The following is a 46,404-nucleotide window of genomic DNA, read 5'->3' as shown; positions in this document are numbered from 1 at the left end:
ACCACCTTTCACTATTTTATCTTAACTTTGTGTCTACTTTATCATACCATGCCCATTCGTTGCGTCATTAAATATGTCTAACTTTTTGGGGGCAGTTCAATTAGGGGGCTATCTCTTATTTTTTTATTCAAATAATGATTTTGATAAGAAAATATGATAATATTTGGAATAGATATTTTATGAGTTGATAAATTTGAATTTGACGGAAGGAATATAAGTATGATCAAGTATAGAATTTTAAAAATACAGGAACAACCAGAATTGAGGGAGCGTGTAGCTAATTGGTTTCATAAGAGATGGAATATTCCACTTGAAGCATATCTTGAAAGTATTGATGAGTGCCTAAAAAATGAAAATGATATTCCACAATGGTATGTAGCAATGTTGGAAGATGAAATCGTAGGTGGACTTGGCGTAATAGAAAATGATTTTCATGATAGAAAAGATTTAGCGCCTAATGTCTGTGCTCTTTATGTAGAAGAAGAATATAGAAATCAAGGTATTGCAGGTAAAATGCTAGATTATACCTGTAATGATATGAAAGAAAAAAATATTAATACACTTTACCTTATTACAGATCATACTTCTTTTTATGAGCGTTATGGATGGGAGTTTTTATGTATGGTTCAAGGTGATGGGGAGAAAGAACTGACTAGAATGTATATTCATAGAGCAATATAAATTTGAATTTAAAGGAGTTAAAATATGAAAAATCATAATACATCTATATTACAAACAGAAAGATTGATATTAAGAAAATTCACTGAAAATGACATAGAAGCCCTATTCCATATCTACAAAGATGAAGAAGTTAATACCTATCTACCATGGTTTCCTCTTAAATCACTAGGAGAAGCTGAAATGTTCTACAAACATAAATATGAAAAAGCATATCAACTGGATAATGGATATAGATATGCTATCTGTTTAAAAACAGACAATGTACCTATTGGTTATGTTAATGTAAGTATTGATGATAACCATGATTTAGGCTATGGATTACGCAAAGAATTTTGGCACAGAGGAATTGTAACAGAAGCAAGCAAGACAGTTATAGAACAGGTAAAAAAAGACGGACTTTTGTATGTTACAGCTACACACGATATTAAAAACCCTCGTAGTGGTAGAGTTATGAAACAATTAGGAATGAGTTATAAGTATTCCTATGAAGAACAGTGGCAACCGAAAGACATATTGGTTACATTTAGAATGTATCAATTAAATTTTGATGGGCTGAATGAACGAGTTTATAAGAAATACTGGGATACTTATCCGGTGCATTTTATTGAAAAAGATGTGTAAATTCCAGCTTGTCGGAATAATGAGCTGGTATAAAATTGTAATTTTAGGTAGGAGTTACAACTGATTATCGGAAAATATAAGTAATCGGATTGTACACCTCTATTAGGATTATTTCTTGTAAAATCATAGTATCTATCAGATCCTATTAAGGAACACACTAGTACTTCTTCAATTTTTAAGATAAATGTTACATGTAGTTTAGCTTTATTTTTTCTAGCATATAAAGTATGTTCTTATTGATTCCAATCTTAATGGAAAGCTCAGCTTGAGTTAAGTTATTTTTTAATCTATTAAATCTAATACAATCACCTAGTGTTTTAATCGCCTCTAATTCATACCATGAATTTGATAGAGCATACAGCTATAAACCAGTATTCATATCATGGTTGCATTTGCTGCAAGGACGACAGGTGTATCTACAATAGCATGAGAAATTTTAGAAAGTGAGTTTCCTGTGCAGGGTGCAATAAGCAGTGCATCTATCATATTTTTAGGACCTAATGGTTCAGCATCATGAATGGTATGAATAATAGGTTTTCCAGTGATTGTTTCAATTTCGTCAATAAAGTCTTCGGCTCTGCCAAAGCGTGTAGAGATAGTATAAGCATTAAAGGACATAATAGGGTAGACATCAATACCTAAGTCTACAAGATTTCTAAGCATAACAATGGCTTTTTTAAAAGTACAGAAAGACCCGCAGAATGCAACGCCTAATTTTAAGTTTTTTAATTCAGTCATAATTTTTCCCCCTGTTTGAGCATAATAAGAGTTAGGCCTTGGTAGAGGATCGAAGCAGCCGTCATAGGAGCAACTTTTCCGGGAAGACTAGGGGCCGGAACATAGTGAATTCCTAAAGCCTGGCTATAAGATTTATCAATACCAGATACAGATGCTAATTCAATATAAACAACATTTTTTGGAAAGAGATCGATATATTCAGCAGTTAAAATAGGAACAGGAATAGTGTTAAAGATAAAATCAAATTTCCAAAGATGTTTTTTCAGGTCATAAAGTGGAATAGGTATATAGTCATAAGTAGAAATATAGGCAAGGTCTCGTGTTGAGCGTGCTTCTACATAGACTCTAGCCCCAATACCTTTTAGTTTATGGGCAAGAATTTTTCCACATCTACCAAAGCCAAGGATAAGGCATTTACTATCATTAAGTGTAATTTCACTATTTTGCATGGCATATTGGATGGCGCCTTCTGCAGTTGGTATAGCATTTGCTATCCTTGCACAAAGGCGTAGGGGATACAACCTCTGAACGGATTAGCTTACGCTGTTTTTTTTAGTATATCTTGCCCAAATAGATTAATTTGAAGGCTTTCACCATCCCAAGTAATATAATCTACTATAGAACGGATAATAGAGCGTTGCATATGAATATCTGTACTATCTTTTAAATCCTTAAGATGGGTGAACGCTTTTCGAAGGGAATCCAAATTAAGATTAATAACTTGTTGTTGCTCTCCATTTTCATGAAGCTGCTGAATTTGAGATTTTAACGCTTTAGTAGAGGTATCAAGTTCACTAAGTTGTTTCATATATAGGTCAACAAGGGGATGCTCAGCGGGTAATTTAGCAAGTTGACTCATGAGATTTTTCATAGATAAGTCATTATCTTCTATCTGTGCTGTCAAGTCTTGAACTTTATGATTGATTTCTTCTATGGATTGTGTGACAAAAGCCTTGTTAGATTTAAAGATAGAGGACATGAATTCATTATTTTCGGCTAGGTCTACTAGATAATTAAAAACATCTGCATCTACTTCTTGGCCAATTACATTTTTGACATTGCACTTTGTACGTCTCGACATTTCTTTAGTTGTACAAACGTAAGAGTAGGCAAGCTCGCCTTTAGCATTTATCTTCCCTTTTTTTATTTTCATATTCGCTCCACAATGAGCGCATTTAATCATATTGGTGAGAAGTCCGTATTGCATCGTTTCTTTCGTGTAGAAGCTATTTTGGGTATTAGAGTTTAATATACTTTGAATAGATACCCAATCCGTACCTTCAACTATAGGTGTATGTTTACCTATACTGATAATCCATTCAGAATAATCTTTAGTAGAAATGGATTTACCCACTTGATCTGTTTTGTTGTAGGACATAATACCATATGTCCCATCAAAATCTTTTTCTTCATTACAAATTTGACATCCAAGAGAAGAGAGGTAATCATACATATTGGAATCAGCAGCAGCATAGACAGGATTCGTTAAGATATCTTTAATAGTAGCTGCTGTATACTTACAATTGTTTTTACTATAGATATCATGGATAAGTAGATAAGATTCTGTTGAACGTAAACTTTTAAGTTCCATGAACTTGGTAAAGATGAGTTTAACTTTTTCAATTTCATTTTCATCTATACTTAGTTTATACATTTTCTTAGTATTCATATTATGGTCTAGGTACTCGATAGGTTCAGAATTAAAACCAGTAGGTGTAGTGCCACCTAACCATCTACCAGTACGGGCTAGTCCAAGCATATTATCCTTAATACGCTCAGCAATGGTTTCACGTTCTAGCTGAGCAAAGACCATGGCAATATTAAGCATGGCACGGCCAATAGGCGTAGAAGTATCGAATTGTTCTTTCACAGATACGAATTCAATACCATGTTCTTGCAATAGCTCATAGGTATTGGAGAAGTCTGCAATATTTCTACTGACACGATCTAAGCGGTAGCAGATAAGCATGTTAAATTTATCTTTCTTAGCATCATTTAAGAGTTTTTGGAACTGTGGCCTTTCTGTATTACTCCCAGTGAAACCTTCATCTTGGTAGATGATAAATTGTACATCAGAAGTATTAAGGTTGGACCATTTTAATATGTAGTCTTTACAAGCATTAATTTGATTTTCTATAGATTCACCTTTGTCGGTGGCTTTTGATTTACGAGAATATACGGCTATTTTCATAATGCCCTCCTAATAAATAACAAAGAGCTCGTATTGTTTATACGAGCCCTCTTAAATTATAGACTATATTGATTACTTTATTGCTAAACCAAGGGCTTAAGGTAAATAAAGTAATAATACTTATTATAATAATTATTACCCATAGGATAATGTAGAATACACATGTAGTGGTAATACTTTTAATATCTTCATCAATAATAGATTTATTAAATATTTCATTCAAATCAGATGGAGATATAACTTTAGAATAAGATTTTTTTATTCTATCAAATAGGCTTCTATGCTGTTTAATTTCATGGTGACATATTAAACTTGAAAAGATTAGGTATAAGAATGAAAATGCATTAATAGATAAGTAAATAATACTAAAGTCTTTAGTAATTAACATTGGTGTCGTACTACTACTAATTACATTACTTATTAAAATAGTAAATATAAAAGATAAATTTGCCATTAATGCAGTTTTTAAATTAGAACTAATCTTATTGGATATTTCTTTACTTTTAAAAAATAAATCTAAGAAAATATCATTGATTTTATTCTTAGTGTCTAGATATTTATCTATATTCTCCTTTAGATACATACTATAGTTAGAATGGATGGATGCTAGTGTAGTATTATTTATATCATTTAGAGAATCTATATAATCTAAGGATAAGATATTTCTAGCTAATTCTAGCCTATCCGTAGTACAACCCTCTTCATAAACCCATTTGAAAATCTCAAATATAGTAGACCTAGGGATAATACCATTTGTATCAATGGTGAGTTCAATAGTTTTATATCCTGTAATACTGAAGTTTATACAAGTAGAGTCTAGAATTTCTGATTTATTAGAGATATAAATGAGTGATAGAATACTTCGCATTTTATCAAAAAAGTTATATAAGACATTATTTTTAGGTGCAAATAATAAATCAAAAGTATCGGGGCTTAATAAATTACTTATATGCATAAGATGACAAGAGTTACTAATTTCATATTTTTTTATATGGGCTCGTGGATCTAATGGGTACTCACGTGTTATAAAAAAGATATAATTTGTATAACAGATATCTTTATAGTCATCTATATAAAAAATAATATGTCCATTTTGATTCTTTTGCTTACTAAGTAAGCTAATAACCTTATTAAGTGTTTGTGATTCTAAGTATTCAATAAATTTATCTATAAAATAGATATGTTTTTGATTTTTAGATGGTTTATCAATAATAACTTTTAATGAAGAGCATAACGAAGCATCTAATCCTTCAGCTATAGTAGCATAGTAAGCATCTAATTCATCATCAGCAGTAGTTTCATCTAAGATCATATCTACAATGGTCTTATTATATTGAAGAATATGTAGAGAAATAACATCTGTACCTAATTGATTTATTAGCTCTTTACAATTAGTGATAAATGTGTGGTCATTATTTAAATTAAAAGAAGAGAGCTCCATAGTTATCTCAGCGCGCTCAATATTCTCTTTGTGTGAAATAACTTTATAGTCAATTGTAGCAGTACTAAATAATTTAAAGCACATCTGAACTATTTTCATAGATCCCCCCCTTTTTTTTTATTAATTTATACTTATATACTCTTTTATATCATACACTTTTTAATGTTTCAATGTTTAAGACATTTTTAGATTTCAAAATCATTATAAGCATCGAGTACAGCTGTATCTTCAGTTCGAATCATCAAATAATTACCTTCTGGAGAACGAAATGATTTTATATCAGATGGAAGGATTTTCCCTAATACGGAAACAGTAATTTTACTACCAATAGGATATATTTTTTTTGTCATATACTTATCTTTAATAGCATCTTTCATAATGTGGAATTTATAATCAAAGCCACCCCGCGTTTTTTTGCGAGAAGTATTAATTTTATTCAATGCTTCTGTTTTTTGATTATCAGATAGATTAAATGTTGTGACTATCTGGTCCATATATTCATCTAAATCAAATTCATCATGTGTAAAGAAATAACCGATAGAGGTATTTCTTATTTCATTAGCTGTGTAGGTATCAATATTTACAGAATCCCACATGTTAATAAGAAAGTTTGCGCAGTTCCCGGTGTTAATAGAATCATTAGTACATTTTTTTAATTCTAGGAAGCTTTCATACCAAGTAGGACTATGGTCACTTTTGATTCCATCATCAATACATGTCTCACCTAATATCAACTCATTTGAGTCTGTTAAATCAAACCTAAAAATAGCTATTTTTAGGGGCAGTTTTTTCTTAGTAGTATCATATAGAAAAGCCTGAATTTCTTCTAATGAGTTTCTACTAATTCCCCTAAAAAATTCATTTTTTAACAGAATATAATAGTATCCATGGCGAGTAATAACTATAGATTGTATTAAAGCACCTTGTTTAATTTGAACAGCACCATGATTTACTCGTAATTCCTCTGATAATAGTTTATTAGCAATATGACTACTATATGTTAAGAAAGAAGATGATAATTCAGGTGAAATATTTTCATCCAGAGCAACAGCAACTTCCTGGGAATTATCTTGTAATAAGGTATCAAGATTTTTATGGAGATTAGGTGGAATGATGGACTCTATTGTTTGTAGAATCTCTGAAATTTTTTCATATACATAGCCTTGGTTAGGTATAAGTGGTTCATATAACTGGCATTTGTCATATTTACTTATTACACAATCTAAAGTAGCTAATATATATTTATTTAAGACATCTACCCCTGTTTGATGTATTATGCATTGTTTGTCTAAGTCAATATCATAATAGGATGAGAAAATAATTTGTTGTTCTATCATATATACCTCCTGATGTTATATATTGAAAATTCTTTCAATAAGATAGTAGGAAATTAATTCATAATAAAAGGCATGACAAAAAAACTTATAGTTTTATGTCATGCCTTGAATGTCGTTTAGTATATTTTAGTTTGTTTAATGCGTAGTAGCATTTCATATGTAGTTTTATCTATTGTTTCCCCTATAAACTCTAAATCTGAGTGGAGCAGAGCATGTCCTAGCTCATGCGCAAGAACGATAGTTTGAGTTACTTCATCCAGGTTGGAATTGATGATAATAAATTTATTGCCCTTTATCTTGATAAAATAACCTTTAGTTGTTTCATAGGGAAGGTATCTTACATGGATATTTAAGTCTTTTGCAATTCTCTTCGGATCACGTGTCTCATGTCTATTTATTAAATTCTTTACACGCAAACTAATGTTTATCATTGGTCACTCTCCAGTCAAAAAAAGTTATAGATTTGCTAAAACTGCATAACTATTTTTTTGTATTACGTGGAGCATATTTATTTTTATTAATCTGTTTACTTTCCCAATAAAGGTTGGATATATCTCTAGTGATTGCCTCACGATCTTCTTCAGAAGCATCCATAAAGAAGGCTTTTGCAGTCTCCATAAATTGATCATAGGATATACGCTCTTTTTTCTTCTCTATAGCTTTAGGTATGGGCATAGATACTATATCTTGTGAACCATCTAATAGCACAGAAGTATCTACATTAAGAGATTTAGCTAGAGCCTTAAGCGTATCAATACTAGGATTATAACGATTACCCTCTAAATCTCCTAGATATGAACGAGATATATTAGAGAGTTCAGCTAATTTTGCTTGTGTAAGCCCTTTTGCTTTTCTTTGCAGTTTAATATTTTCACCAATAGACAATTTGCACACTCCTTTCTGAAATGTCGGTATTTCCTGCTTTTAAAGATATTATATCAAAAAGTCGGTATGACAAGTAAAAAAACTGTTGACATTTTGACGGAGATACAATACAATTTGGGATATAAAGGAGGTGTATATCCGACGTGATTAATACAATAGGTCAACTTGTACGAGAACATAGAATAAAATGCAATAAAACACAAATAGAAATTGCTAAAGAAATTGGTATTTCTAGAAATTATTTATCAGACATTGAAAATGATAGGTATATGCCGAGCGTTCCAGTAATGGTTGCGTTGAGCAAAAGGCTTGGGGTAGACCTTAATTTATTAACCGAAATGACGGAAATACAAGTAAAAAGGAAATAGGTAGTAGAATAGGACAATTTCTGACATTCATATGTATATATAGGAGGTGATTAGTCATGGGGAGATATGCAGATAAGATTACAGTAAGTTACTCAACTGATCCTAGCAGGCCTACTGTTCTACAAACTTTTGAACAAGCTAAACGTATTTATCTTAATTCAATCATGGAAAAACTGACTCCCCAGCAACAACAAGAACTTATACGTTGGGGTAAGGAAGAAAATCTTTTTTACATAGAATAGTGTAGCTCATAGGAAGTTACAAAGGAATAGTGTTATAGACCAATTTTCAATGGAAAAGTTGGTCCAATAAAACAAGAAAAGAGGAATAGAAATGCACGTAAGAGAATTTTCAATGTTACTTGTTAAAGCACGTAAAGAACGTAGACTGACACAAGAACAGGCATGTTTATTAATTGGTATAGCCGATACATCCACATTAAGCAAGTGGGAGACTGGCAAGGATATTCCATCTGAAAAGATGGCTTCTAAAATTGTACAAGCTTATGATGAGCCATTATTAGGTTATGTTTATTTGCATGAATGCACAGAGTTAGGCAGATTAGTTTTACCACCTATTGTACATACAGATTTAGATAATTTAACGCTGAGATTTCAAAAGGAGTATGACGATATTAAACGGATTCAAATGGACATGATCTCTATAGCATGTGATGGAACTGTAGAAGAGCATGAGCAGGAACGATGGCGTATAGTTCAGAAGGAAGTTGCAGATCTAGCAGGGGTAAGCTTGCCACTGATTATTAGAAGTTTTATGCAAAGTAAAAAGCCCTCACAAGATGGCAGTCTTGTAAGAGCTTACATTTAAAAAATACATGTGTGACTTAAGTATAGCATGGTTTGTAACTTAAGTCAAAGGGAGCGTTGACAAATGAATAGTAAAAAGAGTGCAATTGTTAATTTTATTGCTGAGGAATTCAGCAGCTTTATATACATTCTAAGTGTTGTAATGGGAGCGTTATTAGGAGGCGTATTGGTAGCAAGTATACCATTGTGTGCTCTTCTAGTAGGCTTTTACAACTTATAGATAAAAGGGGGATACATATGTCAAAGATGAAAAATTTATTGCTTGCGAATGTATCTAGAGCAATTCCATATTATCCGGAATTAAATAGTATAACTGGCTCTGTTACAGCAAGCCTATTAATGGTCCAACTAGAATATTGGTTTTCAAAGACAAGTGGTAAAGCTTTTTATAAGTTTTTAGAGTCCTGTGAACATGAAAGCTATACATTAGGTGATAGTTGGGTTGAGGAAATTGGATTTAGTAAGAAAGAGTTTAAAAATGCTTTCTCTAAGATTGGTATTACTTATGAAAGTAAAAAGGCTTATGTAGCAGCAGAAGATAAGTTTGAGGGAATGTATTACTTATCTTACCGAGATCGTGTTAAAGGCTTAACTTTCTATATGAGAAATAATGAATTGATAGATGCAAAATTAATGGAATGGAGTATAAAAAGTGATTCTACGGAAATGACCAAAGGTGCTTTAGGTAAGTTACTAAAGGGCGTTTACGTAAATGACCAAAGGGCATCTACAGAGAATACCAAAGGGAACTTAGGTACAGAACCAAAAGGTATTTACGTAAGTGACCAAAGGGCATTTCCATTATCAGTAGATTACACAGTAGATTACCAGAAGACTACACAAGAGATTACACAGGAGAGTACGCACAATAGTGGCTCTGACGAGCAAGCACACAAGCAACGTACACAAGTGCCTTATGAAGACATTATTTTTGAGTACAACAAGATATGTACATCTTTACCACAGGTACAACAAATTAGTGATAAGCGTAAAAAGGCAATGCGTACTATGTGGAAGTATGCAAATAGAGATATGGATATATTGAGAACCTTGTTTTATAAAACAGAGTCCAGTGACTTCTTAGCAGGTCGTAAGAAAGAGTGGAAGGCAAACTTTGATTGGATCATGCGAGAGAACCAAGCAATTGCTATTTTGGAAGGGCAGTATGATAACAATCTTAAGACTACACTTGGGAGTGTAACAAGTCAGTTGCAGTCACAAGGCATTCAAGATTTCATTAACGGGGGCGGTGAGTAATCTATGTATGAAAACAACATAGACCTAGAAAAAAAATTGAGAACTGAGTTCGCAACACTTATGGCAGGTTTGAAGAGCAATTATCCAAATTGGCAATTTGATTTACAAGACAAGAACATGATGCTGTTTTGGTATGAAAGCTTGATGGACATCCCTATGCAGGTATTAACAGCAGCAGTACACAAATTGATTTCTCAAGAAGAGTTTTACCCTAATATAGCAAAGATTAGAAAAGCTGCTAGTGAAATTATTAATGGAGCACCTGTTGATGAGACAGAGGCTTGGGGGCTGGTTAAGAAAGCTATCAGAAGTTTTGGATATGCAAGAGCAGAGGAAGCTTATGCATCATTGCCAGTAGAAGTTGTACAAGCTATTCAGGCGATGGGGGGATGGCTTGAGATTTGCTCGAGTGAGAATGATGAAGCAGATAGAGCTCATTTTTATAAGACCATGAAAAGCATCAACAAGCGTCAAGAACTAGATAACGTTGTGAGCATAGGGCTTAAAAATCAAATAAGCCTATTACAGAAACCAAGAGAATCAATCGCTTATATCCCTGATGAAACGAGATATGAAAGAGCAAGTGATGAATCTATTAATAGAGGGTTAGAAAAGGTAAAAAGTATTCTTGCTAGTTTGGGAACAGGAGCTTAGAGATGACAACTAAACAGATTAATCATATGGCAGCATGGGCAAGTGAAGTAGCTGATGCTCATAACAAATCGATTACATATGTTCTCATGAAGCTACATGAAGCTATGACTCAATATAGAGATATTGAGCATATCAAATCTTATGTGCTGAAAGAACTAAATGAGGTGTAGCAATGAATTTAACTATAGGGTGCAAGATAGAACAGCAGTATTACCTAATGAATGGTGAACCTATTGATAAGCAAGAATGGACAAGCTTAGTCAGGGAACATATTAAGCAAAATGACAATGAACAAACCTTTGAGAAAATCAAGGGGACAGTCAAGTTATGGAATAAACATGACACCATTGAGGAAGTGGCAATGCAGGTCTATGCCTCTAAGTATTGCACTAATTTACAACTAGATAAAAGGCGCAAGGAACAGGTGCCAGTCAAAGTTATAAGGGATGAACTTGGTTACCAACAGCTAGCGTTCTGCTAGAAGCAAATAATCTATTGATGGAGGTGACATATGAATGCATTAGATAAGGACTTGATAGGAGTGTATTTAGATTCAATTGAGGGCGTACTTAATGGAATGCAATTATTTGCAGAGCGTGGGTACGAGGATTTAATTGAAGCAAGGGCAGATAAAGTCAAGCAATGCATAGAAGAAATTAAAGGCATTCTTGATAAGACAAATTAACTTTTGGAGGAATAGCGATGTTAGTAGATCAAAGACTAAGCCAAGTTAAAGAAATAAAAGAAACTGATAATTGGGAAGAGGTAAATGCATTAGTAAAAACAGGATGGATTTTAATATGCATTTACCCAACTTATCAAAATATGATGTATTCCTTAGGTAGAATACAGAGTTAAGAATTTACAAAGTCAGAGGTAGCTTGATCATACATATCACGTAGTCTGTCAAAACCGTTCGCTTGTTTAGGATATTTAATAGAGCCATTTGATTTATTCCAACCAAGAATATAACAAGGACCATTTATAGATGATTGTGGAGAAGATATGACGTTAACACTAAGTAAAGACCAACCAAGTTCAAGATAGGCATTAGCTTCTTTGTGATAAGTTGATTCAACTACCTCGATGATATCAGTAAGATGTTCTATGATAATCACCAACTTTCTTTTATATTTCAGCTTGGTGGAGCTGATAAATAAATTATATAGGGCATAAGAAAAAATTCAAATAAATAAAATCAATTTTTGATGGAGTGAGATGATGGAAAATTACAATAGATACACAGTGTATATGGATGATTGTGCAGCAATCGTAATCGAAATAGACAGAGGGTGTGATAGACCTAACAATATGTCAGATGATGAAATTATAGATGCTTATATGGAGAACAACTATGGTGGACGTAATTATGAAGTAGAAGAAGGAGATCCTGATACAGTGTTCCTAGATGAAGAAGATATATGGGGACTAGTTGAGGACTGATGAAATAAAAGTGAATTTTTGTGAGATGGAGGGGAAAGGATGGAGCTAGTAGAAGTCTTATCAGATGAAGAGCTAAAAGTAATTCAAAGAAGTGATGATAAAGAAGTGGTTGGAGAAATCATAGGATTTAAAGATTTTACAGCGATAGGAGATACAGCAGTTAGAATCCATAATCCTATTTTAAATGGGTTATATAGAACGGAATTTGGAGGATGTTATGTACATTATGTAGTAGTTAGCATTATGGATGTAGTCGGAGGAAAGTTAGCATTTTGTTATTCAATGTATTAATTAATAAAAGTAACTTTTGTAAAAAATAAAGGGTTCACTAAGTGAATCAATCTCAGTGAACCCAACAAGTATATAAACAAAACTCTATTTGATAAAAATTATACTTTAGTATAAAAATATGTCAATGCGCTATGAAAAAGTAAAAATTTAAAATAAATAAAAATAATTTTTGTTAACTTAAAATTATGTAACAGATGATAATTAAGCATCCAATTAATCCTAAAGTAGATATCCAAGCAAATTTTTCGTAATTTTTGGTGTCATCTTTTATAACGTATTTAATTGCAGTGATAAGACCAAAGACAAAACATGATGCAGGTATCAAAAAGATTGCAATCATTATAATAAGCCAAGTTATGTTCATAAATTTACCCCCTTTTTTACATATAATTAAAACATAACTACAGAAGAAAATGAAGAATTTTCATGACAAAATCTAGGTTTTATTGATTCAATTAATAAATATCAAAACCGACATAGAATAATTTTAAAGTAGTAGCATTCTCTATATAAAACTGCTACTACTTTAAAACAATTTATTGTGACACAAGATTAGAAACAATATTTAGAATATTATTAGCTTCTACATGAAATGCACAATAGGTTTGTAAGATGGTCATTTTTTCAATATTAGAATTAGAGTTATTTAATTCATTCAATTTGATTAAAGAACAATGAATTAGGTTAGTAGAATTAAAAAGAACTAGTACATTGAGTTTTTCAGCACATAGATCAGGAAGAGACTCATAGTAGCTAAGCATTGATTGTGTAACATTATCTAACTGGTTATTTATAAATTTTAATTCTGTGATATAAATTTCATCAGATGGAGTAGTTAGAAAAGCAATTTTTTGTGTCAATGTAAAGATTTGTTTTTGTATTTGATTAATCTCTTCTATATAGTTAGTAACAGTTTGCTTATGTGCGTTAGAGTCAATAGTTGCTGCAGACAAAGAAGATGTAAATACAAAAAGTGATGTAATAAACATAAAAACATATGATTTAGATTTCATATTTTGGCCTCCAATTTTTATAAGTAGTATATGTAAATAAAAGAAAAATACACACGACTAAGAAATGAGGAATTTTAAGATTAAAAAATTAAATCAAACAAATAATTCTTTGAGGAGGGAATATGGAAGAATTACAGTTAAAACAAGTCAATGATACACGCTGGATAGGGATTTTCAAAGAAAAAAGATTTGAAATGACAGTTGAAAATTATGGGTGTGATTTTACATTAGAGGACGGAGAACTTACAGATCTTGAGTGGGAAGACGTATGTCTACGGTTTTACCATGATGACTATGAGTATGTAGAATCAATAAAATAGTTCTTTGGGAAGGTGAAAACATGAAAGTTATTGATATAGCAAAATTTAATAGAGCGTCAATGGCAACTCAATATACGTTACTAAAGTGGTGGCAACCAAAAATGATGGATTTATACGTTCCGTTAGACGGAGATCCTACTTTGATTTATAGAAGTAGTCAACTTGACGCAGTTAGAGAACTAAAAGGCGATGCAAATACACCATTACTAACAGAAGGACAGTTGATAGAGTTTATACGAGAGTTTGCACAAATGAATATCTATACAGTAGATGAAAGATGGTGTATTCAGTTACTAAATTTAGAAGATGCAGCAAATGACATAGATGTATCGCCTATATGGGAAAATCATTCAAATACATTGATAGATGTATTGTTTATGGCAGTAGAATACATTTGTGATTATAGAATACCAGAATTAAATGATATGCAATAAAATAGTTTTTTGTTAAAGGAAGAGTGAGATTATGGAGAAAATTGATAACCCACAAGAAATATACTTTTCAAAAATGGGTATGGATACAGTTCTTGTAATTTTAAATGATGAAGTGGTAAATCCAAAATGGAATAGAGAGCCACATGATGTTGGAGTAGATGAAACAATAACATTAGAGGATATACAGAAGCAGTTCCCATACCCAGGACTTTTAGTCATAGCTGAATCACCATTAAGTGGTGCAATTTACAGATGGGGTAATTATTCAGATATGGCATGGTGGCAAGTAGGAACGATGGCAGGATATGCTTAATCAATAAAATTAGTTTTTGAGTAAAAAAATAAGCACTATATGGCGATAGTGCTTACTAATTTTGAGGAAAGGAGTTGTTAAAATATTATAATGTATAAATTGATATTACCATAAAAGAAAATGAAAATCAATATCAAATTTAAGTTAATAAAAAATATTTTTGGAGATATAATATGAAAAAAGAAGCTGAGATAAAAATGGCATGTTATGCACTAATAAACACAGATGAAGATATAAAGGACATTTTAGATATAGATGAATTTGAAGTTGAATATGAAATTAACTAGTAAAATAATTCATTAAGAAAGGGGATGAAACTGGATAGTAAATAAAATACATAAAGCCACCACGAGGGAAGCTTTATGTTGTTCTGACATTTACTATAGGAGTATTGTTTGCACGAACTTTAGTGGCGATTTTATAACAAATTGTACAAATAATATCTTTTGATTCTTGATAATTTAATATGTGGACATTAGTATCAATTTCTAAATCTGTACCACAGTGCTGACACGCACAATATATCATAGAAATCCCCCATCTAATATATAAAATTAATATATCTTAGTGATATAAAAAAATAAGCAAATAAAATAGTTTTTGATAAAAAATCCCCTTGAAGAAGAGCGTATAAGTGATAATTATGATGCGAATAAATATCTTAGAATGTGCTTCAAAGGGATTAGATAGGGTGTTACTGGGGAGAAACTGCCCTAGCTGATATTTATTATACATCGAATATTGTTAACAAACAATAAATTAATAATAAATAATTAATTAATAAACGAAATAATTATACAATAAATGAAATAAGTAGTTAACAATTAGCTGATTATTGGAATAGGTAAAATTGGTTTTTGAATAAAAAAATAAGCACTATTTTTAATAGTGCTTATGAATGTGGGGAGTGTTTAAATTAAAAATATATATGTATAGTGTAAAATAATAATAACACAAAAAATAATGAAAATCAATATCAATTACTAAAAGGTTATATTGATTTTAAGAAAACTATGTAAGAAAAATTGATTTTTAGAAGGTTGAGCATGGAGGAAGTAGTACAAACTGTAGGAATTTTAGTGTATGGATGGATAATAGTAAAATTAATTAAATGTTTCTTTGAATTGTTTAGTTAAATAAAATTTGCTTTTGGGATATGTATAGAATAGCCCAAGAGGAAGACAACTTGAAGCTATTCTAGATAAATAAATCACGAGGGGTGTAGAGCAAAGTATGTCTATTAAATCCAATAATAGTATAAGTAGAAATTAGGAAATTATTCACGAAATAAAATTGACTTTTGGAGGTTTCCAAGAGGGATTCAACAAATCCCCCTTGGAGAAACTAGAGAAAATTTTTTATTAGCCAAAGAATCCATGCTAACATAATTATCACCTTCTTTAATTATATTATATGATATATTCTGAAGATTAAAATAAAATAAAATTATTTTTGGGAGGAGGACGTAAAGTGAGTATGCAACAAGTTATAGAAGCTCAAATTGCAGAGAACGAAGCACGAAAGAGCAAGCTGTTTAATGAAGCGTTTGTTAGATATATGCGTAGAAAGAGATTAAAAGAATACAGTGAATTAATGGAGGCACAAGATGAACAAAGTGATTTTGATGGGGCGTTTGACGCGTGATCCTGAAGTAAGATACTCTCAATCAGCTAATCCAGTGGCAGTAGCAAGGTATGGATTAGCGGTCAGAAAGCAGTATGTAAAACAAGGAGAGGTAGAAGCAGACTTCTTCAATATTGTTGCCTTTGGCAAGGTGGGAGAGTTTGCAGAAAAGTTCTTTAGAACAGGCCAAATGGTTACAGTTGTAGGTAGGCTTCAAACGAATAGTTGGGAAGCCCAACAAAAAGTTAAGCATACGTCAATTGATATTGTTGTAGAAGAACAGCATTTTGCAGAAGGCAAGAAGAGTACTTCTGAAAATACTTCATCATCAAGTGAGGGTTCAAGTTGGACACCTACACCAACTATAGAAGAAGATGATGATTTGCCATTCTAGAAAGGAAAAGTGAAAAGTTGTATTACATTGTATTACAAAACGTGCTTGTATTACATTGTAATACAGAAAAATAAGAAAATGTATTACATTGTAATACAAAATATATAAAGTGGAGGAATTAGGATGAAAATTATAGCAGTAGATGCTGGTAAACATGCAACAAAGGCAGTAGCAGCAAGTGGAGAAAAGACTTTATTTAGGACTAAAAGCACGCACCTTACTACAAGCTTAGATATTGAAGCGGCAGGCAATAGCCATAAAGTAATTTATGAAGAGGATACTTTTATTATTGGAGATCAAGGTGAGTATGTAGATTACAGTTTAGAGAAAAATACTTTATTACATAAGATGGCCATTTATACAGCGGCTTATAGACTGGGCTGTAAAGGTGATATAGCAGCAGTTATAGGATGCCCGACAAATATTTATCTTAGTAAAGATAATCGTAAGGAGTTTCAAGATAATATCAAGCAGACACCCAAAAAGTTTGTAGTAGATGGGAAATTACAGAATATCAAATTTTCAAGGGTACTTATCATGCCTGAATCAAGTGGAGTAGTTTACACCAACAAAGAACTTTTCATAGGTAAACGTGTAGGCGTTATAGATCTTGGAGGTAGGAACATGAATTTTGGTATCTATGACAACTTAATGCCACAGCCAAGCTCTATGATGACAACCAATCAAGGTTCTATGCATATAGAGGCTATGGTTAAACGAAAATTTGAAGCTATGTACAAAAGAGGTCTGTCACCTAGAGATATAGAGGACATTATTGAAAATGGTGGCATGAAGTATCAGGGTAAAGTTGCACCTGAAAGTCAAAAAGCTTTAAGTGAAATCTATATGTCGTATGCAGATGAAGTAGTATCAAATCTTAAGAAAGAGTTCCCAATAGATTTAATGGATATTGTAGTAACAGGGGGGACAAGCTTACTCGTTGAGAATGCTATTAAACAGATTATGCCACATGCTCAGATGGTAAATGATACGCAGTGGACTAATGTGAAAGGCTTTCTTGAAATAGGGAAGGTGAAGTTTAAGTGAGTAAAACAAGGCCTATAGTGCCAGTTAACTTTGATAATGATGGAGAATTATTAGAGTATATAAATGGAAAAGGGAACAGGGCAGAGTTTATACGCTACTGTATCCGAAAAGAAATGATGGAAGAAAGAAAAAATATAGCAAATGAAAAAGACCTGGACATTAGAATTGAGAAGATATTAAGAAGATGCCTTGCAGACTATCAGTCAGTTAGAGTTGAAGTCAAACATGAAGCGATTAAAGAGGATAATGATTTACTTGAGGCAGCAAGCTTCTTTGATGAAGATTAATTGAATAAAGACCTAAGCACTTATGTCATTTTGGCATGAGTGTTTTGGTGCTTATTCAAGCAAATGAAAGTTTGATATTTAGGAGGGATTAGGATGAAAGATTATTTACAAGAGACAAAGAAATGTTTAGAGGAATACAAGGCAAATAAGGATATGCTAGAGGCTAATATAAAATTATTAAAGAAATTAAAAGAAAATCGTAAAAACAGGGTTGAGGGAGAAACAGGTGTAACCGGTATTAGATATGATGTGGTTCCAGCAAAAAATAATAAGGTAACTTCAAAAGTAGAGGAAATAGCCATTAAAAATGCTCAGCTTGAATTAGATCTTGAGGAAAAGATAGAAGCATTGAGTTATTATGTGAATCGTATTGATATGGGATTAGAAGAAATTAAGCCAGTATGGAAAGAAGTATTGGTTTTAAAGTTTATAGAAGGATATACTTGGGAGTATACAGAAAGAAAAGTCGGACTGAGTGAATCAACATGCAAAAGATATGCAAAGGATGGAATTAAAGCGTTAGCAGATAAGCTAGCAGGTCAAAAGAGTTATATAGACTTACCTTTATTTAGAGATATTTATCTTGGCCAAGTAGTAGGAGAATAGGTTGTTAAGAGCTAGGACATAGGTTCTAGCTTTTTTTAGTGAAATGGTGATTTCAATAAAATAATATGATAATATATAAAAAATAGATAATTTATGAGTCGAATCATTTAATATATGACATGCTGTTGTCATATTCAGTATGTTATTATGTAGAAAATGAAAGGGTAAAAAATTTATGGGGGCATAATATGCAAGGATATGAGACTAAGGATGAACTTATTAAACAAATAGTAAAGATGGCAAAGCTTTTTATTGACGAGTTTGATACAGTGAGTGAAGCTGATAAAAATAGGCTTATTGAAGGCGTTGACCGCACACCATTTCAAATGTTAGCCTATCAGCTAGGATGGATGAATCTAGTTATGAACTGGGATAAAAATGAATTAGAAGGTTATGAAGTACTTACTCCTGCACCTGAGTACAAATGGAACAAGTTAGGTGATTTGTATGAGAACTTTTATGAGGAGTATAAAGAGTATTCTTTAGATGAATTAAAAGGACTATTCAATAATTGCGTTGAACGGATTATAATTTGGATTAGTAGCTTTTCTGATGAGGAGTTATTTTCACAAGGTGTTAGAAAATGGGCGTCTTCTACACCATCAAAATGGCCTATTTGGAAGTGGGTACATATTAATACAGTTGCTCCTTTTAAAACATTCCGCACAAAAATTAGAAAATGGAAAAAGCTTAATAATCAATAAAATAGTTATTTATATCTTTTAGGGGGAGACCAATGAATAAAAGGATCTATGGAATTATTATTGCATTAATTATGATACTAGGTATTTCAACATATTTGATAAGTGCCATGCATAGAGATGTATCAGTGCTATCGCCACAAGCTTCGGAGCAAATTTATCTATATGGAGAATCTCATGGTGTAAAAAAGATTTTAGAGAAAGAACTTGAGCTATGGAGTGAATATTATCATGATCAAGATATGAGGCATTTATTCATTGAAATGCCATATTATACTGCAGAGTTTTTAAACTTATGGATGCAATCAGACAATGATGATATATTGGATAGCATCTATAATGCTTGGGTTGGAACTGCTAGCTATAACCCTGATGTTAAAGCATTTTACAAAGAAATAAAAGCCAAATGTCCTGAAACTATTTTTCATGGCACAGATATAGGGCATCAATGGGCTACTATAGGAATGAGATATTTAGAATATCTTGAAAGTAATAATCTAGAAGATTCGGAGCAGTATTTGTTAGCACAGGAGAGCATAGAACAAGGTAGATACTATTATGGTGGTTTAGATGATGTATATCGTGAGAATAAGATGGTTGAAAATTTTATCCGTGAATTTGACCAACTAAGTGGAGAAAGTATTATGGGAATTTATGGTGCGACACACACTGGGTTAAAGGCGATGGATTTTACAAACTCTGCTCCATGCATGGCAAATCAACTTACAAAGAGTTATGGTAATAGCATCTACACTGAAGATTTAGCTAGTTGGGCAAAGGACATTGAGCCGTATAGAGTAGATACCATCAATGTTAATGGAAAAGATTATAAGGCGCTGTATTTTGGAGAACAAGACTTAACGGGATCTAAAGACTATGCATATAGAGAATTTTGGCGTTTAGAAAATGCATATAACGATTTTAAGGATAACCCCAAACAGTATGTACTACCTTATAGTGAGTATCCAATGTTGATAGAAACAGGACAAGTTTTTGTAATAGATTTGACAAAAACAGATGGTTCTGTTATAAGACAATACTACCTTTCTGATGGATACATATGGGAGAACATGCCTTCAACACAGGGGTTTATAGTAGAGTGAGTAAGAACCAAATAGTTATTTAACAAGCAAATAAAAATATCTTTTGAGGATAGGTCCTAATGGGCTTATCCTTTATTTTTTCACTAAAAATACTGACTTACTTATAAAAATATGATAAATTTAGAGTAAGAAAAAATAGATAATTTATTTAGCGAACAAAAAGTGAGGGGATAGTAATGCTAACAAATGATTTGATAACTGAACGATTGATTCTTAAGAGTACAAAGGAGGAGCATGCTCCATTATGTCTTGATATGTGGCTAGACGATGAAATAGGAAAATATTTAGGAGATCCACCGAGAGATAAGGCAGATGAAAAGTATATGAATTTTGCTAAAGGGATTGAGGAAGATGAAACATGGTATCCTTTTGTAGCATTTTTAAAGGATACCAATGAGTTTGTAGGAACAGGTAGTATTGTACCTATGGAAGATAAGATGCATTGGGACTTGGGGTACTGTATCCATAAGCAATACTGGAGACAGGGATATGGAACAGAACTTATTCAAGCATTAATTGATTTTGGCTATGCCAAAGGGGGCCGCAAGTTTACAGCAGACATTGCACAAGAAAACATTGCATCTAATGCAGTAATAAAAAAGTTAGGGTTTACTATAGAAAAGGAAGGTTCTTTCAATAAACAAGGAACTAATATTACATACGACAATTATACATACAAGCTCGATTTAGAATAAGTATTTTTAGCATTCTCGACATGCAAATAGTTACTTGATGGGTAATAAAACTATCTTTTGAGGAAGGGTAAAACCTTCCTCTTTTTTTGTGACCTGTTCATGACCTACTTTGACCTGATGTTGACCTACTATTGACCTGTTTTACATGTTAAGATGTTAATGGGTGAACGAAAGAAATCATCCTAAATATTGAGTTCATCCTAATTCCCCCTAAAGAAATATTAAAAGGATAGGGTAACCTATCAAATATTCATTTTAAAATGCACCTAGTAATATAGTGATCTAGGTGTGTTTTTATTTAAAAAATCCTTGTTCAAAATGGTGTGTAATAACCCAATAAAACTGTTTTGTAAAGGAGAATAGAACAAATGATGAAACCACCAATTCCACGTATGGGTGGAAAATCAAAGTTAAGAAAAACTATTTTAGAAAGAATACCAGAACATATTTGTTATGTAGAACCATTCTTCGGAGCTGGATGGGTGTACTTTGGTAAAGAACCAAGCAAAGTTGAAGTAATCAATGACATCGATAAAGAGCTTATTAATATGTTTCGTATGATTAAGTGTCATGCTCCAGAAATCGAAAGGGTACTCGAGTATGAGTTTTCAGGACGGGATATGTTTGAGGAATATAAGCACTGTACAGTTGAGTATCTTACAGAGATTCAAAGAGCAGTACGTTTTCTATATCTTATCTCACAAAGCTTTGCTGGAAAAGGTGAAACATTTGGTTATGGAACAACAAGTAAACCAGCACCACAGATATTTTATCAAGGTGTACTTAGGGATATAAAAGAAAGACTTAGAAATACATATGTTGAGAATAAAAGCTTTGAGGATATTATTAAAAGATATGATAGACCTCATAGCTTTTTCTTTTGTGATCCACCTTATTTTGAAACTACAGGTTATGGGAATGTGTTTGGAGAGCAAGAACATCTTTTATTAAGAGATACACTATCTCAGATAAAAGGCAAGTTTATGGTTACAATCAATGACCATCCTAAAGTAAGAGAATGGTATAAGGATTTTAATATAGAAGAGGTGCAAGTGCCCTATTCAATAGCAAAAGAACAAAAGGCTAGAAAAGAATATGGTGAGTTAATTATTACAAATTATTAGAGGAGAAGTATATGGGGATTAAAACAAAAGCTATCAAAGATAAAGAGCTAGAGATATCAATTTATCAATACTGTAAGAAGTACGATATGCAGCTATATATTATGATTTTGTTAATTCGTTATACAGGATATAGAATCAATGATTTAAGATGTCTGAGAAAAAGGGATGTTAGTGGTAAATATCTAGAAATTGTAGAGAATAAGACAAAGTATCTGGAACAGAAGTATAAAGAAAGAGCTGAAAAGGATGGAACGAATCCTAAACCACCTAAAAAGGCACGAAAAATTTTAATACATCCTACATTAAAGAAAATACTTGATGAGTATACCAAAGATATGGAGATGTGGCATGTATTATTCCCTAGTCCGAGAGGTAGGAACAAACCTTTATCCTATTCTCAGTTTGATAGAAGGTTAGATAAAGTAACAAAAGAGTTTCACCTAAAGGATTTTGGTTTTCACTCATTTAGAAAGATGTGCTTTCTTGCTGTATATGAAGATAATGGGAATAGTATAGAGAAAGCTCAGCATTATGCAGGGCACACATCATCATTAACTACTAGCATTTATCTAGACTTAGACCAGGAAACAAACGATAAAATAACACTTGAAATGAAAGATCCTTTAAGGGGATTAATGGGAAGTTAAAAAAGCTTGGGAAATAATTGCGACATTGTGAACTATGTCTATTATTCGTAATACAAGAAAGTGTTTAGAGGCATTGAAAGCCAACAGGAAATATAAAGCTAAAATAATGCGAGAGACATAATAGATATAACGCATAATATAGTTTACAAATGTAAACAAATGGGCACTCACAGGGTGAAATTTTATAGGTTCTTTCGAAATTCAAAAATGGATTGCGGTTCCATGTCGCCCGAATGTTCCCTAGTTTCTAATAGTTTAAAATCGAAAGTTCCGTTTCCGATAAGGAGGTAATTTTAGTGGTTAACATTGAAATTGACAAGGTAGCTTATAAGATGGCAACACGTAAGTTAGCTCATATACCAAAAGGGATTAATAGAGCTACAAAGAATGCTATTAATAGAACAATATCAGCTACCAATAAGTTCATTCATACGGAATTGAAGGATACATATACTGTAAAGGTAAGTGAAATCAAACATGGGTTAGAGAAAGAAAATGCAACTATATCAAAATTATCAGGTAAAGTAGTTGCAAGTGGACCAGTTCTTAGAGCTTCAGGATTCAAGAATGATACAAGTATACCAAAAGAATATGTTGTATCCATTAAAAGAAGAGGTAAAAGAGCATTACCTGAGCAAGCATTCGTTGCAAAAATGCCTAAAAATAATGGCAAACAGCGTAGGCAGCATAAAGGTATATTTATCAGGAAAGGTAAAGAAAGGTTAGGAATACGAGAGCTGACAGGCCCATCTATACCAGGTATGGCAAGTTCCAAACCTATTAGAGGAAAAGTTACTAAAGTAATGTATAAAAAGTTTAATGAAAGATTTGATCATGAAGTAAATTATTTACTAAGTAAAAAGTAAAAGAAAGGAGAAGAGGTATGTCTAAGGTAGAAAATATTGATTCATTAACAGTATCATCTGCAGTATTAGCAGATTTATTAGGAGTAACAGATAGACGAGTAAGGCAATTAGCAAGTGAAGGCATTTTTACACGCGTTTCGAAAGGACGCTATAACTTGCCAGATAGCATTAAAACATATTTGAATATGTTGAAGATGGAAAAAGACATTGTAAATTCTCATACAAATGGTGAGCTAGACTTAGAGCAAGAAAGAGCTATTAAGGTAAGAGTTGAAAGACATCAAGCTGAGATTAAATTAGCTCTTATGAGAGGTGAGATTCATAAAGCTGAAGATGTTGAACAAGTAATGGTTGATATGCTGACTTCATTTAGGACAAGACTTCTGAACATACCTCCTAAATTGGCTCCAATTCTTGCAGAAAAAAAGAATAAAGCAGTGATTCAAGAAATTATTAATGATGAGCTTATTGAAGTTTTACATGAATTAAAAGACTATAATGCTGAAGATTTCTATTCAAAAGAATATATAGATTATGATGAAGGAGAAATTGATGGGTATGGACTTAATGAAGAAGAAAATCAACTATAAGACCCTATGCCTTTTTAGTAGAATTGCAAAAGTCATGTCTCCACCACCCAAACTAACAGTCAGTCAATGGGCAGATGAGAATAGAAGGTTATCAGCAGAAGCTTCTGCAGAACCAGGACGCTGGAATACAGATAGGGCACCATATCAAAGAGAAATTATGGATGCCATAAGTGATGTATCTATTGATACCGTCGTGGTAATGAGCTCTTCACAAGTTGGAAAGACAGAGCTTGTATTAAATATGATAGGTTATTGCGTAGACTATGATCCATCTCCTATTTTAGTCATGCAACCGACGGATGGTATGGCACAGGCATTTAGTAAGGATAGGCTAGCACCAATGATTCGAGATACACCGGTTCTTAAAGGAAAAATATCTGATGCCAAAAGTCGTGATAGTGAAAATACTATTTTGCATAAGAAGTTTCCAGGAGGACATATCACCATTGTAGGTGCACAATCAGCAGCGGGGTTGGCATCTCGACCTATTCGTATTCTTTTATGTGATGAGGTAGACCGATATCCATTAAGTGCAGGAACAGAAGGTGATCCTATAAAACTTGCCGAAAAGCGTACCAATACTTTTTGGAATAGGAAAAAGATATATGTTTCAACACCTACCATAAAAGGTATATCTCGTATAGAGCAAGAGTACAACGATAGTTCTATGGAGGAATGGTCTGTAGAATGCCCTGCCTGTGGAACTTATCAACCTTATGAATGGGAAAGGCTACACTTTCAAGATTTAACTATGGAGTGTGTGGAGTGTAGAGAAAGATTTAGTGAGCAAGAATGGAAAGCACAGCCAGGAAAGTGGATTGCTAAAGGTAAGGCTATCAAAAAAAGAGGATTCCATCTCAATGAAATGGCTTCTCCCTGGAAACATTGGGATGAAATTATAAAAGATTTTAAGGATGCAAACGAACACTATAAGAAGACAAGAAGTGTAGAGCAGCTTAAAGTATTTCAAAATACTTCTCGTGGATTGCCATGGGAGTTAAAAGGCCAAGGGGTAGAAGAAGATAAGATTCTTGATAGAAGAGAAAAGTATGATGCTGATATTCCAAATGGTGTACTTGTTTTAACAGCAGGAGTAGATGTTCAAGATAATCGCTTTGAGATAGAAGTCGTTGGATGGAGAAATGGCTATGAGAGTTGGGGAATCCAATATCATACGATTTATTGTGATCCAGAAAAAGAAGAGTCGTGGAATGAACTTGAAAATTGGCTAGAACAAGAGTTTTATTTTAGTGACGGCAATAGCTTATTGATTGCAGCTACTTGTATTGACACTGGTGGTCATTTTACAGACAACTGTTATAAGTTTCTGAAGAAAATGGAGAAGAAGCACAAGCGAATTTATGGCATTAAAGGGCTTGGTGGTTCAGGTTATCCTCTTATCTATAAAAAGAGTACCAACACAAAAAATGGTGTTGGTATTTTCATTTTAGGTGTAGATCAAGGTAAAGAATTAATTATGGCCAGACTTAATACAGAAGAAATAGGTCCAGGATATTGTCATTTTCCTAGTAATCCTGAACGCAATTACGATGAGCAGTACATGAAAGGTCTAACAAGTGAAAAACGAGTTATATCAGTTAATAAAAAAGGAGAATCCAAGCTAGAGTGGATTAAAAAATCAGGTGTTAGAAATGAACCTTTAGACATTAGAAATTATGCAACAGCAGCAGTTCAAATATTAAATCCTAATTGGGAGTCATTACAAGAAAAAATAGATAATGGTATTAACTATATGAAGCAAAGTAAACAGAAGAGAGTAAAAAAGCCAAGAGGCCGAGTAGGTAGAGGAGTTGAAGTATAATGGATGCTTTATTAGAGATGAAGAAAAAGAGGCTTGCCATGTATTATGAAGCAGAACAAGCTATCTTGCTTAACCAGTCCTATACAGTTGATGGAATGACACTTAATAGGGCCAATTTATCTCATGTTCAAAAACAAATTAACCAATTAGAAAATGAAATAAGAAGAGCTGATGGTAAAGGTAGGCGTGTAAGGCGAGTGATTCCATTAGATTAGGAGGATAAAAATGATTAATGTAATTGATAAGTTTTATGAAGTAGTAAATCCACAGAAAGCATTGGATAGAGAGGCTGCTAGATTAAAGCTTGGTATGGCAAGGCAGATTAATCCCTTAAATAGTGGATATGATGGTTCAGGTGCGTCACGTACAAAAAAATCTATGCTTGGATGGAGAGCAGCTAGTAGAAGTGCATTTGAAGACATTGAAATGAATCGCCAATTATTAACACAACGCTCAAGAAGCTTATATATGACATCACCTATTGCAATATCAGCTATTAAAACAACAAGAACCAATGTTATTGGGGCAGGATTAAGGTTAAAGAGTCGTATAGATTTTAATCTTCTTGGCATAACACAAGAAGAAGCTGATCAATGGGAGAAACAAGTTGAGCAAGAATTTAATTTATGGGCTGAATCAAAATTTTGTGATGCATTAGGACTAAATAGTTTTTATGAGTTACAACAGATTGCATTAATGTCTTGGTTAATGAATGGTGATAGTTTTACAATTATACGCCATCTACAGCCTACACCTTATATGCCATATGGTTTAAAACTTCATATTATTGAAGGGGATCGTGTATGTAATCCATCATCTAATGGTAATGTAAGTCAAAATGCTAAGTATAAAGGGAATCAATTAATTAATGGAGTAGAAATTAATAAGTATGGCATGGTTGAAGCTTATCATATTTGTAATAGACATCCTCAAACAAACGGTAAAAAAGAATGGCAGCGTATTAAGTTTATAGGAGATAAAACTGGGCTACCCAACATCCTTCATGTGATGGAAGCAGAAAGACCAGAGCAATACAGAGGTGTTCCTTATTTAGCACCCGTTATTGAAAGTATTAAACAATTAACACGCTACACAGAAGCAGAACTTATGGCAGCAGTTATTAATGGTTTTTTCACAGTATTTATTAAATCAGATTCGCCAGAAGATGTGGATGAGGATTTTAAAGGCTTATCCCAAGAAGGAGAAACAATAAATGATATGCCTGATTATAAATTAGGGCCAGGAATGATTAATCTTTTAGGAGCAGGTGAAAGTATAGAAATCGCTGATCCTAAAAGACCAAATGTTAACTTTGATGGATTTGTATCTTCTATGTGTAAATATATAGGTGCTGCATTAGAAATACCTTATGAACTTTTAATAAAGTCTTTCACAGCAAGTTACTCAGCCAGTCGTGCTGCATTACTTGAAGCGTGGAAGGCTTTTAAAATGCGAAGAAATTGGTTTGCAAGTGATTTTTGTCAGCCTATATATGAGGTATGGCTTAGTGAAGCCATTGCAAGAGGGCGTATTAATGCGCCTGGATACTTTGAAAATCCACTTATAAGAAAAGCTTATGCTGGAGCAGAATGGAATGGACCAGCACCAGGACAATTAGATCCAGTAAAGGAGGTGACGGCATCTGCAAAAAGAATAGAAATAGGTGTTTCAACGAGAGAAAGAGAAGCTATTGAAATTAATGGTAGTGATTTTGATAGGAATATAGAACAACTTACTCTAGAGCAAGAAAAAATGAATCAACTCACTAAAGGAAAGGAAGGTGCATAAAGTGAAGTTTTGGAACGTCAATAATGTGACAAATGATGAGGGCGAACTTATTTTATACGGTGAAATAAGAAGTAGCAAACCTTGGTGGTCAGAAGGACAGATGATTACACCAGAAGAGTTTTTAAAAGACATGAAAACCTTAAGAAATAAAAATAAGGTGACAGTTCGTATTAACAGTAGGGGTGGTGATGTGTTTGCAGCACAGGCTATTTTTACACATTTAAAAACCCTTCAAGCAAAGGTTGAAATCATTATCGAAGGAATTGCTGCAAGTGCTGCAACTATTATTACATGTGCAGGAGACACGGTTAAGATTAGCCCAGGTTCAGCATTTATGATACATAATCCAAGTATTACAGTATGGGATAGTTTTGAAGCAAAAGACCTTGAACAGCTTAAAGAAATGCTGGATAGTGTTAAAAATTGTATTATTGAAACTTATTGTACTAAAACAACTCTAAGCAAAATGGAGTTGGCTGAAATGATGGACAATGAAACATGGTTAACAGGTCGTGAAGCAGTTGAGAAAGGGTTTTGTGATGAATTACTAGAAGATACAAAGGTTACTAATAGTATTCTTAATAATCGCATGATACTTGTTAATAACGTAGCACATGACCTTAGTGGGTTCAAGAATATGCCAATATTTGAGCCTGTTAATATAAAACAAGAACCACAAAATAATGAACTTGATAATCAAGTAGAAGACCAAACTAAGGAAACTCAAAGAAAAAGGAGTAATGCAATGACTTTAGAAGAAATTAAAGCAAATCATCCAGATGTAGTAGAGCAAATTAAAAATGAGGCACGACAAGAAGAAAGAGAACGTATTAAAGCAATTGAAAATATTTCAGCCTCTATAGGAAATGAACTTGTAAATAAAGCAAAATATGAAGAACCAATGGATGCAAAAGAACTTGCTTTTCAAGCTCTTCAGTTACAACAACAAAATGCAGCACAATTTTTAAATCATATCCAAGAGGATACACGAAATTCAGGAGTTGAAGAGGTTAATGCTGAAGGAAAAGAAACGGATCCTGAAGATAAAATAAAAGAAAAAGTTACAGCATTAAGTAATGTACTTAATAAAGATAAAAGGAGAGTGAAGTAAGATGGCAAAATTAGTTCAAGACGGTGATGTGTTTACACCAGATCATTTATTTGTAAGTGGAAGTATTCCAGTACTAACACAAGGTATTACTCTAGTAGCTGGTACAAATGCCAAGAGAGGGGCAATTATTATTGCAGATGCAAGTACAGGAAAAGGTGAAGTAGCAGATAAGGCAAAAGTAGATCATAAGTTAGTAGGTGTTTTAACAGATGATGTTAATGCAGAATCTGATACCATTGCAACTGTGTACATTACAGGACATTTTAATAGAGATGCACTGAGCTGTGTTTCAAGCACTACATACAAAGACTATGAAGAAGAGATGAAAAAATTAGGCATGTATCTAGATACTGTTAAGGGGGAAAATTAATATGTCACAAAAATTCACTACTATAGAAATGCTTCAAGCATTAGATTTGAGAAAACCAATTGGAAGCTTTTTACAAGTTTTTTCCAGTAAGTAATACACATATAGCTGAAATTTTACAACTTGAGATTAAAAAAGGTAAACGTACAATGGCTCCATTTGTTGCCCCACGTGTAGGAGGCAAGGTAATGAAAAGAAGTGGTTCAACTACGAAACTTCTTCAAACCCCTAAAATTGCACCAGAACGTCCAATGACAATAGATGATATTAGTAAAAAAGGTTTTGGTGAGAGCATTTATTCTAATAAATCACCTGAAGAACGTGCAGTAGAGCTACTTGGAAGAGATATGACAGAACTTGAAGAAGCTATCCAACGTAGAAAAGAATGGATGGCAAGAGAGATTATCTTAACAGGTGCTATTAGTGTACAAGATGCTGAAGAAGGAGTTGATGTAGAAATCGACTTTAATTTTACTAACAAAACAACTCTTGTAAGTGAAGCTCTTTGGTCAGCAGCAACTTCAAATCCTATTGAAGATTTAGCAACTTGGAGAAGAGCAGTTATTAAAGCTACTGGTAAAGCACCTACTGTATGTATTATGGCAAATGATGTGTATCAAGCGTTTAAGGTTCATCCAAAAGTAAATCAAGAAAGACAACTTTTAACATCTTCAACAGTTAAGATTGAACCACGTATAGTTGATCCATCTCTTACATTCCTTGGTAGACTTGTTGAACTTGACATAGATATTTATTCTTATGATGAATGGTTTGTTGATGATGCAGGGGAGGAACAACCTATGCTACCAGATGGTAAGCTTATCTTACTTCCAACGTCAATTGGATCATTTGAGTATGGGTCAGTTACACAGTTAGAAGGGGAGGACTTTATGACCTATGAAGCTGAAATCGTACCACAAGTCCTTGTAGATACTAGGAATAATATTAAAACGTTAAGATTAACATCAAGACCTCTTCCTAAACCAGATGATGTAGATAGCTGGTATGTTGCAACTGTTTTAGCTGAGGATTAGGAGGTAAGTACATATGATGAAATGTAAGGTACTAAGTTCTATTACAACAAGAAAAGATGGGGTTCGAAAAAACTATGAGAAAGGCAGTATCATTTATTTAGAAGATAAGGAAGTAAGTCGTCTTATTAAAGAATCTGTAGTGGAAGTCATAGATGTTATTGAAAATAATAATGCTGATTTACAGATAGACTATCTAGATGAAAAAGAACTTAAGAAACTAAATAAAGATGAATTAGTGGAATACGGAGGCAAAATAGGCATTGAGCTTACCAAGGAAATGAAAAACCAAGAGTTAATTAATGCAATTCTTGATTACATAGGTGAAAAAGAAAGTCTAGGTGAATAACATGGCATTAAATTTTAGAGAGCAACTTCAAAAAGATGAGGCTGCTTTTTTTAATTGTAATGAATTTGCTGAGAAAGTATTTATTGGAGAACAAAGTATACCTATTATCCAATGTAAAGATGAGCTGAAAGGGCGAAAAATCAAAGAAGCAGAAGGAACCTATGTGGGAGAAATTATTTTCTTAGTTCAAAAAGAATACTTCAAAACAAGGCCTCAAGAAGGCCAAAAAATTAAAATGAATAATGAATCTTACTATGTTATGGAGTGTGAATCTCTAATGAGTGCATACAAAATAACGTTGGGTAGGAATTGTTCATATTAGAAGAGGATATAGATGACCATTTATAACGTACTGAATAACTTTAAAAAATTTATTGAAGAGGTTGCTCGTAATGAGCGACTTCTTACAAAAACAAATCAAAGTAAAATGCCACAGGTTAAACTAGGATACTTAGAAGACAATGAATATGGAGAAGAAAAAGAAGATTTCCCATACATTGTTATACGCTATTTGAAAGATCAAGTGAGCGAAGAATCGGCAACAGTAAACATTAAAGTATTGTTTGGAGTTTATAGTGAGGACAGTGAGGGGTGGATGGACATCCTTCATTGCATGGAGCTTATTAAGCGAGAAATTCTGAAAAAGCAAACTTTTGATTTCTATACAGTGGAATTACCTATTAAGTGTACGATTCCAGAAGAACACCCGTTTCCAAATTATGTTGGAATGATGGAACTAGAATTGACTGTACCTCGAATGGGGATGGAAGGAGATGAAGAACCATGGCCAGTGTAAAGAGTAAGAAAGAAGTGAGCGACAAGACATCTGATAAAAGAGTTTATTGTGGGCCTAACTTGCCAGGATTAAATCAATTTACAGTTATAGAAGGTCAAAACAATATCTTAAAGTTGCATATTGAATCATGTCCAGCGATTAGTAAGTTGATTGTACCTATTGAAAAGTTAAATTATACACGTTTAAAACTTGCTATAAAGGGAAGTTTTGAGCAACAAAAATACAGAGAAATTATGAATTATTTAGGAGGTAGATAAGATGAGTGGATATAGACATGGGGTTTATGTGTCAGAGATACCAACGAGTATTATTCCTCCTGTTGAAGCACTAGCAGGTTTACCAGTTGTCGTTGGAACAGCACCTATTCATCTAGTAAAAAATCCAAAAGTAAATGAGCCTGTACTTTGTTATTCTTATAAAGAAGCAGTAGAAGCTTTTGGATATAGTGATGATTTTGAAAGCTATACGTTATGTGAGTTTATGAAATCACATTTTACACTTTTTAGTGTAGCACCTGTTGTTTTTATTAATGTATTAGATCCAGCAAAACATAAAGAAGCCGTAGAAGAGACAACAAAGTCTGCAGTTGAAGGGGAATTACTTATTGAAGAGCCTGTGCTTTTATCTACAGTTGTAGTAAAAAATAATGAAGGAGAAGTGCAGTCTATAGGTGAAGATTATGAATTGGCTTTTAATGCCAGAGGACACCTTGTTATTTCTCTTAATAATGGAAGAACCGAAGAAATTAAGGTGGCTTATTCTAAACTTACCCCAGCAACAGTATCAAATGATGATGTAATAGGAAGTGTGGGCTTGGAGGGGCAGTTAACAGGACTGGAACTGGTTAATGAAGTCCTTCCACGTTTTGGACTTGTGCCAGGACAGTTATTAGCCCCTAAATTTAGTACAGAGCCAACTGTAGCAGCTGTTATGGTAAGTAAGGCAAGTAATATTAACGGATACTTTAAGTGTATGGCACTGACAGATATTCCAGTAGAGCAAGTGACCAAGTATTCAGATGTTGCACAGTGGAAAACATCCAATAATTATGTGTATGAAAATCAGATTGCATGTTGGCCCAAAGTAAGATTAGGCGATGCTATTTATCATATGAGTACACAATTAGCTGGTCTTATGTGTAAAGTAGATGCTTCTTATGAGGGTGTACCTTATGTATCCCCATCCAATCACAACTTACAGATTAATGGGCTAGTAGGTAAAGCTGGCAAGGAAGTTATTTTAGGTATAGACCAAGCCAACTATCTTAATGGACAAGGTATTGTGACAGCCATTAACTTTAGTGGTGGTTGGAAGGCTTGGGGGAATCGTACAGCATGTTATCCATCCGTTACAGACCCAAAAGATGCCTTTATTCCTGTAAAGCGTATGTTCTACTGGATAGCCACAACCATTGTACAGACATTCTGGCAAAAGGTTGATGCGCCTATTACAAGGCGACTGGTTGACACTGTAATGGATAGCATAAATATTTGGTTAAATGGTTTAACAGCAAGTGGTTATATATTAGGTGGACGAGTTGAATTTTTAGAGGAAGAGAACCCTTCAACCTCCATTATGGATGGCAATATTAAGTTCCATTTATATCTAACACCACCATCACCAGCAAGAGAAATCGATTTTGTGCTTGAATACGACGTTGAGTATTTAAAAGCACTCTTTGCATAGAAAGAGAGGTAACAGTTTATGAGTAAAATTCCTGATAAACTTATAGCTTATCGAGCCTATAAAGATGGTAAAGATATGCTAGGAATTGCAGATGTAGAGCTTCCAGATATTGAAGCCATGTCAGATACTATTAAAGGGGCAGGTATTTCTGGAGAGGTAGATTTACCTACTTTAGGGCATATAGGTGCAATGAGTATGACAATTAACTGGCGAAGTGTATGTGGTGATTTAGTAGCCTTATCGGCACCAGTAACGCATGCTCTAGACTTTAGAGCATCACAACAAGTGTTTGACAATGTAGAGGGCAAGCTTAAAACAGTTGCAGTTAAACACATCGTACGGGCTATTCCAAAGAAAATTACACCAGGTAAAATGGAAACAGGTGCTGGTACAGAAAGTGGTAATGAATTTAGCGTTCTTTACTACAAGATGGTACTTGATGGGAAGGTTGCAGTGGAGATTGATCCATTCAACTACATTTATATTGTAAATGGCATTGATTATTTAAAAGAAGTAAGACGAGACCTAGGTTTATAGAACTTAGGTCTTTTTGATAAATAAGGAGGATAAAAAATATGAAAATTACATTAAAGAAACCCATTAACTTTGAAGGTGAAGAAATTAAAGAATTAGATATGGATTTAGATCGTTTAACAGGTAAAGATATGATTGATGCTCAAAAAGAAATTCAATCTATGGATGTGCCTGTTCAGGAATTTAATAAAGAATATTTAGCAGTTGTTGCTGCAAAAGCATGTGGTAGACCAACAGATTTAATTCCTCTTTTAGGGATTAAAGATTTTAGTACGGTAACGGTGCAAGTACAAAATTTTTTATTAGGAGAGGAATTACCTCAAGAACAAACTTTAGAAGAATAGTCTTTGAAATGGCTCAAGCGTCTTTTACTCCAGTAAACTATTGGTTAGACCAATCTTTAGATGAACTGGAAGCTTGGTTAGAAGCTATGGAAGAAAAGAGGTGAAAGCATGGCATCAAGTAAGCAATACCAAATTGCTTTTGCTTTAAATAGTAGATTAGCTTCTGGTTTTAATAAAAGCTTTAGCAGTGCTACAAAGAGTATACAAAATTTAGCTAGAACAGCAAAAGCAGCTATGGCAACAACCATAGGTGCTATAGGAGCTAAAAATACTGTAGGCATAGCCCTTACAGAAGCTATGAATTTAGAAGGCTTTAAGATGCAACTTGAAACAGCTACTAAGTCTGCTCAAAAAGCAGGAGAGATCATGAAGTGGTCCATTGATTTAGCCAATCGAACGCCATTTGAAACAGGTTCAGTTGTAGAAGCCAGTGCTAGGCTTGAAGCTATGGGGTTATCTGCACAAAAGTATTTACCTATGATTGGAGATATGGCTGGGGCAACCAATAAAGACCTGATACAAGCTACTGAAGCCATTATCGATGCCCAAACAGGAGAGTTAGAAAGGCTTAAAGAGTTTGGCATTAAGAAAGATGACATTGTAGCATACGCCTATGAAAAAATGAATAAGACTCAGGTAGTCAATAACAAAGGACAGATTACTAATCAAGAAAAGTTCAATGAAGCGATGCTTGCCCTTATGGATGATAAGTTTAAAGGTGGAATGGAAAAACAAGCAAGTACCATGAAAGGATTGATGTCCACTATTAGTGGCATTATGAAGTCCGGAATGGCTACTATAGTAGGTGTAACGAATGACGGAACACTTAAACAAGGTAGCCTAATGGAGACGCTTAAAAGCAAAGCTAAAAGTGTTGCAGATACCTTTGTAAAATGGCAACAGGATGGTACCTTTGAGAAGATAGGTGACCTACTTAGTAAAAGTATTTCACAAGCTCTTAAAAAGTTTGAACAATTAAAAAGCTGGGCCATAAACACTTATGATACTATCAAAGCCAAAGTACTCGAAAATAAACCTCTACTAGATAAAATAGCGTATGTTGTTGAAGATATTAAAGTAAAGTTTAGTAACTTAAAAGGTGGGGCTTCCACTCTAGATTGGCTAAAAGACACAGCACTACCAAAGGTAGCAGATGGTGTGATGTTTGTGCTAGAGCAAGCTATCGATTTATATGATTTTATTAGTACAAATTGGACCACATTAAAACCAATCATTATTGGAGTAGGTACTGCCTTTACTGGATGGAAAATAGGATCCTTGGTAATAGAGTTTTATAAGACAGCAAAAGCAATTACAGTAGCAACCATTGCACAGAAAAAATTAACACTGGCCAAAATAGCTGATAAAGCTGAAACATTTTATATTAAAGCTTTGTATGCAGGAGATTTTCTAAAGTCCTTATTCATGCAAGGAAAAGCTATTGCAGGGAATACACTCGCTTGGACAATTAATACAGCTCAATTAGTTGCACAAAAAGTAGGGTTAGTTGCTTTAAAAGGTATACAGCTATCTTCACAAGGTGTAACAATGGCACTTACAGCAGCACAATGGGCACTTAATGCAGCTTTTATTGCATCGCCAATTGGATGGGTAGTGCTTGGGATAGGGGCTTTAATTGGAGTGGGTGTCCTTCTATGGAAAAACTGGGATACCCTAAAGGCAAAAGCATTTGAACTTTGGGAAGGTATAAAATCAGCCTTTAGTGGTGTAGGAGCATGGTTCAGTAGCTTGTGGGAAGGTGTTAAATCTACCTTTAAAGGTTTTATTAACTTTATTATCGGTGGCTTAAATAAAATACCAGAAGCACTTAATAAGTTGATAGGTATTGGACAAAGTTTTGGAATTAATATACCGACTATTCCGACCATCCCCATGTTTGCCAAAGGAACTATGAGTACACCTAAAGGTGCCTTTATAGCAGGTGAAAAAGGCCCTGAGCTTATCTCGGGGGCACCAGGAAGAAGAGTCTTTACAAATGCACAGACTAAAGGGATTTTATCAAAGGTGAATAATGAAAGCTCACGTTTTGTTTTTAGTCCAAATGTTACGGTTAATGGTGATGGCATATCTGAATCAAAGCTTGCACAAATTCTTGAAGCTGAAAGAAGAAAGTTCATGGCAGAAGTCAAAGCAATGATGAGAGGAAAGGATAGATTAGCTTATGGATAATACATATATAACTTCACAAGGTGATACATGGGATAGGATTAGCTATAAGGTATATGGTAATGAAAAGTATATGGATGTTTTAATTCAAGCTAATAAAAATCATATTCAGACAGTTATATTCCCAGCGAACGTAATTTTAACTATTCCTAATTTTGAAATTCCTATTGTTACACAGTTACCACCTTGGAAAAGAGGTATATAATGAGCCGTAGGGTAGAACTTAAGGTAAACTATCAAGGAATAGATATAAGTAGAGATATTGCAAAGCATCTTGTAAGCTTTTCTTATACAGATAATGCAACAAATGAGGCTGATGACCTAGAAATAACACTGGAGGATAGTGAAGGGTTATGGCATGGCGATTGGTTACCTGAAAAAGGTGACCTTATCCATGCCTCTTTTAATGTGAAGAATTGGGAAGATGGAGATAGGACATTACCATGTGGAACATTTACCATTGATGAAATAAACTTGGATGGTCCACCGGATACAGTTTCTTTAAAGGGACAATCTGTACCTGTTGTATCCTCTATAAAGTATACAAAAAAAACAAAGTCGTGGAAGAATGTAAATCTATCACAGATTGCAAAAGACATAGCAAAAGTATGTGGGCTTAGCTTAATGTTTGAATGTAGTAATGATCCTAGATATGAAAGTATAGATCAAGTCAAACAAAGTGATATGAGCTTTTTACAAAAACTATGTACACGAGAAGGCATATCCTTAAAAATAACAGATAATCAAATGGTTCTTTTCGAGCAAAAGCTATATGAACAAAGTGAAGTCGTTGCAACTTATATAAAAGGTAAGTCAAATATACTAAGTTATGGTTTTAGTACCTCATCTAATGACACATCTTATGGTAGCTGTAGAGTACGCTACACCAATCCAACAACAAATAAGGTTATTGAATATACGACAACAGTAGGCGAGGGACCACAACTAGAAATTAATGAACAAGTGAAGTCTATAGATGAAGCAAAACGTGTATCAAGTCAACGTCTTAGAGAGAAAAATATGAAGGAATATCAAGCGAATTTAAGTATCTTAGGTAACGTTAATCTTGTATCTGGTGTAACGATAGAGCTGAAAGGTTGGCACAAATTTGATGGTAAATATATGATTCAAAAAGCTACCCACAAAGTCATTGGTGGTTATACAACAGACTTAGAACTTACTAAATGTTTGGAGGGATATTGATGGAAATTAGAATGGGAAAAATATCTAGTGTAAATCAAGAAAAATGTGCTGCAAAAGTACTTTTTGAACAGTTGGATAATATGGTGTCCGATGACTTAAGTATTATTACTAGAAATGGGACTTCGTTAACAATTGAAGAGCTCCCTAAAATTAATCAGCCTGTACTTTGTTTGTTTCTAGATGAATCTTCCGATGGTTTTATACTTGGAAGTTGGAAGGTGAATTAAATATGATAGGCGCTTTAGGAGATATTTTATTTAAAGTATCCATAAAGAATGTAAACACTTTCCAAGATTTTTCAAGAAGTAGTTCAGGGAGATGGGCTATTCATGAAGTACATATGCAAAAGCCAAAAGGTGAGTTCTTAGGACCAGACTTGGATTCTATTAGTTTTACAATGCACTTCGATGTTTTACTTGGAAGAAATCCTCGTTATGATATGGAGAAACTTATGCAATATAGTAGAACTGGCGAGCCACTACTACTCATTATAGGCGGAGATGCTATGGGGTACTACCGTTGGGTTGTAGAAAGTGTAGACCAAGAATATACGAAGGTAGATAATCATGGAAATGTCTTGCAAGGTAAAGCAGATGTTAAACTTAAAGAATATGTTAAATAGGAGGGAAAAGAATGTATGAAGTAACAGCAGAACTTAAACCTCTTAATATGCTTGCAAGAGGAGAAGAAGAAATCCTTCAAAATATAGCTATGATATTAATAACTTCAAAAGGGTCGGTTCCATTGGATAGAAATTTTGGAATAGATATGAGTGCTTTAGATTTACCTCTAGAAATGGCAGAAAATATATGTACAACTCAAATTATAGAAGCTATACAGGATTATGAGCCTAGAGTAAAGGTAATGAAAGTGACCTATGAAAAAGACCATTTAACAGGAAGATTAAGACCGAAAGTGATGGTGGTAATGAATGAGTCTTAGAGAATTAAAAGCAATAAGTTTTTGTGAGACAGAAACTTCAACAGTAGAAAAGGATATTATTAATGCATATGAGGCAATAGCAAATAAGAAACTTTATCCAGGTGATCCTGTGAGGTTGTTTTTAGAAGCTATTGCCTCTATTATTACCCAACAGCGTGTGATAATAGATTTTAGTGGGAAACAAAATTTACTTGCCTATGCACAAGATGATTATTTAGATCAAGTTGTAGCCTTGGTAGGCGTAAAGCGGTTAGAAGCTTCTCCTTCAAGATGCACGGTTAAGTTTACATTATCTAATGCACAAGCAAGTGTCATGACTATACCAAAAGGCACAAGGGTGAAAGCAGGAGAACTTTATTTTGCGACCATAGAGCATGCAATAATTCTACCAGGTCAATTAAGTATTGATGTAGTCGTTGAATGCATGCTGCCAGGTGTTATAGGCAATGGTCTTGTAGCAGGGCAGATTAATCAGCTTGTAGATGTATTCCCATACTTTAGTCATGTAACAAACACCACAACGACTACAGGTGGAACAGATGAAGAACGAGACGATGCATTAAGACAAAGAGCTTATGAAGCACCAAGTTCTTATTCATGTGCGGGAAGTGATAGTGCCTATGCTTTTTGGGCTAAGACGGTATCTCCTGAAATAGGGGATGTAGCAGTGATTACACCTAAAGCAGGAGAAGTTAATATTATTCCGATCGGTGTAAATGGGGAGCTTTTATCAGAAGAGCTTAGAAATAAAATCCTTGAAAGGTGTAGTGAAAAGAATGTTAAGCCTCTTACAGATAAGGTAAGTGTTATTCAGCCAACTAAACAAAACTATGCTTTAGAAATGACTTATTGGATAGATAGAAAAGATGTTGCAATGGCTAACGTTATTCAAAATCAAGTGAACCAAGCAATAGCTGAGTATAAGGTATGGCAACAAAGTAAGCTAGGAAGAGACATTAATCCATCAGAGCTTATTTATCGTGTGATGCAAGCTGGGGCGAAACGTGTTCAGGTAACAAGTCCTTCATTTACCACGTTAGAGGGTACAAGCATAGCGCACTTGACAAGTGAATCCATAGTCTTTGGAGGAGTAGAGGATGCATAGCATAAACAATCTATCCATTAAGGAGTTACTCCCCTCAAGCATTTCATATGATAAGCAGGTTATTGCATCCTGTGAAGCGATTGATTTAGAAATGAAGAAACTTCAAAGTGCTATACAAAAACTTTACATATTGCCAAGTATCGAGACTTTGGAAGAAGATATGGTGGATTTAATGGCCAAGCAATTTGATGCACCTTATTATGATGCTACATTGCCATTAGAGACAAAAAGGAGCTTAGTTAAAAATGCTATTAACTGGCATAAGAAAAAGGGCACTGTTGCAGCTGTTGAAGAAGTAGTCACCACAATTTTTGGAGAAAGTACTGTAGAGGAGTGGTATGAATATGGAGGAGAGCCTCATCATTTTAGAATTACGACAACTAATATAAGTACAGATGAAAGTTTTATTGATAAATTTAAGGAAGCTGCTGAGCATGTCAAAAGAAAAAGTAGTTGGCTTGATGAAGTCATTGTATTACTTGCAAGTGAACTAGGTATTTATATAGGATTTGCACTACATACTGGGGATAGAATCACAATAAGACAGGAGGGATAAGATGAGTATTTCAAGCGTGTTTTTTACTAATAAAGGTAAAATACTTCAAGCTAAAGCACAAACTGGAACACCTCTACACTTTACACGTATAGCTTTAGGTGATGGAGAACTTCAAGGGCAAGCACCACAAACATTTAATACACTTGTAAATGAGAAGTTATCCATTGATATCATAAAGCTTGTAGTTAATGAAGATGGAACGGCTAAAGTAGGTGGAGGTTTTAATAATAGTAGCTTAATAACAGGGTTTTACTATAGAGAGCTTGGCCTATTTGCACAAGATCCTGACAATACAGATCAAGAAATTCTTTATTGTTATGGTAATGCAGGAGCACTAGCAGAGTATATACCGGCACAAGGAAGTGAGCTGATTGAAAAAAAATAGATATTATAGCGATTATAGGCAATGCGACAAAGGTATCCGCTACAATTAATAGCAGTCTTATAGGTTTAGGGCCAGAAGATTTGGAACTACACGATAAAAGCCCAGAATCACATCAACCAATACGTCAACTAATACAAACTGAAGAAAATGCTCGAATACAAGGAGACTCGCAACTAGATGCCAAAATCAAGAATTTATCTAGTCCATATGTTATACCTGAAGGTACAGATATTCCTGTACAGGATCGAGTGAAGGGTAAAATGTATTTTAAAGTTGCAAGTAGGCAAAGTAGTGGTGGAACAATAGAAAGTGTTAGAGTGAGTCCTAATATGGGAATTAAAGTACAAGAATAAGGGAGTGATAAAATGTCAGTATTAAAAAAGGTAAGAGTACAATTATTAAATGAACAAACAGGTGAAGTGATTGAAGAAGTTGATGTATTAACTTCAGCAGATGCTGTTACATTTGCGGATGGAGAAACCTTTCAACAAAAATTAAATGCTGGTAAATTGACTGGTCCAAAGGGCGCAACAGGGGCACAGGGACCTAAAGGTGATCCAGGTGCAATGGGGCCTCAAGGGCCTGCAGGTGCAATAGGTGCGCAAGGTCCAGCTGGAGTTGCTGGATCTAAAATGCATAATGTTACAGGAGCACCAGCTACATCATTAGGTGCAATAGGAGATTGGGCATTGAATACCTCTAATGGAGATGTATATGAAAAAACAGCATCTACAACTTGGACCAAAAGAGGAAACTTTAAGGGAGCTACAGGAGCACAAGGACCAAAGGGGGACACTGGAGCTGCAGGACCACAAGGACCAACTGGTGCACAAGGGCCACAGGGACCTAAAGGTGACCCGGGTGATGCTATAAAAGTGGGAACCTCAACTTCGAATGCTGTATCTAGAAAATTATTTTTTAAAGTAGTAGGGTAGGAGGTGTCATATGGCTAGATTAAAAGGAGAACTTCAAGCAGATAATGGAGATGTGTTATATCCGCACACATCTTCGGACGTAGTTTTTACAAGTGCTGGAAAAACAGTAACAAAAGAACTTGAAGAAGTTAAAAAGTCTATTGAATCGGTAGATGTATCTTGGGATGGTATCACAGGAAAACCACCAACATTCCCGCCTAGTCCTCACACAGACCATAGCGAAATAAACACGGGCCTTATTAAAGGTAAAGCACTTACCACGAACAATAAGCAGTTGATTAATCATACATCGGATGCGGTATATGTAGGTAACCCGACTGTTGCCTTGAGTTTAGAATCAAAAGATGAGATTAGGGCTAATATTGGTGGTAAAGTTAAAACCGTATTACACAATGAATCTGTTATCAACGCTGATACTGTAGATGGTAAACATGCTAGTGATTTTCCTCTAAAATCACAAGGTATAGGTGGAAATGCACCTGTATGGAGTGGGTCTAATTTAGACAGTTTACCTATAGGTACATATACAACAGTTGCGAGTGGTGTTCCCGAAGCTGGTATTTATCATATAGTGACTTGTCAACTAAATAATATTGGAGATTGTGGTTGGCAGATGGCGGTATCACAGAATCCAACAAGTAAGAAAGTATATATGAGAGTAAAGGCAGGTAACGTTTGGAGTGATTGGAAAAGTTTAGGTGAAGGAGGTGGTGATGTGGCAGGTAAAACTTATGTTAAAGCGACTAAAACTATTGAGAATACAGGAAATCCTAATAGTAATTTAGAGGTTATTAACTACTCAAATTCCAAAGGCGGCGTTTGTAAGATTGCACAATTTGGCAGTGCTAAAATGCAAATTATAGTTGATGGTGTTATGGTGTTAGATGGTACAGCTACAAATTCATATTATTCAAGTCATAATTTTCTTATGGGTAGTCTGAGCGATGGTTATGGTGAATTACCTACTTATCCTTTTAAAAACAATGTTAAGGTCGTGGATAGGTCATCAAATTCAGGAACACGCGTCTATACAGCACATTTCTATGTCAATAGCTAAGGAGGAAGAAGATGAGCATGAAATATTTCATAACGCTTGATGAAGAATTTAATATTGGAATGTTATTAGAGAGTCCCTATGAACCAGAGGGCGATTATATAGAAGTATCCTATGAGGAATATATTCAAGCAAGGCAGTATGCGAAATTTAATCCAGAAACAAGGGTGTTTACAGAAACGCTTAAGCTTGAACCGATAGTCAGTCCTCATGAAAAAATGACAGAAGGTATTAAAAACTCAGTTGACACAACAAGTGACGATTTACTGACTACTATGGAACTCCATATGGATACAAATGCGAAAGTCGAGACATCACAATCTGATGGATTGCTACTTATGGAGATGTTCGTTATGCTAGATGAAAAACTTAATCAGTTATTAAAGCCTAAGCAGGCTTAATAAGATAAAAATAATAAATTTAAAGGAGGTATCATCATGATTGATACAACACAATACCCCGTACAAGTAAGAGCAAATGCAAGATTAGTGGATGCAGGTAGAAAGAAAGTCGAGCAATGTCCAGTGGCACAACAAACAGAAATCTGTGTGGTCCTTATTGCTGACCATGATTGGAAGTTAGAACAGATTCCTCAACAATTTATAGAAGAAGTAAAGAAAGAACTTGGTATAGTAGAATAAAAGAATGATTTGATGGCACCTGGTTAGGTGTATTTTTTATATTCAAAAGTGAAGATATGTGCTATAATAAGCGGGTAAAATAAAACCGTGCAGGGTGGCACGGGGGTTGTATGTTACCCTCCAGAGGGCTATGAAGTAAAGAAATTTATGACATAGCAGGAAGGGGGTGCTATGATGGATGTACTAAAGATGATAAGTGTGATAGCATTGGTTATCTACCTTATAAGACGTGACATTTTTGTTGCCAAAGTCAAGTTTAAAGCTGGGCTGAAAGGCATAGAATTTGAAATGAGTGCAAAAGAAAAGAACTGTCCACCCGTTACGAAAGACAGTTCTAATCAATAATACAAATTAAGTAAGTTATTGATTTCATAGCCCCAAATATAAAACATTCAGGGGAGCATCAGTGGTTGCAACACTGGTGCTTTCTTTATACCCATATTATAGCACAATCTTTATAAAAATAAACACTAATTTAAAGCATCTCTAAAATAGAGGTGCTTTTTTAGTACAAGGAGGTTTTAAAATGTCTTTACCAAAACAATATCTTAATCAAGCAAGTGGAATAGAGCATCAACGAGGAAGCAACTGGTGCACAAACCATGCAGTAAGTAGCTTATTAGAAGCACAATTTGCTAGAGTGTATGGAAACATTACACCTCTCAGTAACAGCTGGGCTATGATGTTATCTAAAAAGGTAGATGGCAGACCAGATGCAACAGGTACACCTATAGAAAAACTTATGGACCAAGTATGCCAATATGGTATGTGTACTGAAGTTTTATATCCTACATGGGAAGATAAGGACTACAATGACAACAAGTTCCTACCTACTACAGATGCTATGTATGAAGAGGCTAGAAAGTATAAACCAAAGAAGCGCATAGACATTAAAACGACAGATATTGAAAGTATAAAGCATCATATTGTAGAAAATGGCGGGTGTGTTGCAATTGTTAAGTTATATAAAGAGCATACATTCCCTATACAAGGATGTGTCGTTAAGCCAGCAAAAGGTAGCGAACCTAATGGTCTACATGCTATTTGGATATGTGGTTACATAGAAGATATGCCTAAAACGATCAATGGAGTGACTTATAAAAACTGGTTTATTATGCAGGAATCTTATGGTGATACAAGAGGTTATAAAGGCTATTTATTTGTTCCATATGAAGCTTTTACAGAAAAGTGGACAGGCCTTTATAGTGCAGATACTTATATTAAGAGCGTACATGCTTTTGAATTAGATCATCCTATGCCTTATTCTAATTTCCACAATAAGAATCAGGTGGACTTCCCATGCACTACGATTGAATTAAAGGTAGGTTCTAAAAATGTGCAAGTTAATCAGGTAGAGAGGGTTATTGACTATCCTGCAACAGTAGAACAAGGTACAACTTTAGTGCCTTTTAGATTCTTATGTGAGACACTTGGATATACAGTACGGTATTCAAGTTTAGATAAAGTTATTACAGCCTATAGCAAGATGCATAATCAGCTTATTACCATGCAGGTAGGCAGTAATACTATTAAATCAGAACAAGGTGGTAAGGTTACTCAGGTAAAAACGCCTATTCCTGTGAAAGTAGTAAGTGGCTATACACTTATTCCACTTCGGGCATTTGCAGAGCTTACAGGAGCTAAAGTAGAGTATAATGAAGCGAATAAACGGATAACCGTTAGAGGGTAAATAAGAGTGACGAAAGCACTAGAAATGGTGTTATTTTTTATACGTATTTATAAAGAGATATGCTGTAATAAAAAAGTAAAATAAAACCGTGCAGGGTGGCACGGGGGTTTGAATTGTTATCCTCCTGAGGGCTATGAAGCAAAGAAGTTTACGGTGTAGCAGGAAGGTGGTGCTATGATGGATGTACTAAAAATAATAAGTGGGATAGCATTAGTTATCTACCTTATGAGACAAGACATTTTTGTGGTCAAAGTTAAGTTTAAAGCTGGACTTAAAGGCATAGAATTTGAAATGAGTATAAAAGAAAAGAACTGTCCACCCACCACAGATGACAGTTCTCGTTACAATGATTAATTTGTAAATTATCATAGCCCAAAATATAAAATATTCAGGGAGCATCAGTGTTGGAAGCACTGGTGCTTTCTTTGCATGCTTATTATAGCACAATCTTTATAAAAATAAACATCAATTTAAAGTGTCCTAAAAATAGGGTGCTATTTTATTGCCACGGCAGGTTCGTCCGGTGGCAGAGAGGAGATAGAAAATGGATATAAATATGTTAGAAACTTTAATTAATAGTTTAGGGTTCCCAATTGTTATGGTAGGTGCGTGTGGATTTTTCATTTGGAAGATGTATCAGGCTCAATTACAAGATAAGGAAAGATTATATGTAGAACTTGGAAAAGCTACTGAAGCAAATGAAAAGTTTGCAAGTATTATTAGCACATATACAGGAAAATTAGAGTCTATTGAAAATAAGGTAGATAAAATTCAGGATAAGGTAGGTGCATAATATGATACCAGTAACAAAGAAATTAATTAAATATAATCACGGTGGTGTTAATAATCCAAAGTATATAGTTATTCATGAAACAGATAATACGTATATTGGTGCAGATGCAGAAAGCCATTATAGGTATTTTAATGGTGGAGATAGAGGAGCTAGTGCACATTACGTGGTGGATGATAAACAAGTTATCCAACTCGTAGAGCATAACGCACAATATTGGCATAATGGCAAGAAGTATGTCTCTAGCCCAGCAGTACCACAGTGCAATAACAGCAATAGTATAGGGATAGAAATATGTGTCAATCAAGATGGGGATTATAGGAAAGCTGTAGCCAATGCTGTGGAATTGACTAGAAAGCTTATGAAAGAGTTAAATATTTCAGTAGATAGAGTTATTAGGCACTATGATAGCTGTGGCAAACAATGTCCTGCAAAGATGCTTAAAGAGCCTAAATTGTGGCCAGATTTTAAGAAAGCTATCCAAGTGGTACAAAAGGATGAAGAATACGAAAAAGCAGTGCAGAATCTAGTATTAGAAGGTATCATCGGCAGTCCTGCAGCATGGACAAGTATTAACCTTAAGAATGTGCC

The 46,404-nt window shown here is 34.1% G+C and carries 68 protein-coding genes; 60 read left to right on the top strand and 8 right to left on the bottom strand.

From position 1 onward, the window contains the following. Positions 1-219: 219 nt before the first annotated feature. Together ACLTBU_RS16430 and ACLTBU_RS16425 are read left to right on the top strand one after the other, a co-directional pair. Positions 220-681 (top strand): GNAT family N-acetyltransferase, encoded by a 462-nt coding sequence (locus tag ACLTBU_RS16430; protein ID WP_412220045.1) that lies wholly within the window; start codon positions 220-222, stop codon positions 679-681. Positions 682-705: 24 nt separating this feature from the next. Next, the gene (locus tag ACLTBU_RS16425) at positions 706-1,302 is read left to right on the top strand and encodes a GNAT family N-acetyltransferase (protein WP_412220043.1); all 597 of its coding nucleotides are present in this window, start codon (positions 706-708) and stop codon (positions 1,300-1,302) included. Between the two features lie 375 nt (positions 1,303-1,677). Here the strand turns inward: ACLTBU_RS16425 and ACLTBU_RS16420 are convergent, their stop codons facing one another. From ACLTBU_RS16420 to ACLTBU_RS16390, 7 genes are all read right to left on the bottom strand, one after another. Further along, positions 1,678-2,040 (bottom strand): flavoprotein, encoded by a 363-nt coding sequence (locus tag ACLTBU_RS16420; RefSeq protein ID WP_177672120.1) that lies wholly within the window; start codon positions 2,038-2,040, stop codon positions 1,678-1,680. Beyond that, positions 2,037-2,489: an NAD(P)-dependent oxidoreductase gene (locus ACLTBU_RS16415; protein WP_320650221.1), complete on the bottom strand. Its 453-nt coding sequence runs from the start codon at positions 2,487-2,489 to the stop codon at positions 2,037-2,039. The genes ACLTBU_RS16420 and ACLTBU_RS16415 overlap by 4 nt, the downstream gene beginning before the upstream one ends. 89 nt (positions 2,490-2,578) lie before the next feature. Further along, positions 2,579-4,231 (bottom strand): recombinase family protein, encoded by a 1,653-nt coding sequence (locus ACLTBU_RS16410; protein ID WP_412220041.1) that lies wholly within the window; start codon positions 4,229-4,231, stop codon positions 2,579-2,581. A gap of 37 nt (positions 4,232-4,268) precedes the next feature. Then, the gene (locus ACLTBU_RS16405; protein ID WP_412220040.1) at positions 4,269-5,771 is read right to left on the bottom strand and encodes a hypothetical protein; all 1,503 of its coding nucleotides are present in this window, start codon (positions 5,769-5,771) and stop codon (positions 4,269-4,271) included. An 86-nt stretch (positions 5,772-5,857) separates the two neighbouring features. Next, positions 5,858-7,009 (bottom strand): hypothetical protein, encoded by a 1,152-nt coding sequence (locus tag ACLTBU_RS16400; RefSeq protein WP_412220039.1) that lies wholly within the window; start codon positions 7,007-7,009, stop codon positions 5,858-5,860. A 116-nt stretch (positions 7,010-7,125) separates the two neighbouring features. Next, positions 7,126-7,440, bottom strand: a complete 315-nt coding sequence (locus ACLTBU_RS16395) for an ImmA/IrrE family metallo-endopeptidase (protein ID WP_412220036.1) — start codon at positions 7,438-7,440, stop codon at positions 7,126-7,128. Positions 7,441-7,489: 49 nt separating this feature from the next. After that, a complete protein-coding gene (locus ACLTBU_RS16390) occupies positions 7,490-7,894 on the bottom strand; it encodes a helix-turn-helix domain-containing protein (RefSeq protein WP_412220033.1) in 405 nt (134 codons plus the stop codon). Between the two features lie 143 nt (positions 7,895-8,037). On the opposite strand from ACLTBU_RS16390, the gene ACLTBU_RS16385 reads away from it, so the two are divergent. The 11 genes from ACLTBU_RS16385 to ACLTBU_RS16335 all read left to right on the top strand — a co-directional run bounded on the left by ACLTBU_RS16385 (position 8,038) and on the right by ACLTBU_RS16335 (position 12,734). Further along, entirely contained in the window at positions 8,038-8,262 is a 225-nt protein-coding gene (locus tag ACLTBU_RS16385) for a helix-turn-helix transcriptional regulator (protein ID WP_412220031.1), read from the top strand. 56 nt (positions 8,263-8,318) lie between these two features. Then, complete coding sequence (locus ACLTBU_RS16380; RefSeq protein WP_249334834.1) at positions 8,319-8,504, top strand: hypothetical protein; 186 nt, start codon at positions 8,319-8,321, stop codon at positions 8,502-8,504. Positions 8,505-8,595: 91 nt separating this feature from the next. Beyond that, positions 8,596-9,090: a helix-turn-helix transcriptional regulator gene (locus ACLTBU_RS16375; protein ID WP_412220029.1), complete on the top strand. Its 495-nt coding sequence runs from the start codon at positions 8,596-8,598 to the stop codon at positions 9,088-9,090. A 236-nt stretch (positions 9,091-9,326) separates the two neighbouring features. Next, positions 9,327-10,346, top strand: coding sequence for a hypothetical protein (locus ACLTBU_RS16370; protein ID WP_412220026.1), 1,020 nt, complete (start codon positions 9,327-9,329; stop codon positions 10,344-10,346). Positions 10,347-10,349: 3 nt separating this feature from the next. Further along, a complete protein-coding gene (locus ACLTBU_RS16365; protein ID WP_412220025.1) occupies positions 10,350-11,000 on the top strand; it encodes a replicative helicase loader/inhibitor in 651 nt (216 codons plus the stop codon). Between the two features lie 2 nt (positions 11,001-11,002). Continuing rightward, complete coding sequence (locus ACLTBU_RS16360; RefSeq protein ID WP_412220022.1) at positions 11,003-11,170, top strand: hypothetical protein; 168 nt, start codon at positions 11,003-11,005, stop codon at positions 11,168-11,170. 2 nt (positions 11,171-11,172) lie between these two features. Next, positions 11,173-11,481, top strand: a complete 309-nt coding sequence (locus ACLTBU_RS16355; protein ID WP_412220019.1) for a hypothetical protein — start codon at positions 11,173-11,175, stop codon at positions 11,479-11,481. Between the two features lie 30 nt (positions 11,482-11,511). Further along, positions 11,512-11,685, top strand: coding sequence for a hypothetical protein (locus ACLTBU_RS16350; protein WP_412220016.1), 174 nt, complete (start codon positions 11,512-11,514; stop codon positions 11,683-11,685). A gap of 17 nt (positions 11,686-11,702) precedes the next feature. Continuing rightward, complete coding sequence (locus ACLTBU_RS16345; RefSeq protein ID WP_412220013.1) at positions 11,703-11,858, top strand: hypothetical protein; 156 nt, start codon at positions 11,703-11,705, stop codon at positions 11,856-11,858. Between the two features lie 363 nt (positions 11,859-12,221). Then, the gene (locus tag ACLTBU_RS16340) at positions 12,222-12,443 is read left to right on the top strand and encodes a hypothetical protein (protein WP_412217284.1); all 222 of its coding nucleotides are present in this window, start codon (positions 12,222-12,224) and stop codon (positions 12,441-12,443) included. A gap of 39 nt (positions 12,444-12,482) precedes the next feature. Further along, on the top strand, positions 12,483-12,734 hold the full coding sequence (locus tag ACLTBU_RS16335) for a hypothetical protein (protein WP_249332837.1): 252 nt from the start codon (positions 12,483-12,485) through the stop codon (positions 12,732-12,734). A gap of 536 nt (positions 12,735-13,270) precedes the next feature. On the opposite strand, the gene ACLTBU_RS16330 is transcribed toward ACLTBU_RS16335, so the two are convergent. Then, positions 13,271-13,747 (bottom strand): hypothetical protein, encoded by a 477-nt coding sequence (locus tag ACLTBU_RS16330; protein ID WP_412220011.1) that lies wholly within the window; start codon positions 13,745-13,747, stop codon positions 13,271-13,273. 122 nt (positions 13,748-13,869) lie between these two features. Between ACLTBU_RS16330 and ACLTBU_RS16325 the strand changes: the two genes are divergently transcribed. The 47 genes from ACLTBU_RS16325 to ACLTBU_RS16095 form a co-directional block, all read left to right on the top strand. Next, positions 13,870-14,067, top strand: a complete 198-nt coding sequence (locus tag ACLTBU_RS16325) for a hypothetical protein (protein ID WP_271012830.1) — start codon at positions 13,870-13,872, stop codon at positions 14,065-14,067. Positions 14,068-14,168: 101 nt separating this feature from the next. Further along, on the top strand, positions 14,169-14,501 hold the full coding sequence (locus ACLTBU_RS16320; RefSeq protein ID WP_412220009.1) for a hypothetical protein: 333 nt from the start codon (positions 14,169-14,171) through the stop codon (positions 14,499-14,501). 31 nt (positions 14,502-14,532) lie between these two features. Next, entirely contained in the window at positions 14,533-14,814 is a 282-nt protein-coding gene (locus ACLTBU_RS16315) for a hypothetical protein (protein WP_249332832.1), read from the top strand. Positions 14,815-16,284: 1,470 nt separating this feature from the next. After that, a complete protein-coding gene (locus ACLTBU_RS16310; protein WP_412220007.1) occupies positions 16,285-16,458 on the top strand; it encodes a hypothetical protein in 174 nt (57 codons plus the stop codon). Continuing rightward, positions 16,421-16,831 carry a single-stranded DNA-binding protein gene (locus tag ACLTBU_RS16305; protein WP_412220005.1) on the top strand — a complete coding sequence of 137 codons (411 nt, stop codon included), beginning with the start codon at positions 16,421-16,423 and terminating at the stop codon, positions 16,829-16,831. Before ACLTBU_RS16310 ends, ACLTBU_RS16305 begins: the two co-directional genes overlap by 38 nt. A gap of 123 nt (positions 16,832-16,954) precedes the next feature. Then, positions 16,955-17,878, top strand: coding sequence for a hypothetical protein (locus ACLTBU_RS16300; protein WP_412220003.1), 924 nt, complete (start codon positions 16,955-16,957; stop codon positions 17,876-17,878). Beyond that, entirely contained in the window at positions 17,875-18,165 is a 291-nt protein-coding gene (locus ACLTBU_RS16295) for a hypothetical protein (protein ID WP_412220002.1), read from the top strand. The genes ACLTBU_RS16300 and ACLTBU_RS16295 overlap by 4 nt, the downstream gene beginning before the upstream one ends. A 93-nt stretch (positions 18,166-18,258) precedes the next feature. Continuing rightward, positions 18,259-18,771 (top strand): RNA polymerase sigma factor, encoded by a 513-nt coding sequence (locus tag ACLTBU_RS16290; protein WP_412219999.1) that lies wholly within the window; start codon positions 18,259-18,261, stop codon positions 18,769-18,771. 188 nt (positions 18,772-18,959) lie between these two features. After that, complete coding sequence (locus ACLTBU_RS16285; protein ID WP_412182676.1) at positions 18,960-19,475, top strand: ClbS/DfsB family four-helix bundle protein; 516 nt, start codon at positions 18,960-18,962, stop codon at positions 19,473-19,475. A 32-nt stretch (positions 19,476-19,507) separates the two neighbouring features. After that, on the top strand, positions 19,508-20,575 hold the full coding sequence (locus ACLTBU_RS16280) for a hypothetical protein (RefSeq protein WP_412219996.1): 1,068 nt from the start codon (positions 19,508-19,510) through the stop codon (positions 20,573-20,575). Positions 20,576-20,751: 176 nt separating this feature from the next. Continuing rightward, positions 20,752-21,270 carry a GNAT family N-acetyltransferase gene (locus tag ACLTBU_RS16275; protein ID WP_412216970.1) on the top strand — a complete coding sequence of 173 codons (519 nt, stop codon included), beginning with the start codon at positions 20,752-20,754 and terminating at the stop codon, positions 21,268-21,270. Positions 21,271-21,638: 368 nt separating this feature from the next. Beyond that, positions 21,639-22,394 carry a DNA adenine methylase gene (locus ACLTBU_RS16270; RefSeq protein ID WP_412219995.1) on the top strand — a complete coding sequence of 252 codons (756 nt, stop codon included), beginning with the start codon at positions 21,639-21,641 and terminating at the stop codon, positions 22,392-22,394. A gap of 11 nt (positions 22,395-22,405) precedes the next feature. Next, on the top strand, positions 22,406-23,041 hold the full coding sequence (locus ACLTBU_RS16265; RefSeq protein ID WP_412219993.1) for a tyrosine-type recombinase/integrase: 636 nt from the start codon (positions 22,406-22,408) through the stop codon (positions 23,039-23,041). Positions 23,042-23,337: 296 nt separating this feature from the next. Further along, entirely contained in the window at positions 23,338-23,907 is a 570-nt protein-coding gene (locus tag ACLTBU_RS16260; protein ID WP_337528485.1) for a hypothetical protein, read from the top strand. A 17-nt stretch (positions 23,908-23,924) separates the two neighbouring features. Next, positions 23,925-24,497: a hypothetical protein gene (locus ACLTBU_RS16255; RefSeq protein ID WP_249334031.1), complete on the top strand. Its 573-nt coding sequence runs from the start codon at positions 23,925-23,927 to the stop codon at positions 24,495-24,497. Further along, entirely contained in the window at positions 24,460-26,319 is a 1,860-nt protein-coding gene (locus ACLTBU_RS16250) for a phage terminase large subunit family protein (RefSeq protein ID WP_412219990.1), read from the top strand. The genes ACLTBU_RS16255 and ACLTBU_RS16250 overlap by 38 nt, the downstream gene beginning before the upstream one ends. After that, positions 26,319-26,534 carry a DUF6148 family protein gene (locus ACLTBU_RS16245; RefSeq protein ID WP_412219988.1) on the top strand — a complete coding sequence of 72 codons (216 nt, stop codon included), beginning with the start codon at positions 26,319-26,321 and terminating at the stop codon, positions 26,532-26,534. Before ACLTBU_RS16250 ends, ACLTBU_RS16245 begins: the two co-directional genes overlap by 1 nt. 10 nt (positions 26,535-26,544) lie before the next feature. Continuing rightward, a complete protein-coding gene (locus ACLTBU_RS16240) occupies positions 26,545-28,107 on the top strand; it encodes a phage portal protein (protein WP_412219986.1) in 1,563 nt (520 codons plus the stop codon). A 1-nt stretch (position 28,108) separates the two neighbouring features. Continuing rightward, on the top strand, positions 28,109-29,218 hold the full coding sequence (locus tag ACLTBU_RS16235; RefSeq protein ID WP_412219984.1) for a head maturation protease, ClpP-related: 1,110 nt from the start codon (positions 28,109-28,111) through the stop codon (positions 29,216-29,218). Between the two features lies 1 nt (position 29,219). Next, a complete protein-coding gene (locus tag ACLTBU_RS16230) occupies positions 29,220-29,588 on the top strand; it encodes a head decoration protein (protein ID WP_249334040.1) in 369 nt (122 codons plus the stop codon). Positions 29,589-29,647: 59 nt separating this feature from the next. Next, positions 29,648-30,619: a major capsid protein gene (locus ACLTBU_RS16225; protein ID WP_412219982.1), complete on the top strand. Its 972-nt coding sequence runs from the start codon at positions 29,648-29,650 to the stop codon at positions 30,617-30,619. 13 nt (positions 30,620-30,632) lie between these two features. Next, positions 30,633-30,965 (top strand): Rho termination factor N-terminal domain-containing protein, encoded by a 333-nt coding sequence (locus tag ACLTBU_RS16220; protein WP_412219980.1) that lies wholly within the window; start codon positions 30,633-30,635, stop codon positions 30,963-30,965. Between the two features lies 1 nt (position 30,966). Further along, a complete protein-coding gene (locus ACLTBU_RS16215) occupies positions 30,967-31,287 on the top strand; it encodes a hypothetical protein (RefSeq protein ID WP_412219979.1) in 321 nt (106 codons plus the stop codon). A gap of 12 nt (positions 31,288-31,299) precedes the next feature. Beyond that, on the top strand, positions 31,300-31,761 hold the full coding sequence (locus ACLTBU_RS16210) for a hypothetical protein (protein ID WP_412219978.1): 462 nt from the start codon (positions 31,300-31,302) through the stop codon (positions 31,759-31,761). Then, positions 31,749-32,018 carry a hypothetical protein gene (locus ACLTBU_RS16205; RefSeq protein ID WP_412219976.1) on the top strand — a complete coding sequence of 90 codons (270 nt, stop codon included), beginning with the start codon at positions 31,749-31,751 and terminating at the stop codon, positions 32,016-32,018. The genes ACLTBU_RS16210 and ACLTBU_RS16205 overlap by 13 nt, the downstream gene beginning before the upstream one ends. A gap of 1 nt (position 32,019) precedes the next feature. Beyond that, positions 32,020-33,447 carry a phage tail sheath family protein gene (locus ACLTBU_RS16200; RefSeq protein WP_412219974.1) on the top strand — a complete coding sequence of 476 codons (1,428 nt, stop codon included), beginning with the start codon at positions 32,020-32,022 and terminating at the stop codon, positions 33,445-33,447. Positions 33,448-33,465: 18 nt separating this feature from the next. Further along, complete coding sequence (locus tag ACLTBU_RS16195) at positions 33,466-33,984, top strand: phage major tail tube protein (RefSeq protein ID WP_249334052.1); 519 nt, start codon at positions 33,466-33,468, stop codon at positions 33,982-33,984. A gap of 38 nt (positions 33,985-34,022) precedes the next feature. Next, positions 34,023-34,325, top strand: coding sequence for a phage tail assembly protein (locus ACLTBU_RS16190; protein WP_249334054.1), 303 nt, complete (start codon positions 34,023-34,025; stop codon positions 34,323-34,325). A gap of 108 nt (positions 34,326-34,433) precedes the next feature. Continuing rightward, entirely contained in the window at positions 34,434-36,515 is a 2,082-nt protein-coding gene (locus ACLTBU_RS16185; RefSeq protein ID WP_412219971.1) for a hypothetical protein, read from the top strand. Continuing rightward, positions 36,508-36,717 (top strand): tail protein X, encoded by a 210-nt coding sequence (locus ACLTBU_RS16180; protein WP_412219969.1) that lies wholly within the window; start codon positions 36,508-36,510, stop codon positions 36,715-36,717. The genes ACLTBU_RS16185 and ACLTBU_RS16180 overlap by 8 nt, the downstream gene beginning before the upstream one ends. Further along, positions 36,717-37,715: a phage late control D family protein gene (locus ACLTBU_RS16175; RefSeq protein WP_412219967.1), complete on the top strand. Its 999-nt coding sequence runs from the start codon at positions 36,717-36,719 to the stop codon at positions 37,713-37,715. The genes ACLTBU_RS16180 and ACLTBU_RS16175 overlap by 1 nt, the downstream gene beginning before the upstream one ends. Then, positions 37,715-37,942: a hypothetical protein gene (locus ACLTBU_RS16170; RefSeq protein ID WP_249334062.1), complete on the top strand. Its 228-nt coding sequence runs from the start codon at positions 37,715-37,717 to the stop codon at positions 37,940-37,942. Before ACLTBU_RS16175 ends, ACLTBU_RS16170 begins: the two co-directional genes overlap by 1 nt. A gap of 2 nt (positions 37,943-37,944) precedes the next feature. Further along, the gene (locus ACLTBU_RS16165; protein WP_337529616.1) at positions 37,945-38,337 is read left to right on the top strand and encodes a phage tail protein; all 393 of its coding nucleotides are present in this window, start codon (positions 37,945-37,947) and stop codon (positions 38,335-38,337) included. A gap of 11 nt (positions 38,338-38,348) precedes the next feature. Beyond that, positions 38,349-38,657 carry a GPW/gp25 family protein gene (locus ACLTBU_RS16160; RefSeq protein ID WP_412219966.1) on the top strand — a complete coding sequence of 103 codons (309 nt, stop codon included), beginning with the start codon at positions 38,349-38,351 and terminating at the stop codon, positions 38,655-38,657. Further along, entirely contained in the window at positions 38,647-39,762 is a 1,116-nt protein-coding gene (locus ACLTBU_RS16155) for a baseplate J/gp47 family protein (RefSeq protein ID WP_337529621.1), read from the top strand. Before ACLTBU_RS16160 ends, ACLTBU_RS16155 begins: the two co-directional genes overlap by 11 nt. Further along, a complete protein-coding gene (locus ACLTBU_RS16150; RefSeq protein ID WP_412219964.1) occupies positions 39,755-40,318 on the top strand; it encodes a phage tail protein I in 564 nt (187 codons plus the stop codon). The genes ACLTBU_RS16155 and ACLTBU_RS16150 overlap by 8 nt, the downstream gene beginning before the upstream one ends. Before the next feature lies 1 nt (position 40,319). Continuing rightward, on the top strand, positions 40,320-40,703 hold the full coding sequence (locus tag ACLTBU_RS16145; RefSeq protein WP_412219963.1) for a phage tail protein: 384 nt from the start codon (positions 40,320-40,322) through the stop codon (positions 40,701-40,703). An 80-nt stretch (positions 40,704-40,783) separates the two neighbouring features. Beyond that, positions 40,784-41,056 carry a hypothetical protein gene (locus ACLTBU_RS16140; protein WP_412219962.1) on the top strand — a complete coding sequence of 91 codons (273 nt, stop codon included), beginning with the start codon at positions 40,784-40,786 and terminating at the stop codon, positions 41,054-41,056. Between the two features lie 12 nt (positions 41,057-41,068). Beyond that, positions 41,069-41,638 (top strand): hypothetical protein, encoded by a 570-nt coding sequence (locus tag ACLTBU_RS16135; RefSeq protein WP_412219960.1) that lies wholly within the window; start codon positions 41,069-41,071, stop codon positions 41,636-41,638. Between the two features lie 10 nt (positions 41,639-41,648). Continuing rightward, positions 41,649-42,695, top strand: coding sequence for a hypothetical protein (locus tag ACLTBU_RS16130; protein WP_412219958.1), 1,047 nt, complete (start codon positions 41,649-41,651; stop codon positions 42,693-42,695). Between the two features lie 11 nt (positions 42,696-42,706). After that, positions 42,707-43,093, top strand: a complete 387-nt coding sequence (locus ACLTBU_RS16125) for a hypothetical protein (protein WP_412219956.1) — start codon at positions 42,707-42,709, stop codon at positions 43,091-43,093. 36 nt (positions 43,094-43,129) lie between these two features. Next, on the top strand, positions 43,130-43,333 hold the full coding sequence (locus tag ACLTBU_RS16120; RefSeq protein WP_412219955.1) for a hypothetical protein: 204 nt from the start codon (positions 43,130-43,132) through the stop codon (positions 43,331-43,333). A 174-nt stretch (positions 43,334-43,507) separates the two neighbouring features. Beyond that, positions 43,508-43,678 (top strand): hypothetical protein, encoded by a 171-nt coding sequence (locus tag ACLTBU_RS16115; protein WP_412219953.1) that lies wholly within the window; start codon positions 43,508-43,510, stop codon positions 43,676-43,678. Between the two features lie 181 nt (positions 43,679-43,859). Then, positions 43,860-45,023, top strand: a complete 1,164-nt coding sequence (locus ACLTBU_RS16110) for a stalk domain-containing protein (RefSeq protein ID WP_412219950.1) — start codon at positions 43,860-43,862, stop codon at positions 45,021-45,023. Positions 45,024-45,200: 177 nt separating this feature from the next. Next, positions 45,201-45,377, top strand: a complete 177-nt coding sequence (locus ACLTBU_RS16105; RefSeq protein WP_412219949.1) for a hypothetical protein — start codon at positions 45,201-45,203, stop codon at positions 45,375-45,377. A 190-nt stretch (positions 45,378-45,567) separates the two neighbouring features. Beyond that, positions 45,568-45,816 carry a hypothetical protein gene (locus ACLTBU_RS16100; protein ID WP_337531782.1) on the top strand — a complete coding sequence of 83 codons (249 nt, stop codon included), beginning with the start codon at positions 45,568-45,570 and terminating at the stop codon, positions 45,814-45,816. Between the two features lies 1 nt (position 45,817). Further along, on the top strand, positions 45,818-46,404 hold a 587-nt coding region (locus tag ACLTBU_RS16095; RefSeq protein ID WP_412219947.1), incomplete at its 3' end, for an N-acetylmuramoyl-L-alanine amidase family protein.

The organism is Zhenhengia sp., assembly GCF_046966505.1.
In the GTDB taxonomy this organism is placed as follows: Bacteria; Bacillota; Clostridia; order Lachnospirales; family Cellulosilyticaceae; genus Zhenhengia; species Zhenhengia yiwuensis.
This window is presented reverse-complemented; position numbering and strand designations above follow the sequence as displayed.

Coding starts and splice junctions, on each gene's coding strand:
- ACLTBU_RS16430 (WP_412220045.1), top strand. CDS start 220: ATGATCAAGTATAGAATTTTAAAAATACAGGAACAACCAGAATTGAGG.
- ACLTBU_RS16425 (WP_412220043.1), top strand. CDS start 706: ATGAAAAATCATAATACATCTATATTACAAACAGAAAGATTGATATTA.
- ACLTBU_RS16420 (WP_177672120.1), bottom strand. CDS start 2,040: ATGACTGAATTAAAAAACTTAAAATTAGGCGTTGCATTCTGCGGGTCT.
- ACLTBU_RS16415 (WP_320650221.1), bottom strand. CDS start 2,489: ATGCAAAATAGTGAAATTACACTTAATGATAGTAAATGCCTTATCCTT.
- ACLTBU_RS16410 (WP_412220041.1), bottom strand. CDS start 4,231: ATGAAAATAGCCGTATATTCTCGTAAATCAAAAGCCACCGACAAAGGT.
- ACLTBU_RS16405 (WP_412220040.1), bottom strand. CDS start 5,771: ATGAAAATAGTTCAGATGTGCTTTAAATTATTTAGTACTGCTACAATT.
- ACLTBU_RS16400 (WP_412220039.1), bottom strand. CDS start 7,009: ATGATAGAACAACAAATTATTTTCTCATCCTATTATGATATTGACTTA.
- ACLTBU_RS16395 (WP_412220036.1), bottom strand. CDS start 7,440: ATGATAAACATTAGTTTGCGTGTAAAGAATTTAATAAATAGACATGAG.
- ACLTBU_RS16380 (WP_249334834.1), top strand. CDS start 8,319: ATGGGGAGATATGCAGATAAGATTACAGTAAGTTACTCAACTGATCCT.
- ACLTBU_RS16375 (WP_412220029.1), top strand. CDS start 8,596: ATGCACGTAAGAGAATTTTCAATGTTACTTGTTAAAGCACGTAAAGAA.
- ACLTBU_RS16370 (WP_412220026.1), top strand. CDS start 9,327: ATGTCAAAGATGAAAAATTTATTGCTTGCGAATGTATCTAGAGCAATT.
- ACLTBU_RS16365 (WP_412220025.1), top strand. CDS start 10,350: ATGTATGAAAACAACATAGACCTAGAAAAAAAATTGAGAACTGAGTTC.
- ACLTBU_RS16360 (WP_412220022.1), top strand. CDS start 11,003: ATGACAACTAAACAGATTAATCATATGGCAGCATGGGCAAGTGAAGTA.
- ACLTBU_RS16355 (WP_412220019.1), top strand. CDS start 11,173: ATGAATTTAACTATAGGGTGCAAGATAGAACAGCAGTATTACCTAATG.
- ACLTBU_RS16350 (WP_412220016.1), top strand. CDS start 11,512: ATGAATGCATTAGATAAGGACTTGATAGGAGTGTATTTAGATTCAATT.
- ACLTBU_RS16345 (WP_412220013.1), top strand. CDS start 11,703: ATGTTAGTAGATCAAAGACTAAGCCAAGTTAAAGAAATAAAAGAAACT.
- ACLTBU_RS16340 (WP_412217284.1), top strand. CDS start 12,222: ATGGAAAATTACAATAGATACACAGTGTATATGGATGATTGTGCAGCA.
- ACLTBU_RS16335 (WP_249332837.1), top strand. CDS start 12,483: ATGGAGCTAGTAGAAGTCTTATCAGATGAAGAGCTAAAAGTAATTCAA.
- ACLTBU_RS16330 (WP_412220011.1), bottom strand. CDS start 13,747: ATGAAATCTAAATCATATGTTTTTATGTTTATTACATCACTTTTTGTA.
- ACLTBU_RS16325 (WP_271012830.1), top strand. CDS start 13,870: ATGGAAGAATTACAGTTAAAACAAGTCAATGATACACGCTGGATAGGG.
- ACLTBU_RS16320 (WP_412220009.1), top strand. CDS start 14,169: ATGATGGATTTATACGTTCCGTTAGACGGAGATCCTACTTTGATTTAT.
- ACLTBU_RS16315 (WP_249332832.1), top strand. CDS start 14,533: ATGGAGAAAATTGATAACCCACAAGAAATATACTTTTCAAAAATGGGT.
- ACLTBU_RS16305 (WP_412220005.1), top strand. CDS start 16,421: ATGAACAAAGTGATTTTGATGGGGCGTTTGACGCGTGATCCTGAAGTA.
- ACLTBU_RS16300 (WP_412220003.1), top strand. CDS start 16,955: ATGAAAATTATAGCAGTAGATGCTGGTAAACATGCAACAAAGGCAGTA.
- ACLTBU_RS16290 (WP_412219999.1), top strand. CDS start 18,259: ATGAAAGATTATTTACAAGAGACAAAGAAATGTTTAGAGGAATACAAG.
- ACLTBU_RS16285 (WP_412182676.1), top strand. CDS start 18,960: ATGCAAGGATATGAGACTAAGGATGAACTTATTAAACAAATAGTAAAG.
- ACLTBU_RS16280 (WP_412219996.1), top strand. CDS start 19,508: ATGAATAAAAGGATCTATGGAATTATTATTGCATTAATTATGATACTA.
- ACLTBU_RS16275 (WP_412216970.1), top strand. CDS start 20,752: ATGCTAACAAATGATTTGATAACTGAACGATTGATTCTTAAGAGTACA.
- ACLTBU_RS16270 (WP_412219995.1), top strand. CDS start 21,639: ATGATGAAACCACCAATTCCACGTATGGGTGGAAAATCAAAGTTAAGA.
- ACLTBU_RS16265 (WP_412219993.1), top strand. CDS start 22,406: ATGGGGATTAAAACAAAAGCTATCAAAGATAAAGAGCTAGAGATATCA.
- ACLTBU_RS16255 (WP_249334031.1), top strand. CDS start 23,925: ATGTCTAAGGTAGAAAATATTGATTCATTAACAGTATCATCTGCAGTA.
- ACLTBU_RS16250 (WP_412219990.1), top strand. CDS start 24,460: ATGGGTATGGACTTAATGAAGAAGAAAATCAACTATAAGACCCTATGC.
- ACLTBU_RS16245 (WP_412219988.1), top strand. CDS start 26,319: ATGGATGCTTTATTAGAGATGAAGAAAAAGAGGCTTGCCATGTATTAT.
- ACLTBU_RS16240 (WP_412219986.1), top strand. CDS start 26,545: ATGATTAATGTAATTGATAAGTTTTATGAAGTAGTAAATCCACAGAAA.
- ACLTBU_RS16230 (WP_249334040.1), top strand. CDS start 29,220: ATGGCAAAATTAGTTCAAGACGGTGATGTGTTTACACCAGATCATTTA.
- ACLTBU_RS16220 (WP_412219980.1), top strand. CDS start 30,633: ATGATGAAATGTAAGGTACTAAGTTCTATTACAACAAGAAAAGATGGG.
- ACLTBU_RS16215 (WP_412219979.1), top strand. CDS start 30,967: ATGGCATTAAATTTTAGAGAGCAACTTCAAAAAGATGAGGCTGCTTTT.
- ACLTBU_RS16210 (WP_412219978.1), top strand. CDS start 31,300: ATGACCATTTATAACGTACTGAATAACTTTAAAAAATTTATTGAAGAG.
- ACLTBU_RS16205 (WP_412219976.1), top strand. CDS start 31,749: ATGGCCAGTGTAAAGAGTAAGAAAGAAGTGAGCGACAAGACATCTGAT.
- ACLTBU_RS16200 (WP_412219974.1), top strand. CDS start 32,020: ATGAGTGGATATAGACATGGGGTTTATGTGTCAGAGATACCAACGAGT.
- ACLTBU_RS16195 (WP_249334052.1), top strand. CDS start 33,466: ATGAGTAAAATTCCTGATAAACTTATAGCTTATCGAGCCTATAAAGAT.
- ACLTBU_RS16190 (WP_249334054.1), top strand. CDS start 34,023: ATGAAAATTACATTAAAGAAACCCATTAACTTTGAAGGTGAAGAAATT.
- ACLTBU_RS16185 (WP_412219971.1), top strand. CDS start 34,434: ATGGCATCAAGTAAGCAATACCAAATTGCTTTTGCTTTAAATAGTAGA.
- ACLTBU_RS16180 (WP_412219969.1), top strand. CDS start 36,508: ATGGATAATACATATATAACTTCACAAGGTGATACATGGGATAGGATT.
- ACLTBU_RS16175 (WP_412219967.1), top strand. CDS start 36,717: ATGAGCCGTAGGGTAGAACTTAAGGTAAACTATCAAGGAATAGATATA.
- ACLTBU_RS16170 (WP_249334062.1), top strand. CDS start 37,715: ATGGAAATTAGAATGGGAAAAATATCTAGTGTAAATCAAGAAAAATGT.
- ACLTBU_RS16165 (WP_337529616.1), top strand. CDS start 37,945: ATGATAGGCGCTTTAGGAGATATTTTATTTAAAGTATCCATAAAGAAT.
- ACLTBU_RS16160 (WP_412219966.1), top strand. CDS start 38,349: ATGTATGAAGTAACAGCAGAACTTAAACCTCTTAATATGCTTGCAAGA.
- ACLTBU_RS16155 (WP_337529621.1), top strand. CDS start 38,647: ATGAGTCTTAGAGAATTAAAAGCAATAAGTTTTTGTGAGACAGAAACT.
- ACLTBU_RS16150 (WP_412219964.1), top strand. CDS start 39,755: ATGCATAGCATAAACAATCTATCCATTAAGGAGTTACTCCCCTCAAGC.
- ACLTBU_RS16145 (WP_412219963.1), top strand. CDS start 40,320: ATGAGTATTTCAAGCGTGTTTTTTACTAATAAAGGTAAAATACTTCAA.
- ACLTBU_RS16135 (WP_412219960.1), top strand. CDS start 41,069: ATGTCAGTATTAAAAAAGGTAAGAGTACAATTATTAAATGAACAAACA.
- ACLTBU_RS16130 (WP_412219958.1), top strand. CDS start 41,649: ATGGCTAGATTAAAAGGAGAACTTCAAGCAGATAATGGAGATGTGTTA.
- ACLTBU_RS16125 (WP_412219956.1), top strand. CDS start 42,707: ATGAGCATGAAATATTTCATAACGCTTGATGAAGAATTTAATATTGGA.
- ACLTBU_RS16120 (WP_412219955.1), top strand. CDS start 43,130: ATGATTGATACAACACAATACCCCGTACAAGTAAGAGCAAATGCAAGA.
- ACLTBU_RS16115 (WP_412219953.1), top strand. CDS start 43,508: ATGGATGTACTAAAGATGATAAGTGTGATAGCATTGGTTATCTACCTT.
- ACLTBU_RS16110 (WP_412219950.1), top strand. CDS start 43,860: ATGTCTTTACCAAAACAATATCTTAATCAAGCAAGTGGAATAGAGCAT.
- ACLTBU_RS16105 (WP_412219949.1), top strand. CDS start 45,201: ATGGATGTACTAAAAATAATAAGTGGGATAGCATTAGTTATCTACCTT.
- ACLTBU_RS16100 (WP_337531782.1), top strand. CDS start 45,568: ATGGATATAAATATGTTAGAAACTTTAATTAATAGTTTAGGGTTCCCA.